52 protein-coding genes, 1 tRNA gene and 1 pseudogene (2 of these 54 only partly in view) are annotated in these 55,959 nt (G+C 70.7%); 29 read left to right on the top strand and 25 right to left on the bottom strand.

The window, feature by feature from the left end:
• Together lysA and argS are read right to left on the bottom strand one after the other, a co-directional pair.
• A protein-coding gene (lysA, locus tag ACZ7CD_RS24325) for a diaminopimelate decarboxylase (protein WP_360395497.1) crosses the window boundary here: on the bottom strand, positions 1-770 show its 5' portion. 649 nt of this gene lie to the left of the window's left edge; 770 of the gene's 1,419 nt are visible here — the first part of the coding sequence; its start codon is at positions 768-770; its stop codon lies beyond the left edge, outside the window.
• Positions 770-2,398, bottom strand: coding sequence for an arginine--tRNA ligase (gene argS, locus ACZ7CD_RS24320; RefSeq protein ID WP_458430475.1), 1,629 nt, complete (start codon positions 2,396-2,398; stop codon positions 770-772). Before argS ends, lysA begins: the two co-directional genes overlap by 1 nt.
• A gap of 169 nt (positions 2,399-2,567) precedes the next feature.
• On the opposite strand from argS, the gene ACZ7CD_RS24315 reads away from it, so the two are divergent.
• The 4 genes from ACZ7CD_RS24315 (at position 2,568) to ACZ7CD_RS24300 (ending at position 10,851) form a co-directional block, all read left to right on the top strand.
• Complete coding sequence (locus ACZ7CD_RS24315; protein WP_470370289.1) at positions 2,568-3,389, top strand: DUF3105 domain-containing protein; 822 nt, start codon at positions 2,568-2,570, stop codon at positions 3,387-3,389.
• A complete protein-coding gene (locus ACZ7CD_RS24310) occupies positions 3,389-4,090 on the top strand; it encodes a DUF305 domain-containing protein (RefSeq protein WP_470370262.1) in 702 nt (233 codons plus the stop codon). Before ACZ7CD_RS24315 ends, ACZ7CD_RS24310 begins: the two co-directional genes overlap by 1 nt.
• Before the next feature lie 156 nt (positions 4,091-4,246).
• Complete coding sequence (locus ACZ7CD_RS24305; protein WP_458430474.1) at positions 4,247-6,121, top strand: acyl-CoA dehydrogenase family protein; 1,875 nt, start codon at positions 4,247-4,249, stop codon at positions 6,119-6,121.
• A gap of 497 nt (positions 6,122-6,618) precedes the next feature.
• On the top strand, positions 6,619-10,851 hold the full coding sequence (locus ACZ7CD_RS24300) for a GH92 family glycosyl hydrolase (protein ID WP_470379727.1): 4,233 nt from the start codon (positions 6,619-6,621) through the stop codon (positions 10,849-10,851).
• A 251-nt stretch (positions 10,852-11,102) separates the two neighbouring features.
• On the opposite strand, the gene ACZ7CD_RS24295 is transcribed toward ACZ7CD_RS24300, so the two are convergent.
• The gene (locus ACZ7CD_RS24295) at positions 11,103-12,011 is read right to left on the bottom strand and encodes a cation diffusion facilitator family transporter (RefSeq protein ID WP_360395487.1); all 909 of its coding nucleotides are present in this window, start codon (positions 12,009-12,011) and stop codon (positions 11,103-11,105) included.
• 150 nt (positions 12,012-12,161) lie between these two features.
• Here ACZ7CD_RS24295 and ACZ7CD_RS24290 point away from each other — a divergent pair.
• Positions 12,162-12,236, top strand: a tRNA-Arg gene (locus tag ACZ7CD_RS24290).
• Between the two features lie 160 nt (positions 12,237-12,396).
• Entirely contained in the window at positions 12,397-12,627 is a 231-nt protein-coding gene (locus tag ACZ7CD_RS24285) for a hypothetical protein (RefSeq protein WP_360395485.1), read from the top strand.
• A gap of 277 nt (positions 12,628-12,904) precedes the next feature.
• Here ACZ7CD_RS24285 and ACZ7CD_RS24280 read toward each other — a convergent pair whose 3' ends face one another.
• Positions 12,905-13,318, bottom strand: coding sequence for a DUF6292 family protein (locus ACZ7CD_RS24280; RefSeq protein WP_360395483.1), 414 nt, complete (start codon positions 13,316-13,318; stop codon positions 12,905-12,907).
• A 328-nt stretch (positions 13,319-13,646) separates the two neighbouring features.
• Here ACZ7CD_RS24280 and ACZ7CD_RS24275 point away from each other — a divergent pair, with 328 nt between their 5' ends.
• Positions 13,647-14,438, top strand: coding sequence for a hypothetical protein (locus ACZ7CD_RS24275; protein ID WP_470379726.1), 792 nt, complete (start codon positions 13,647-13,649; stop codon positions 14,436-14,438).
• Between the two features lie 98 nt (positions 14,439-14,536).
• Here ACZ7CD_RS24275 and ACZ7CD_RS24270 read toward each other — a convergent pair whose 3' ends face one another.
• From ACZ7CD_RS24270 to ACZ7CD_RS24255, 4 genes are all read right to left on the bottom strand, one after another.
• The gene (locus ACZ7CD_RS24270; protein ID WP_458430471.1) at positions 14,537-17,428 is read right to left on the bottom strand and encodes an NACHT domain-containing protein; all 2,892 of its coding nucleotides are present in this window, start codon (positions 17,426-17,428) and stop codon (positions 14,537-14,539) included.
• Between the two features lie 109 nt (positions 17,429-17,537).
• On the bottom strand, positions 17,538-19,202 hold the full coding sequence (locus ACZ7CD_RS24265; RefSeq protein ID WP_470379725.1) for an SWIM zinc finger family protein: 1,665 nt from the start codon (positions 19,200-19,202) through the stop codon (positions 17,538-17,540).
• A 95-nt stretch (positions 19,203-19,297) separates the two neighbouring features.
• On the bottom strand, positions 19,298-19,492 hold the full coding sequence (locus tag ACZ7CD_RS24260) for a hypothetical protein (protein WP_470379724.1): 195 nt from the start codon (positions 19,490-19,492) through the stop codon (positions 19,298-19,300).
• A complete protein-coding gene (locus ACZ7CD_RS24255) occupies positions 19,489-19,971 on the bottom strand; it encodes a MarR family winged helix-turn-helix transcriptional regulator (RefSeq protein WP_360395467.1) in 483 nt (160 codons plus the stop codon). Before ACZ7CD_RS24255 ends, ACZ7CD_RS24260 begins: the two co-directional genes overlap by 4 nt.
• A gap of 64 nt (positions 19,972-20,035) precedes the next feature.
• Here ACZ7CD_RS24255 and ACZ7CD_RS24250 point away from each other — a divergent pair, with 64 nt between their 5' ends.
• On the top strand, positions 20,036-21,502 hold the full coding sequence (locus tag ACZ7CD_RS24250) for an LLM class flavin-dependent oxidoreductase (protein WP_360395465.1): 1,467 nt from the start codon (positions 20,036-20,038) through the stop codon (positions 21,500-21,502).
• Here the strand turns inward: ACZ7CD_RS24250 and ACZ7CD_RS24245 are convergent.
• Together ACZ7CD_RS24245 and ACZ7CD_RS24240 are read right to left on the bottom strand one after the other, a co-directional pair.
• Positions 21,448-22,863, bottom strand: a complete 1,416-nt coding sequence (locus ACZ7CD_RS24245; protein WP_470379723.1) for a sensor histidine kinase — start codon at positions 22,861-22,863, stop codon at positions 21,448-21,450. The genes ACZ7CD_RS24250 and ACZ7CD_RS24245 overlap by 55 nt on opposite strands.
• On the bottom strand, positions 22,860-23,525 hold the full coding sequence (locus tag ACZ7CD_RS24240; protein ID WP_360395461.1) for a response regulator transcription factor: 666 nt from the start codon (positions 23,523-23,525) through the stop codon (positions 22,860-22,862). Before ACZ7CD_RS24240 ends, ACZ7CD_RS24245 begins: the two co-directional genes overlap by 4 nt.
• Before the next feature lie 152 nt (positions 23,526-23,677).
• Between ACZ7CD_RS24240 and ACZ7CD_RS24235 the strand changes: the two genes are divergently transcribed.
• Together ACZ7CD_RS24235 and ACZ7CD_RS24230 are read left to right on the top strand one after the other, a co-directional pair.
• Positions 23,678-24,922 (top strand): glycosyltransferase, encoded by a 1,245-nt coding sequence (locus tag ACZ7CD_RS24235; protein ID WP_470379722.1) that lies wholly within the window; start codon positions 23,678-23,680, stop codon positions 24,920-24,922.
• Positions 24,919-26,964 (top strand): ArnT family glycosyltransferase, encoded by a 2,046-nt coding sequence (locus ACZ7CD_RS24230; protein ID WP_470379721.1) that lies wholly within the window; start codon positions 24,919-24,921, stop codon positions 26,962-26,964. The genes ACZ7CD_RS24235 and ACZ7CD_RS24230 overlap by 4 nt, the downstream gene beginning before the upstream one ends.
• On the opposite strand, the gene ACZ7CD_RS24225 is transcribed toward ACZ7CD_RS24230, so the two are convergent.
• Positions 26,919-27,071, bottom strand: coding sequence for a hypothetical protein (locus ACZ7CD_RS24225; RefSeq protein ID WP_470379720.1), 153 nt, complete (start codon positions 27,069-27,071; stop codon positions 26,919-26,921). The genes ACZ7CD_RS24230 and ACZ7CD_RS24225 overlap by 46 nt on opposite strands.
• Positions 27,072-27,321: 250 nt before the next feature.
• Here ACZ7CD_RS24225 and ACZ7CD_RS24220 point away from each other — a divergent pair, with 250 nt between their 5' ends.
• Both ACZ7CD_RS24220 and ACZ7CD_RS24215 read left to right on the top strand, forming a co-directional pair.
• Positions 27,322-28,575 (top strand): DUF2252 domain-containing protein, encoded by a 1,254-nt coding sequence (locus ACZ7CD_RS24220; RefSeq protein ID WP_470375192.1) that lies wholly within the window; start codon positions 27,322-27,324, stop codon positions 28,573-28,575.
• Between the two features lie 34 nt (positions 28,576-28,609).
• Complete coding sequence (locus ACZ7CD_RS24215; protein ID WP_458430463.1) at positions 28,610-29,242, top strand: DsbA family protein; 633 nt, start codon at positions 28,610-28,612, stop codon at positions 29,240-29,242.
• Positions 29,243-29,292: 50 nt separating this feature from the next.
• Here ACZ7CD_RS24215 and ACZ7CD_RS24210 read toward each other — a convergent pair whose 3' ends face one another.
• Complete coding sequence (locus ACZ7CD_RS24210; protein ID WP_470370245.1) at positions 29,293-30,213, bottom strand: GGDEF domain-containing protein; 921 nt, start codon at positions 30,211-30,213, stop codon at positions 29,293-29,295.
• Positions 30,214-30,443: 230 nt separating this feature from the next.
• Here ACZ7CD_RS24210 and ACZ7CD_RS24205 point away from each other — a divergent pair, with 230 nt between their 5' ends.
• From ACZ7CD_RS24205 to ACZ7CD_RS24190, 4 genes are read left to right on the top strand one after another with little or no spacing between them, the layout of a single operon-like run.
• The gene (locus ACZ7CD_RS24205; RefSeq protein ID WP_458430462.1) at positions 30,444-31,151 is read left to right on the top strand and encodes a hypothetical protein; all 708 of its coding nucleotides are present in this window, start codon (positions 30,444-30,446) and stop codon (positions 31,149-31,151) included.
• 47 nt (positions 31,152-31,198) lie between these two features.
• Positions 31,199-31,756 carry a hypothetical protein gene (locus ACZ7CD_RS24200; RefSeq protein WP_360395444.1) on the top strand — a complete coding sequence of 186 codons (558 nt, stop codon included), beginning with the start codon at positions 31,199-31,201 and terminating at the stop codon, positions 31,754-31,756.
• Entirely contained in the window at positions 31,743-32,960 is a 1,218-nt protein-coding gene (locus tag ACZ7CD_RS24195; protein WP_470379719.1) for an MAB_1171c family putative transporter, read from the top strand. The genes ACZ7CD_RS24200 and ACZ7CD_RS24195 overlap by 14 nt, the downstream gene beginning before the upstream one ends.
• Positions 32,961-34,334: an NAD(P)/FAD-dependent oxidoreductase gene (locus ACZ7CD_RS24190; RefSeq protein ID WP_470379718.1), complete on the top strand. Its 1,374-nt coding sequence runs from the start codon at positions 32,961-32,963 to the stop codon at positions 34,332-34,334.
• Here the strand turns inward: ACZ7CD_RS24190 and ACZ7CD_RS24185 are convergent.
• Complete coding sequence (locus tag ACZ7CD_RS24185) at positions 34,318-34,791, bottom strand: VOC family protein (protein WP_360395440.1); 474 nt, start codon at positions 34,789-34,791, stop codon at positions 34,318-34,320. The genes ACZ7CD_RS24190 and ACZ7CD_RS24185 overlap by 17 nt on opposite strands.
• A gap of 61 nt (positions 34,792-34,852) precedes the next feature.
• Here ACZ7CD_RS24185 and ACZ7CD_RS24180 point away from each other — a divergent pair, with 61 nt between their 5' ends.
• The 8 genes from ACZ7CD_RS24180 (at position 34,853) to ACZ7CD_RS24145 (ending at position 44,426) form a co-directional block, all read left to right on the top strand.
• Positions 34,853-35,827: a helix-turn-helix transcriptional regulator gene (locus ACZ7CD_RS24180; RefSeq protein ID WP_470379717.1), complete on the top strand. Its 975-nt coding sequence runs from the start codon at positions 34,853-34,855 to the stop codon at positions 35,825-35,827.
• 93 nt (positions 35,828-35,920) lie between these two features.
• The gene (locus ACZ7CD_RS24175) at positions 35,921-36,676 is read left to right on the top strand and encodes a toll/interleukin-1 receptor domain-containing protein (protein WP_360395437.1); all 756 of its coding nucleotides are present in this window, start codon (positions 35,921-35,923) and stop codon (positions 36,674-36,676) included.
• A 57-nt stretch (positions 36,677-36,733) separates the two neighbouring features.
• Complete coding sequence (locus ACZ7CD_RS24170; RefSeq protein ID WP_470379716.1) at positions 36,734-37,537, top strand: SAM-dependent methyltransferase; 804 nt, start codon at positions 36,734-36,736, stop codon at positions 37,535-37,537.
• A 16-nt stretch (positions 37,538-37,553) separates the two neighbouring features.
• Complete coding sequence (locus ACZ7CD_RS24165; protein ID WP_360395434.1) at positions 37,554-37,982, top strand: very short patch repair endonuclease; 429 nt, start codon at positions 37,554-37,556, stop codon at positions 37,980-37,982.
• Positions 37,983-38,234: 252 nt separating this feature from the next.
• Entirely contained in the window at positions 38,235-40,994 is a 2,760-nt protein-coding gene (locus ACZ7CD_RS24160) for a helix-turn-helix transcriptional regulator (RefSeq protein ID WP_470379715.1), read from the top strand.
• Positions 40,995-41,137: 143 nt separating this feature from the next.
• Entirely contained in the window at positions 41,138-42,061 is a 924-nt protein-coding gene (locus ACZ7CD_RS24155) for a hypothetical protein (RefSeq protein WP_470379714.1), read from the top strand.
• A 91-nt stretch (positions 42,062-42,152) separates the two neighbouring features.
• Positions 42,153-43,226, top strand: a complete 1,074-nt coding sequence (locus tag ACZ7CD_RS24150) for a nucleotide disphospho-sugar-binding domain-containing protein (protein ID WP_470379713.1) — start codon at positions 42,153-42,155, stop codon at positions 43,224-43,226.
• 54 nt (positions 43,227-43,280) lie between these two features.
• Positions 43,281-44,426: a glycosyltransferase gene (locus tag ACZ7CD_RS24145; protein ID WP_360395426.1), complete on the top strand. Its 1,146-nt coding sequence runs from the start codon at positions 43,281-43,283 to the stop codon at positions 44,424-44,426.
• Between the two features lie 22 nt (positions 44,427-44,448).
• Here the strand turns inward: ACZ7CD_RS24145 and ACZ7CD_RS24140 are convergent, their stop codons facing one another.
• From ACZ7CD_RS24140 to ACZ7CD_RS24125, 4 genes and pseudogenes are all read right to left on the bottom strand, one after another.
• A complete protein-coding gene (locus ACZ7CD_RS24140; protein WP_360395424.1) occupies positions 44,449-44,832 on the bottom strand; it encodes an STAS domain-containing protein in 384 nt (127 codons plus the stop codon).
• Positions 44,833-44,997: 165 nt separating this feature from the next.
• A complete protein-coding gene (locus ACZ7CD_RS24135) occupies positions 44,998-45,276 on the bottom strand; it encodes a sensor histidine kinase (RefSeq protein WP_470379712.1) in 279 nt (92 codons plus the stop codon).
• A gap of 76 nt (positions 45,277-45,352) precedes the next feature.
• Positions 45,353-45,448: pseudogene (locus ACZ7CD_RS24130) on the bottom strand (hypothetical protein); the annotation flags it as partial.
• Positions 45,449-45,550: 102 nt separating this feature from the next.
• Entirely contained in the window at positions 45,551-46,588 is a 1,038-nt protein-coding gene (locus ACZ7CD_RS24125) for an FAD-binding oxidoreductase (RefSeq protein ID WP_470379711.1), read from the bottom strand.
• A 70-nt stretch (positions 46,589-46,658) separates the two neighbouring features.
• Between ACZ7CD_RS24125 and ACZ7CD_RS24120 the strand changes: the two genes are divergently transcribed.
• The gene (locus ACZ7CD_RS24120; protein WP_470379710.1) at positions 46,659-47,531 is read left to right on the top strand and encodes a LysR family transcriptional regulator; all 873 of its coding nucleotides are present in this window, start codon (positions 46,659-46,661) and stop codon (positions 47,529-47,531) included.
• Positions 47,532-47,731: 200 nt separating this feature from the next.
• On the top strand, positions 47,732-48,913 hold the full coding sequence (gene tuf / locus ACZ7CD_RS24115) for an elongation factor Tu (protein WP_458430452.1): 1,182 nt from the start codon (positions 47,732-47,734) through the stop codon (positions 48,911-48,913).
• A gap of 140 nt (positions 48,914-49,053) precedes the next feature.
• Here the strand turns inward: tuf and ACZ7CD_RS24110 are convergent, their stop codons facing one another.
• From ACZ7CD_RS24110 to ACZ7CD_RS24080, 7 genes are read right to left on the bottom strand one after another with little or no spacing between them, the layout of a single operon-like run.
• Positions 49,054-49,653, bottom strand: a complete 600-nt coding sequence (locus tag ACZ7CD_RS24110) for a DUF6766 family protein (RefSeq protein WP_470379709.1) — start codon at positions 49,651-49,653, stop codon at positions 49,054-49,056.
• A 56-nt stretch (positions 49,654-49,709) separates the two neighbouring features.
• A complete protein-coding gene (locus ACZ7CD_RS24105; RefSeq protein ID WP_470379708.1) occupies positions 49,710-50,660 on the bottom strand; it encodes a TIGR03557 family F420-dependent LLM class oxidoreductase in 951 nt (316 codons plus the stop codon).
• A complete protein-coding gene (locus tag ACZ7CD_RS24100; protein ID WP_360395414.1) occupies positions 50,657-52,414 on the bottom strand; it encodes a thiamine pyrophosphate-requiring protein in 1,758 nt (585 codons plus the stop codon). The genes ACZ7CD_RS24105 and ACZ7CD_RS24100 overlap by 4 nt, the downstream gene beginning before the upstream one ends.
• Positions 52,411-53,133, bottom strand: coding sequence for a metallophosphoesterase family protein (locus ACZ7CD_RS24095; RefSeq protein WP_360395412.1), 723 nt, complete (start codon positions 53,131-53,133; stop codon positions 52,411-52,413). Before ACZ7CD_RS24095 ends, ACZ7CD_RS24100 begins: the two co-directional genes overlap by 4 nt.
• On the bottom strand, positions 53,130-53,378 hold the full coding sequence (locus ACZ7CD_RS24090) for a BON domain-containing protein (protein WP_360395410.1): 249 nt from the start codon (positions 53,376-53,378) through the stop codon (positions 53,130-53,132). The genes ACZ7CD_RS24095 and ACZ7CD_RS24090 overlap by 4 nt, the downstream gene beginning before the upstream one ends.
• A complete protein-coding gene (locus tag ACZ7CD_RS24085) occupies positions 53,341-53,931 on the bottom strand; it encodes a nucleotidyltransferase family protein (RefSeq protein ID WP_360395409.1) in 591 nt (196 codons plus the stop codon). The genes ACZ7CD_RS24090 and ACZ7CD_RS24085 overlap by 38 nt, the downstream gene beginning before the upstream one ends.
• A gap of 35 nt (positions 53,932-53,966) precedes the next feature.
• Complete coding sequence (locus ACZ7CD_RS24080; RefSeq protein WP_360395407.1) at positions 53,967-54,473, bottom strand: GNAT family N-acetyltransferase; 507 nt, start codon at positions 54,471-54,473, stop codon at positions 53,967-53,969.
• Positions 54,474-54,564: 91 nt separating this feature from the next.
• Between ACZ7CD_RS24080 and ACZ7CD_RS24075 the strand changes: the two genes are divergently transcribed.
• On the top strand, positions 54,565-54,798 hold the full coding sequence (locus ACZ7CD_RS24075) for a zinc-ribbon domain-containing protein (protein ID WP_360395406.1): 234 nt from the start codon (positions 54,565-54,567) through the stop codon (positions 54,796-54,798).
• Here ACZ7CD_RS24075 and ACZ7CD_RS24070 read toward each other — a convergent pair.
• Positions 54,777-54,956, bottom strand: a complete 180-nt coding sequence (locus tag ACZ7CD_RS24070; RefSeq protein ID WP_470379707.1) for a hypothetical protein — start codon at positions 54,954-54,956, stop codon at positions 54,777-54,779. The two genes, ACZ7CD_RS24075 and ACZ7CD_RS24070, sit on opposite strands and share 22 nt — an antisense overlap.
• Before the next feature lie 109 nt (positions 54,957-55,065).
• Between ACZ7CD_RS24070 and ACZ7CD_RS24065 the strand changes: the two genes are divergently transcribed.
• On the top strand, positions 55,066-55,749 hold the full coding sequence (locus tag ACZ7CD_RS24065; protein WP_470379706.1) for an SRPBCC family protein: 684 nt from the start codon (positions 55,066-55,068) through the stop codon (positions 55,747-55,749).
• On the top strand, positions 55,746-55,959 hold the beginning of the coding sequence (locus ACZ7CD_RS24060; RefSeq protein WP_470379705.1) for an alpha/beta fold hydrolase. Its footprint extends 611 nt past the window's final position; 214 of the gene's 825 nt are visible here — the first part of the coding sequence; its start codon is at positions 55,746-55,748; the stop codon falls past the right edge of the window. The genes ACZ7CD_RS24065 and ACZ7CD_RS24060 overlap by 4 nt, the downstream gene beginning before the upstream one ends.

The raw sequence follows: 55,959 nt of genomic DNA, 5'->3' as shown, positions 1-55,959 counted from the left end.
ACGCGGCGGGCGGCGACCTCGAAGCCGGAGGCGTCGAAGATCTGCGAGCCGATGTGGCTGTGCAGGCCGACGAGCGTGAGCCCGCTCGCCTTCAGCACCCGGCGCACGGCCTCGGCGGCGTCGCCGGAGGACAGCGAGAAGCCGAACTTCTGGTCCTCGTGGGCGGTCGCGATGAACTCGTGGGTGTGCGCCTCGACGCCGACCGTGACGCGGATCAGCACCGGCTGCACCACACCGCGGTCGCGTGCGATCTGGTCCAGGCGCGCGATCTCGTGGTAGGAGTCGACGACGATCCCGCCGACGCCCGCCTCGACCGCGGCGACCAGCTCGGCGACGCTCTTGTTGTTGCCGTGCAACGCGATGCGCTCGGCCGGGAACTCCGCCCGCAGCGCGATGGCGAGCTCGCCGCCGCTGCAGACGTCGATGGAGAGGCCTTCCTCGGCCACCCACCTCGCGATCTGCACGCTCAGGAACGCCTTGGAGGCGTAGTGCACGAGCGTCGGGTCGCCGAACGCCTCCGCGTGCTCGCGGCAGCGCGCGCGGAAGTCCTGCTCGTCCATGACGAACAGCGGGGTGCCGTACTGCTCGGCGAGCCCGCGCACGTCCACGCCCGCCAGCTCCACGACGCCGTCGGCGTTGCGGGCGGCGTTGCGCGGCCACACGTTCGGGTGAAGGTGGTCGAGCTGGTCGGCGGTGGAGGGGCGGTCGCCGGCGGTGCTGCCGGGGACGAGGACGTCGGCGTGCCGGGGACCGGCCGGGTGCGCGCGCATCACATGCGCTCCGGAGCGGTCACGCCGAGCAGGCCGAGGCCCGCGGCGAACACGCGCCTGGTCGCGTTGACGAGCTGAAGCCTGACCTGGTGCAACGGAGTCGTCTCCTCATCGCCGCGCGGGAGCACGCGGCAGTCCTGCTGGAAGCGGTGGTACGTGCCCGCGAGCTCTTCGAGGTAGCGGGCGACGCGGTGCGGTTCGCGCAGCTCGGCGGCGGTGGCCACCACTCGCGGGAACTCGCCGATGGTGCGGATGAGGTCACCCTCGCGCTCGTGGGTGAGCAGCGCGAAGTCCCCACCGGGGGTGATGCCGAGGTCGCCGGCGTTGCGCAGGATCGACGACGTGCGCGCGTGGGCGTACTGCACGTAGTAGACCGGGTTCTCGTTGCTGTGCTTGCGCAGCAGGTCGAGGTCGATGTCGAGGCCGGAGTCGACCGACGAGCGGACCATGGCGTACCGCGCGGCGTCCACGCCGACCGCGTCGACCAGGTCCTCCATCGTGATGACGGTGCCCGCGCGCTTGCTCATGCGCACCGGCTGGCCCTCGCTGACGAGGTTCACGAGCTGGCCGATCAGCACCTCGACGCTGTCCGGGTCGTCACCCAGGGCGGCCGCCGCGGCCTTGAGGCGCGCGACGTAGCCGTGGTGGTCGGCGCCGAGCATGTAGATGCACAGGTCGAAGCCCCGGCCGCGCTTGTCGACGAGGTAGGCGATGTCACCGGCGATGTAGGCCGGGTTGCCGTCGCTCTTGATGACGACGCGGTCCTTGTCGTCGCCGAAGTCGGTGGAGCGCAGCCACCAGGCACCGTCCTCCTCGTACAGCGAGCCGGTGGCCTTGAGCTTCGCGACCGCCTCGTCCACGCGACCGCTCCGGTGCAGCGAGTCCTCGTGGAAGTAGACGTCGAAGTCGGTGCCGAACTCGTGCAGGCTGCGCTTGATCTCGTCGAACATGAGCCCGACGCCGACCTCGCGCACCGTCTCGGGGTCGGTGAGCGCACCCGGCTCGCGGCGCAGCACCTCGGCGGCGATGTCGCTCACGTACGTGCCCGCGTAGCCGTCCTCGGGCGCGGGCTCGCCCTTCGCGGCGGCGATCAGCGACCGGACGAACCGGTCGATCTGCGCGCCGGCGTCGTTGAAGTAGTACTCGCGGGTGACCTCGCCGCCGCGGGCCCGCAGGATCCGGCCGAGCGCGTCGCCCACGGCCGCCCAGCGCGCGCCACCCAGGTGGATGGGGCCGGTCGGGTTCGCGGAGACGAACTCCAGGTTGATCCGCTTGCCCTTGAGCTCGTCGCCGGTGCCGTAGCCGTCGCGCAGCGCGTCCTCGACGATCGCGCCCTGCGCCTCGGTGGCGATGGTGAGGTTCAGGAAACCCGGTCCGGCGACGTCGGCCCGCGCGATGGCGGACTGGGTGCGCAGGGCCTCGGCGAGCCACGTGGCGAGGTCGCGCGGGTTCACGCCGACCTTCTTGGCCAGTTGCAGCGCCACGTTCGTGGCGTAGTCGCCGTGCTCGGGGTTGCGGGGTCGCTCGACCGTGACCTGTGCGGGCGCGGCGGCGGTGTCCAGGCCTCGTTCGGAGAGCAGCCGGGCAACCGTGGTCCGAACCAGATCGGCGAGCGCGTCAGGGGTCACGGACGATGAGTCTAGAGAAGCGTTGTCGCAGGTCTCGACCGGGTTACCGGGTCTCGGAGGGTGAGACGGCAAGTGTTAACGCGCACGTGGTATCGCACTGCCCTGACAGTGACCAGACACGTTGTCCCTACACTGGCGCCGGTTGACCAGGACGACATCTGAGGCGGACATGACCAGCGGCAAGAAGACGAAGGCCACACGCAACAGCGTGGCCGCAGCCCGTTCCTCGGTGGTGGGGAAGAAGCCCAAGCCGTGGGGCACGATCATCGCGGTAGTCGCCGTGCTGGGCCTCGCCGGCGGCGTCTTCGGCTACGCGTACTCGCAGATCCACGAGCAGAACGTCAAAGAGGCCGCCCTGGCCAAGTGGAAGCCCTCCGACACGAACAAGGACCCGTCGACGCAGCTCGCGGGCATCGTCGTGAAGGAGTACAAGGGCTCCCGCCACGTCGAGGCGACCCAGCGCGTCGCCTACGACCAGACCCCCGCGTTCGGCGGCCCGCACGACGGCCAGTGGGCCGACTGCACCGGTGTCGTCTACGACAAGGCCGTCCGCACCGAGAACATGGTCCACGGCCTCGAACACGGCGCCGTGTGGATCGCGTACAACCCGGACCAGGTCAAGGACGACGTCCTGGGCAAGCTCAAGCCCAAGGTCGAGGGCATCCCGTACATGATGATGTCGCCGTACCCCGGTCTCGACAAGCCGATCTCGCTGCAGGCCTGGGGCCACCAGCTGAAGGTCGACACCGCCGACGACGAGCGCATCGACCAGTTCATCTCCTCGCTGCTGCGCAACGCCAACACCTACCCCGAGGTCGGCGCGTCCTGCGAGAACACGGCGTTCCTGTCGAACCCGGCCCCGTTCGTGGCCGAGAAGCCGGGCGCCGACGCCGTCCCGATGGACGGCGGCAAGGACGACTCCGCCACCGAGGGCCAGCCGAACGCCAGCACGCCGCCGTCGGGCTCGGTCTCGACGCCGCCGTCCAGCTGATGCCGGACACCTCCGACGAGGTCGTGGTCGTGGGCTCCGGGCGTCCCTCAGGCGTCGCCCGGACCCTCGTCATCACCGCAGCCGTCCTCGCCGTGCTCCTGCTCGGCGCGGCCGTCGGCCTGCTGGTGAAGCTCCCCGGCTCCTCGTCCACCGGCAGCGCCCCTGCCTCGGGCTCGGTCGACGTCGGCTTCTGCCAGGACATGGCCATGCACCACCTGCAGGGCATCCAGATGGCCAACATCGCCCGCGACCGCTCCACGGACCCCGACGTCCGCCAGCTCGCCTTCGACATCGCCTCCACCCAGCTCGAACAGGTGGGCCGCATGAAGGGCTGGCTGATGATGTGGAACGAGCACGAGCAGAACGTCTCGGGCGTCTACATGACCTGGATGAACGACGCCGGCATCCACGGCCACGGCGCCACCACCGCCGAGCCGGGCAAGCCAGCCATGCCGGGCATGGCCACCACCGAGGAGCTCGCCAAGCTCCGCTCCCTGACCGGCCGCGACCTCGACGTGTACTTCCTGCAGCTGATGCTCCGCCACCACGTCGGCGGCGCCCCGATGGCCGAGTACGCCTCGACCCGCGCGGGCCAGCCGGCGGTGCGCACGCTCGCGGAGAACATGCTGAAGTCGCAGTCCTCGGAGACCGAGCTGATGAAGGACTACCTGGCGAAGCGCGGAGCCGCACCGCTGCCGTAGCCCTGGTCGTCCCTCCAGGCCGTCCCCTCCTTCGCGGGAGGGGGCGGCCTTTCGCGTTGGCCGTCGGGCCGTTGAGGCCCGGCTTTCACCCTCCGGACCGGTGGACATCCGCCTACCCCTGAGTAACGTGGGTCACACCCCTACTCGGAGGTAACCATGACCGTCGACGAGCGCGCGGCCAGACAGGTCGCCGAGCAAGCCCGAGAAACCCGCTGGCAGCGACCGAGCTTCGGCAAAGAGCTCTTCCTCGGCCACTTCCGCGTCGACCTCATCCACCCCCACCCGCAAGGCAGCCGGGAGGACCGGGAGCGCGGCGAGGCGTTCCTCGCGAAGCTCCGGGAGTTCACCGAGGCGCACGTCGACAACGCCGTCATCGAGCGGGACGCGCGGATTCCCGACGACGTGCTCAAGGGGTTGAAGGACCTCGGCGCGTTCGGCATGAAGATCAAGCCGGAGTACGGCGGCGTCGGCCTCACGCAGGTCTACTACAACAAGGCGCTGATGCTCGTCGGCAGCGCCAACCCGGCGATCGGCGCCATGCTGAGCGCGCACCAGTCCATCGGCGTGCCGCAGCCGGTCGCCATGTTCGGCAACGAGGAGCAGAAGCGGGAGTTCCTGCCGCGGTGCGCCAAGGGCGAGATCACCGCGTTCCTGCTCACCGAGCCGGACGTCGGCTCCGACCCCGCCCGGCTCGGCACCACCGCTGTGCCCGAGGGCGACGACTACGTGCTCAACGGCGTGAAGCTGTGGACCACCAACGGTGTCGTCGCCGACCTCCTGGTCGTCATGGCGCAGGTGCCCGGCAAGGGCATCACCGCGTTCGTCGTCGAGGCGGACGCGGAGGGCATCACCGTGGAGAACCGCAACGCGTTCATGGGGTTGCGGGGGCTGGAGAACGGCGTCACGCGGTTCCACGACGTGAAGGTGCCCAAGAAGAACGTCATCGGCAAGGAGGGCGCGGGGCTCAAGATCGCGCTCGCCACCCTCAACACCGGCCGGCTCAGCCTGCCCGCCCTCTGCGCGGGCAGCGCCAAGTGGTGCCTCAAGATCGCGCGCGAGTGGAGCACCGAGCGGGTGCAGTGGGGGTTGCCGGTCGGCAGGCACGAGGCCATCGCGGGCAAGATCGCCTACATCGCGGCCACGGCCTACGCGCTGGAAGCGGTGCTGGACCTCAGTTCCGAGCTCGCGGACGCGGGCAGCCACGACATCCGCATCGAGGCCGCGCTGGCGAAGCTCTACGCGTCGGAGAAGGCGTGGCTGGTGGCGGACGAGCTGGTGCAGGTGCGGGGCGGGCGCGGGTACGAGACGGCGGAGAGCCAGGCGGCGCGCGGGGAACGGGGTGTCGCGGCCGAGCAGGTGCTGCGGGACCTGCGGATCAACCGGATCTTCGAGGGCTCCACCGAGATCATGCACCTGCTGATCGCGCGTGAGGCCGTGGACGCGCACCTCAGCGTGGCCGGCGACATCATCGACCCCGACGCCGACCGGCAGGCCAAGGTGAAGGCCGCGGCCAAGGCCGGCGGGTTCTACGCGAAGTGGTTCCCGACGCTGGTCGTCGGCAAGGGGCAGAGCCCGGCGGGCTACGCGGAGTTCGGGCCGCTGGCCAGGCACCTGCGGTTCGTGGAGCGGGCGGCGCGCAAGCTGGCGCGGCAGACGTTCTACGCGATGTCGCGGTGGCAGGGGAAGATGGAGCGCAAGCAGCGGTTCCTCAGCCGGGTCGTGGACATCGGGGCCGAGCTGTTCGCGATCAGCGCGACGTGCGTGCGGGCGGTGCGGGACCAGAACCCGGACGCCCAGCTGCTGGCCGACGCGTTCTGCAAGCAGGCGCGGGTGCGCGTGGACGAGCTGTTCGAGCGGCTGTGGAAGAACACCGACGACACCGACGTGGCGCTGGCCACCCAGGTCATGAACGGCCGGTTCACCTGGCTGGAGGATGGCGTCGTCGACCCGTCCACCCCCGGCAGCTGGATCGCGGACTCGGCGCACCGGGAGTCGACGGCGGAGAACGTCCACCGCCCGACTCCGCGCTGAGCCGTCCGTCCGTTGCTGCACGGGGCAGGTTGGTGGTGCGGGCGCGGCACCTGCCCCGTGCACGGCCGGTAGGGGGCTACGTCCCCCGCATCCCCCTACCGGCTCCCCTTGCAACGGAAGGACACAACACCCTCCAGGAGGAGGTTCTGGTAACGCTAAGCCACAAACGGCAGTTCACGGATACGACAAATGAGTGAATTGCCAGGTGAGGCACCCTCAACTACTCTCAGAGAGTAACTTCGAAGACCAATTCACGAGCGGTCCTCGGTCCCGTCGCGACCACGGACGCCACCGCGGCCCGTTCGAACTGTCCGCCCCGCACACCGTGAGAGCGATCCCAGCACCGGTCGCTGCGTGGGCCGCCGGTTCGGTCACCGTGTCGCGCGGGAGAGGACAGGTTCGAGGACAAGTTCCGCCCCGCGCCTTGACAACGATGTCAGGTGCAGAAACGCTGCCTCGCGAACGGGGCAGGCAAGGCGGCGGCGGGAAGGGTTGCAATGAGGCAACTGGGGAAGAGACGGACAACCACTCTGTTGAGCGTCGCGATCACTGCGACACTGGTGTGCGGCGTCACCAACGGCTACGCGGCCGCCGCACCAGAGGAGTCGGGAGTGGGCTTTTCGTCGTCCTTTGAGGACGGTCAACCGCAACCAGCGTGGGCGAACGCGGTCGAGACCGACGCGGCGGGCAATCCCAAGGCGTCCGGCGTGATCGGTTCCGACGGATCGGGCATCCCCGGCAACGTCTCCGACGAGGTGCTGGAGGTCAAGGCCAACGGTGAGAACGCGGACTCGGGCGAGGTGAAGGAGAACCTCGTCGACGGCAGCGTCAACACCAAGTGGCTGGTCTTCGCCACCACCGGGTGGGCGTCGTTCCGCTTCGCCGAGGCGCAGACGATCCGCAGGTACGCGCTCTCGTCGGCCAACGACTCCCCCGAGCGCGACCCGAAGAACTGGACCCTGCAGGGGTCGGACAACGGCACCGACTGGACCGTCGTCGACACCCGCACCGGTGAGGCGTTCGCCGAGCGCTTCCAGACCAAGACCTACGACATCGCGGCACCCAAGGCGTTCACGCACTACAAGCTCGACATCACGCTGAACAACGGCTCCACGAACATCGTGCAGCTCGCCGAGGTGCAGCTCTCCGACGGTTCCACCACCCCGCCGCCGCCGAACATGCGCAGCGTGGTCGGCAACGGCCCCACGGGTGGCTACGCGGCCAAGGCGCGGGTCGGCTGGACGGGCGTGAAGTCGTTCCGCTTCCAGGGTCGTCACACCGCCGAGGGCCGGGCGTACAGCTACAACAAGGTCTTCGACGTCGACGTGAAGGTCGAGCCGCGGACCGAGCTGTCGTACATGATCTTCCCGGACTTCGTGACGGACAACCTGAGCTACCCGAGCACGTACTCGTCGGTGGACCTGGCGTTCTCCGACGGCACCTACCTGAGCGACCTCGGGGCGGTGGACCGGCACGGCGCGGTGCTGTCGCCGCAGGGCCAGGGCGCGGGCAAGTTCCTCTACACCAACCAGTGGAACAAGGTCGCCTCGACGATCGGCGCGGTCGCGGCCGGCAAGACGATCAAGCGGGTGCTGGTCGCCTACGACGGTCCGAAGGGCCCGACGGAGTTCGGCGCCTGGGTCGACGACATCCGCATCGGCGACGTCGTCGAGAAGCAGTACGCGAAGCCGTCGGACTACGTGCTGACCACGCGCGGCACGAACTCGAACGGCTCGTTCTCGCGCGGCAACAACTTCCCGGCCACCGCGGTGCCGCACGGCTTCAACTTCTGGACCCCGATGACCAACGCGGGCTCCACGTCGTGGCTGTACGAGTACCAGCAGCGCAACAACGCGCAGAACCTGCCGACGCTGCAGGCGTTCACGGCCTCGCACGAGCCGAGCCCGTGGATGGGTGACCGGCAGACGTTCCAGGTCATGCCGTCGGACAAGGCGCCGACGCAGGACCGCGCGCTGCGGGCGCTGCCGTTCAAGCACGACAACGAGGTCGCGAAGGCGCACTACTACGGCGTGACCTTCGAGAACGGCCTGAAGGCCGAGATCGCGCCGACCGACCACGCGGCGGTCTTCCGGTTCACGTTCCCGGACCAGGGCGAGAAGAACCTCGTGTTCGACAACGTGAACAACCTCGGCGGCCTGACCCTCGACCCGGCCAACGGCGTCGTCACGGGCTTCTCGGACGTCAAGAGCGGCCTCTCCACGGGCGCCTCGCGCCTGTTCGTCTACGGCGAGGTCGACAAGGCCGTGACGGCGAGCGGGAAGCTCACCGGCGCCGGCAGGGACGCGGTCGGCGGCTACTTCTCGTTCGCCGACAAGACCGTGCAGCTGCGCATCGCCACGTCGCTGATCTCCGTCGACCAGGCGAAGTCGAACCTGCGGCAGGAGGTCGGCGGCTCCGACACGTTCGAGTCGGTCCGCGACCGCGCGCAGAACGCGTGGGACGAGGTGCTCGGCATCCTCAGCGTCGAGGGCGCGTCCGAGGACCAGCTGATCACCACGTACTCCAACATGTACCGGCTCTACCTCTACCCGAACTCGGGCTTCGAGAAGGTCGGCGACAAGGTCCAGTACGCATCCCCGGTGGCGCCCGCGACCGGTCCCTCGACGCCGACGCGGACCGGCGCGAAGGTCGTGGACGGCAAGATCTACGTCAACAACGGCTTCTGGGACACCTACCGCACGACCTGGCCCGCCTACAGCCTCTTCACGCCGTCCAAGGCGGGTGAGATGGCCGAGGGCTTCGTCCAGCAGTACAAGGACGGCGGCTGGATCTCGCGCTGGTCCTCCCCCGGCTACGCCGACCTGATGACCGGCACGAGCTCCGACGTGGCGTTCGCGGACGCCTATCTCAAGGGCGTGGGCAACTTCGACGCCAAGGCCGCCTACGAGGCCGCGGTGAAGAACGCGTCGGTGGTGCCGCCGAGCAGCGGCGTCGGCCGCAAGGGCATGGACCGGTCGATCTTCCTCGGCTGGACCGGCAACGACCAGCTGCACGAGGCGTGGTCGTGGGCGATCGAGGGCTACCTCAACGACTACGGCATCGCGCAGATGGCGAAGGCGCTGCACGAGAAGACCGGTGAGAAGCGGTACCTGGAGGAGCACGAGTACTTCCTCAACCGCTCCCTCAACTACGTGCTGACGTTCGACAAGAGGATCGACTTCTTCCAGGGCCGCAACGTCGACGGGTCGTGGCGCGTCGAGGACCCGGCGAAGTACAACCCGCAGGACTGGCGCTACGACTACACCGAGACGAACGGCTGGAACATGGCGTTCACGGTGCCGCACGACGGGCAGGGTCTCGCGAACCTGTACGGCGGGCGGGACGCGCTGGCGAAGAAGCTCGACCAGTTCTTCACCCTGCCGGAGACCGCGAAGTTCCCCGGCGGCTACGGCGGCGTCATCCACGAGATGATCGAGGCGCGGGACGTGCGGATGGGCCAGTACGGCCACTCCAACCAGCCCTCGCACCACATCGCCTACATGTACGACTACGCCGGTCAGCCCGCGCGGACGGCGGAGAAGGTGCGCGAGATCATGGCGCGCCTGTACGTCGGCAGCCAGGAGGGCCAGGGCTACGCCGGAGACGAGGACAACGGCGAGATGTCCGCGTGGTACCTGTTCTCCGCGCTGGGCTTCTACCCGCTGCAGATGGGCAAGCCGGCGTACGCGATCGGCTCGCCGCAGTTCACCAAGGCGACGGTGAACCTGGAGAACGGCAAGAAGCTGGTGGTCAACGCGCCCAAGAACAGCGCGAAGAACATCTACGTGCAGGGCGTCAAGGTCAACGGCAAGCCGTGGAACAAGACCTCCCTGCCGCACGACGTCCTCGCGGCCGGCGCGACGATCGACTTCGACATGGGCCCCGCCCCGTCGAAGTGGGGCACGGGCGCCGACGACGCACCCGAGTCGATCACCAAGGGCACCGAGGTCGCCACGCCGCTGCGCGACGTCTCCACCGGCCTGTCGGTGGCCGCGTTGTCGGACAACAACTCCGCGACCTCCGCGACGGTCCGCACGGTCGACCTCAAGCCCGCCGACGCCAAGGAGAAGGCGGAGTTCTACACGCTGACCAACGCGAAGACCGGCGCCTCGCCCTCGTCGTGGGAGCTGAAGGCCTCCTACGACGGCAAGACCTGGGCGACCGTCGACAAGCGCAGCGGTGAGAACTTCCAGTGGCAGCAGTACACCCGGTCGTTCAAGATCGCCTCACCGGGCCGGTACGCGTTCTACCGCCTGGAGTTCAGCGGCGACGTGGCGATGGCGGAGTTCGAGCTGCTGTCGAAGCCGCTGCGGGCCGCCACCACCACGGTGACCGGTGCGGTCAGCGGCCCGCTGCAGGTCAGCGGCGTGACCCAGGTGGACGGAGCCACGATCAGCGGCCCGGTGACCGTCGCCCGCGGCGCCACGCTGTACGTGTTCGGCGGCGAGATCAAGGGCCCGCTGTCGGCCGCGGACGCCGCGTCCGTGGTCCTGGTGGGCACCAGGGTCAGCGGCCCGGTCTCGGTGAACGGCTCCTCGGCCGAGGTGGCCGTCGAGAACACGGCGGTCGGCGGCCCGGTGTCGCTGACGGGCAACAGGGCGGGCTCCGTGGTGGCGTTCTCGACCGTCGGCGGACCGTTGTCCTGCACGGGCAACACCCCGGCGCCGGTCAACAACGGCTTCCCGAACGACGTCAAGGGGCCGAAGGCAGGACAGTGCGCTGGGCTGTAACGCCCAACTGATCGGGAAAGGCCGCGTTCCGTCACGGAGCGCGGCCTTTCCCGTTCACCTGAACGGATCTTTCCGGTGCGGTAGGTTGTCCGGTGGGATCTTGGCAAACCGTTGGTGTTACTGGGGAGGTCGCTGTGGTGCCGTTCGCCCAAGGCAGGACGTGGGTTTCGGTACCCGAACAGCGCAGGCCCGTTCCGTCACGAACCGGCATCGCATCGACGAAGGACTTCGTGCGCTCCCTGCCGGTCAGCTCACCAGGAAAGCTCGCGGCACCGCTGCGCTGACGAGCCGCCCTCGACCTGCAGCGTGGCGTGCTCGATGTGGTACTCGGTCTTGAGGAGCACCTGCGCGGCCTTGAGGACGTCCTCGTGATCCGCGTCCTCGGCCGTCGTGAGGTGCGCCGAGGCCACCTCCATGCCGCTGGTGAGCGTCCACACGTGCAGGTCGTGCGCCTCGACCACCCCGGGCAACTGGGCCAGCGCCGCCTGCACCTCGGTGACGTCCAACCGCTCCGGCGCGTGCTGGAACAGGATGTGCAGCGCGTTCTTGGCCAGCGAGTACGTCCGCGGCAGCACCCACACGCCGATCAGCACACCCATGATCGGGTCGGCGTACCTCCACCCGGTCGTGATGGTGACCAGCGCGCTGACCAGCACACCGACCGACCCGATGAGGTCCGCCAGCACCTCCAGGTAGGCACCCCGGACGTTGATGCTCTCCTTCGCGCCCTCCCTGAGCACGCTGAAGGACACGAGGTTGGCCGCAAGACCGAGGCTCGCCGCGATGAGCACCGGCCACCCCGCCACCGCCGGCGGGTCCTGGAACCGCCCCACGGCCTCGTAGATCACGTACCCGGCCACGCCGAACAGCAGCACCGCGTTGGCCAGCGCCGCGAGCACCTCGGCCCGGTAGAACCCGAACGTGCGGTTCTTCCCCGCCTTGGCCCTGCGCGCCACCATGATCGCCGCGAGCGCCATCCCGACCCCGAGCACGTCGGTGAGCATGTGGGCGGCATCGGAGATGAGCGCCAGCGAGGACGTCGCGAACCCCACGACGAACTCCACCACCATGAAGACCGCGCCGATCCCGAACGCGACCCACAGCCTGCCGGCGTGCCGCCCACTCGCGGACGCCGATCCGTGCCCATGCCCGTGACCCATGTTCGGAACATATAGCGACATGCGCATGAGTGCAATCCGGCGTATTCCTGACCTGGGACGGACGTGACGGACACCACCCGACGGGAGTTCATGGGGGGTGGGTGTGCGGGGGTGGTGCGGGCGTGCGCTAGGATCTTCCGTGTTGGTAGCGCCCCCGTAGCTCAGGGGATAGAGCACCGCCCTCCGGAGGCGGGTGCGCAGGTTCGAATCCTGCCGGGGGCACCACGAAGACGGGAACAAGATCAGCCGTAGCTGGCGATCTTGTTCCCATTTTTGTTCGCGCTGGTCACGGCCCTGCTGAGCATCGTCGAGCGATGGCGCAGCGAGCGAGGACCGGCCGAACGAACCCGGACACGGGCACGCATCACGCGTAGTGTCGTGAGCCATGCCGGAAGAACAAGGCGGCCCCGCGCTGGAACCCACGTTGTCCGAATGGCTCAAGGCACGCAAGGAGACGGCCGGCCACCTGGCGACGGGTGCCCCTCGGACCGTGGACGACAACTGGGTGCAGCGGCTCGCCGATTTGCTGGCGACCGAACGTTCGTGGCAGGACCAGTACACGGACCTGGTCGGGCTCGGCAGCCCGGACGGCCGCTTCCCGTCCTCGAACCGCTGAGCACACCGACGACGTCGTCCTGGTGGAGTGTCACCGCGATCGTCGCCCAGCACGCTCCAGTGCAGTGCGGACAGATCGGCGGGCGGCACGACGCGGGTGTGGCGATGGCGCGGGTTCAGCGCACCGGCCTCCACGAAGTCCACAGTGGATTCACCCACCACGTCGTCGTGAAGCGGGTCGGCGACGGCGATCCGGCGTGATCGACTGAAAACAGTGGTTTGTTCCCAAAACCGTGACCCACCATTCTGCGCGAACTCCGGGTCGCAGTCGTGCAGCGTCAGGGCGCGTAGCGCGCCATGCACTCGGCGAGGTCCGACCAGCCCAGCGGCCGAGCTGCCGGCACCGGCAACCGACCACCACCGGGCCGCGTCATGGACTCGGCCACCAGCCCGGCCACCGCCTCGGGAGCCTGCACGACGTCGCCGGCAAGCCGGGCGAGCACGATCAACGGCTCCGTGGGACCGGTCTCGATCGACACCGCCCATCCCTGCGTCGCACTCCAGACGAGCATGACATCGCGGTTCGGATGTGCCACCGCACGGCAGCCCAGCGCGATGTAGGCCGTGGCGGTGTCGGTGACCTCGAAGCTGACACCGTCGCGCGGCACGGAGAGCACCTCGGCGACCTTGAACACGTAACGCTCAAGGGCTCCGGACAGCAAATGCGTACCCTCTGACGTGGTGACCACCATGCTGACCCGTCTTCTTCCTCAGATCGCTGCGGAGCCGCGACCGAGCGCATGCAGACCGCGGAGGTGACGAAGCGAGTGGACAGGCCGATCAACGACCCTGCACCCACACTGTAACCGAGGCAAAGCCGAGCAGGCACTGCCCGGACCGGTGCACCATGCTGACGCCCGAACCGTGGACGGCAGTGGCTGCCGCCGTGATGATGCTGGCCTCAAGCACATCTCCGCGGCTCAGCACCGCCTCCCGTTGCCCGGGAACTGGCAGGATGTGGTGCGGGGAGTCGTGCTCGTCGGACGCGCGTTCCCCTTGCCGGCCCGAGGATTGGACGCAATGACACGCTCGTCGGTGTTCACGTTCCAGTACATCGCCATCGACACGGAGGCCGGTGTCACGCCGGAGGAGTTCGAGGCCTTCGTGCGTGCTGAGGGCGTTCACCTGCCCCTGTACCCGGGGTGGCGGTGGACGCTGCTGCGCGGGTTGCGCGGGGAGCGGACCGGGCAGTACCTGATGTTGTACGAGATCGAGAGCGCCGAGCAGCACGACCGCTACGTCACGGCCAGGGGTGAGCAGACCGAGCAGGCGCGGCAGTTCTGGGCGCGGCACCCCGAGGCGGAGGCCGTGCTGGCGCGGTGGCGGCGGCTGGGCACGTACGGCGAGCTGCCGACGTTGTTCACCGACTACCGGCTGCTGGCCGACAACCCGCGGAGCACCGTCACGCCCGGCCCCCGCTACCGCGACCGCCCCGGCGAGGAGCCCGTCGCCAGGGTCATCGGGATTCACAACCTGGCGTTGCGCGCCGGCGTGACCGAGGAGGTGTTCGACCGCTTCATCGCCGAGAACCACCACCGGATCGACGACTACCCGGACTGGCGGTTCCACGTGCTCAAGGGCGAGCGGGGCAACCGCCTCGACCAGTACGTGATGATGATGGAGATCGCGAGCCTGGACGCGCTGGACGTCTTCTACCCCGAGCCCGACATCGCCACCGGTGAGGCCGCGGAGTTCGCGGCCGCCCACCGCGACACCAAGCAGATGTACGAGGAGTGGAAGCAGCTGGCCTCGTTCTCGGGCTCGCCGCAGATCTACACGGACTACCTCGCCGTCGCGGAGAACCCGGCGTAGCGCCGCACGACCGGGACGGGCCCGGGTGCGGAGCCGGTCGCGCATCCCTGCCGGGCACCTCGCAGCGCGCGGGAAGAGCAGGGGGTGGAACCGCTCGTTCACAGCCTCTGGCCAGGATGCCGCGGGTGGTCGTCCAGCAGGGCGTGGACCAGCTCGATCGTGGGCTGCACCTCCTCGGCGCCCTCGTGGCGGGCCTTGGCGAGCTGGAGCACCCGAAGCGCGGTGTCCGGCCAGTTCCTGGTGTCCCGCACCCTGTCGTAGACCTCCCTGTGCCGGAAGGCGGCTGCGGCGATCCGAGCCGGCTGCGGTTCCGCCTTGTTGCGGAACGCGATGGCGGCCAGCGCTGCCGTGGTCTTGGCCGGCCACTGTCCGCTCTTCGTGCACAAGAGGTCCCATATCCACGCGGTGTCTCGGAACGACGGGTCACCGATGAGTTCCGGGGAGAGCAGCCGCCTCACGTCGTCCCAGGTGGTGACCGGGGTCGCGGCGAGCAGGGGTGGGATGAACTCGAAGAAGTCGTTCTTCCCGAAGCCGATCCACCACTCCACCCCCTGACCCCGCAGGATGGCGCGGCCGAGCACGGCCTCGACCGCCGTGTTCCTGTCCCCCATGAGGAGGTGGACGTAGGAGCTCAGCACGAACTCGGAGTCGAAGACACCGGAGCCCGACGTGCTGATCGTGGAGTGGGCTCGGGCGAACTCGACGAGGAGGTCGGGGAGTTCGTCGAAGGTCAGCCCCGCTCGCCACAACGCGACCGTGTCGTTCCAGCCGTGCTCCTGCTCCGGCCAGATGTCCGCCACCGAGAACGGGCCGAACGTCCTGACGTAGATCGCCAGGAGGTTGGCCGAGTAGATGGCGGCGGTGCGCACCATGTTGCGCCGCTCGGTCACATAGGTGGTGTAGCGGCGCGAGGGCGGGCGGTACGCGTGGTCGCGGATCAGCAGGCGCAGGGTGTCCCGGACGGACTCGGGGCACTCCTTGAGCATGTCGTCGAGGAAGAACAGGATCGGTGCCTGGGAGGACAGCGGCTGGTGCGAGAGGAGGGCGTGCAGGAGGTCGTCGTCGGGCACGTGGTTGCGGACCGCGAAGGTGGCGGTGGCCAGGTCGAGGAGGGTGGCGTGGATGTGCCGGGCTGCCAGGTGCTCGGCGAAGGTGAGGTGCAGGAACTCGTAGGCGTGGACGGTCGTCGCCTCGCGCGCTGTGCTGGTGTGGATGAAGAAGAACTCGCCGAAGACGTGCCTGCCGGTGCCGGTCTGCTCGTCCAGCGCGGCCAGGTCCGCGGTCAGCTCGGCCTCGCTGAGGCTCTGGCGGCCCCGGTTGACCATGCCGAGCGCCGCGATGGACAGCCGGCGCAGCACCGCCTCGACGTCGTCGGCCCTGGCAGCGGCGGTGGGCGGCGGGCCGTGCTTGCCGACCTCGCGATCCGCGTAGATCGTGAGCAGGCGCTCGTACAGCTCCGTTGTGGACAGCTCGGCGTCGTGGTCGACGCTGGGGTTGGCGTAGTACAGCGCGAGCAGCAACAGCAGCAGGGGCTGCCGGGAGATCTCCGGCTGCGCGGTCACGACCTCGAAGGGCAACGGCCGGCCTCCGGCGTTGACCCTGTTCCACCTGCTCAGCCACACCCGGACCTGGGCATCGGTGAAGTCGGCGATGGTGACCACGGGGGAGCCCTCCGGGATCTCCACCCGATCGGCGACGACCGTGCGCGAGGTGACCACCACCGCCACCGGACGCCCCAGGACGGCCTCGACGCGCTGGAACTCGGCGACCTGGTGCAGGTAGTCGAGCCGATCGGTGGGGCTGGCCCTGAGCAACTCGTCGAGACCGTCGAGGATGACGACGCGGATGGTGTCCGCGGCATCCTCGGTCAGGGTGGGCCAGCCGACCCGGCGGTGGGTGGCGGCCCGCAGCGACTGGTCGATCTGGTCGGCGATGGCCGCGTTCGCGCGCACGTCCCGCAGCCGCACCAGGACGACGGTGTAGCCGGAGCCGGACAGGCGAGCGGCGAGCACCCGCGACAGCAACGACTTGCCGGCGCCCGGCTGTCCGAGGACGACCAGCGGACGGGTGGTGGCGTCGGCCGTGGTGAAGTGGCGGGCCAGCATGAACTCGAGGTCACGCGAGGGCGGTTCGTCCGCGGCACCGCGGGGGACGTAGTGGGGGCTCACGAAGATCTGGTCGACCGTCGGCATGGTGAGCGGGAAGCCGTAGTCGGTGCTGGTGTCCAGGACGGGGCGGCCGAGCTCGGCCCGGTTCAGCTCGGCGATCATCTCGGTGCTGGGCCGTCCCACAGCACCCGGCCCGACCTTGAGCAGGCGTTCCAGCCTGCTCAGCGAGGTGTGCGTGGCCGCGTGGGCGATTTGACCCGCCCAGACGGCGAACTCCGGGACGTCGGTCTGCAGCTGGAGGTAGTACGACCGGTAGTTGCCGACCGTGGCGGTGCTCAGATCCGCACGCCGGATCCCGGCCGTGTGCGAGAGACCGGCCAGGAACTCGTACAGCTGGTCACTCACGGTCTGTGCCCACCGCTCGACCTCCTCCTCGACCTGTCCCGCCGTCACCGACGACGACGGGGTGGGGAGGGGGGCCGTGAACAGGGTGGCGAGGAGCCCCCGGTTGTTCGAGGAGTCGGCGACGGCGAGCTTCTCCTCCTCGGTCACACGGGCTCGGGCGAAGAAGGTCCCGTAGGTGGAACGGGCCGCGTCGAAGAAGGCGGTGAGGACGATCGTGGTGTGCGCGGCGATCACCAGCTCGTGCCGCCGGTAACCGGACGCCTCGGAGATCCGGTTGGTCAGCCGCCCGATGCCCTCCCGCACGATCCGCACGGTCTCGTTCTTCTGGTCGACCATCGCGAACAGCCCGTCCAGCGACAGGACCCCGGACCCGAGCACGACGCCGCCGGTCACGATGTCGAGCACCTTCAGCCACGGTGGATCGTCCTTGCCGAGGATCTTCAGCGCACCCCTGTACGACACCGCATCCCGCGCCATGCAACAACTCTAGTGCGCGATGGCCGCCGGTCGGCTGGCGAACGACCAGACCGGTGTCGATCAACTCCTGCTGCCCCTCGCGGCGGGTGACCACCTCGATCTCGTCGGATCAGGGCAGGCGCGCCCAGTCGAGTTCCTGGCGCAGGGCCCACTTCGTGCGGTGTGCGTGCCGCAGCGCGGCCATGTGGTCGCGGAAGTCACCGTCGCGGTCGCAACGGTCGAACAGGGCCTGAGCCTCGGCCAACAGGCGAGCCGCTGCACGGTAGGAGTCGCGGTTGCGGAGCTCGATCGCCTGGTCTGCGGCCCGCAGCAGGACGGGGGCCGCGTCGGCCGGGTGGTCGGCGGCACGGGCCCGCGCGAGGCGGAGCCACAGGCCGTCCGAGCAGCCGCCGTCGACGGCGGCCTGCCAGGCGGCGTCGATCTCGCCGTCCGCCAGCAGGATCTCCACCAGCGTCGAACGGCCCGGCGACCAGGGGGTGGTGGCGGGCGGTGTCTCGGCGAGGAAGGCGAGTGCGCGTCCCCGCCAGGGTGCGAAGCCCTCGGCGGTGGCGTGCCGGAGGGCGAGGTAGGACTCCTGGGCCGGGCGCTCGGTGAACTCGGCCCACAGCACCTCGCCCGCCTGGTCGCGCCTGCCCGCGCGCACGTGGATCTCGGCGGCCAGGGCGCGCAGGCGACGATCGGGCTCGAAGTCGGCCAGGCCGCGTTCCAGCCAGGTCAGCGCTTCGTCGTCGCGGCCGTCCGCGCACAGCCGCTCTGCGACGCGGAGCACGTCGTAGGCGCTGGTCACGTCCCTCGCCAGCACCTCGACCAGCCGGTCCGCGCCTCCTGACGACTCCGCCAGGTCCTCCATGAGGTGGGTGATGACGAAGCGGCGGGCGTTGTGGTCGCCCGGTCTCTTCGGCGGCAGCTCCTGCCACGCCTTCTCGACCAGTTCCCGGTACCGGGCCGTCCCCGCTGCGCCCAGCACCTCCTCGTACTCGGGGAGCGCGCCGAAGAACACCTCGTACTCGCTGTCGACCGCACGCGTGAACAGCCGCTCGGCCAGCTCCACCGGGTCCGGTGAACCCGCCTCGCACGCCGCCAGGTGGATCTCCTCCGCGCGGGCGATCGCCTCCGACAACCCGCCGTCGGAGTCGTCCACGTGCTCTCCCGAGGACTCCAGCAGCTCCAGCGCGTACTCGGCGAGGGTGATCGCGGCATCGGCGAAACCGGCGCCGATCAAGCGCTCGACCTCGTCCAGGGCCTCACCGACGTGCAGGAAGTAGCCGTACGCCTCGGCGTACTCGACGTAGTCCGGGATGTCGATGGCACGTTCCAGGCGATTTCTGATGTCCTGGTCGTCGAACGCGTCCGCGTGCCCGGCCGCGGCGGCGAGCCGGGCACGCAGCAGCCGGTCCGACTTCGCGGCCGTCATCAACTGCTCGACCAGCCACTCCTGGTCACAACCGCGCAGGAACGCCCGCAGGCGCTTCTCGGTCAACGGTGCCGAGCGCGGCTCCCCCACTTCGCCGCCTTGTTCCAGCCAGGCCAGCGAGGCGGCGACGCAGTGCTTGCAGAACATCCCGTCAGCTCCGTACGGGCACAAGCAGCTTCCGCGCAGGCCCGTGCGCGTCAGGTCCAGCCGCACGCGGTAGGAGCGAGTGCCGTCCACCGTGGCGTTCACGGTCGAGCCGCTCACCGCGACCCGCCGGACCTGACCCGCCGCGAAGTACCGCTGACCTCGCTCGAACGACTTCGCGCCGGCCAGCTCCCGCACCGTGCTCTGACTCACCATCACGGCCGATCATGGTGCCAAGCCTCGCGAGCAGCGGACCTCCCGCCACAGCCGCAGTGCCCTCGCTGACAGGTGCGGTCCTCGTCGTGGACGGATCAGAGCAGACCCGCGCTCATGAAGGCCAGCACACCGATGAACCCGACGATCACGAACACCCACGCGCCGGTCGTCCACAGCCAGAACCCGCTGTGCCCGTCCCGCCTCCGCACCGCCACCGCGGCCAGCCCGCAGGCCACCGCCACCAGCAGTGCGATGCCGACGTACACCACCTTCGCGAGGTCGGGGCTCACGGCGTGCTCGCCGCGATGTCCTGCACGACCTGGCACGCGCTCGGCACGGGGTCGAGCGAGTTCACGTGCCCGGCCAACCGGCACAGCAGCCGCTTGAACGTCTCCCTCTCCTCTTCCGGCAACGCCGACAGCACGTGCGCCTCGGCGTGCCGCAGCCGCCGGTCGAGGTCCTCCAGGCGTGCGCGGCCGGCGTCCGTCGCCACCACCAGGCGCGTGCGGCGGTCGGTCGGGGCGGGCCTGCGGGTGACCAGCGCGGCGCGTTCGAGGTCGTCGAGGAGGTACGTCATGACCGTGCGGTCGATGCCCAGTTGCTGGCACAGCGCGGACTGGCTCTCCGGCCGGTCGCGGGTCGCGGCGGTGAGGACCTGGTAGCCGCGGTGGCCGCCGGGCAGGTCGCCGACCGCGGCGCCGGTGGCCTTGACGTAGGCGCGGAAGACCACGCCGAGGGTCCAGCCGAAGTCTTCGTCGAGAGCGGTCACCCGACCAATGCTAGCCCGAACAGAACGTCTGCTCAGTAGAAGATCTGTGTGGCATACTTTCGGCATGACAGAGTATGGCCACCCGCTTGAGTTCGGTGTCTTCCTGCCGCCCACCGCCGAGCGGTTCTCGGACACGTTGCGCCTCGCCCAGGCCGCTGACGTGCTCGGACTCGACCTGGTCAGCCTTCAGGACCACCCGTACAACGCGACGCACCTCGACACGTGGACGTCGTTGTCGGTCATCGCCGCGGCGACCAGCAACGTGCGCGTGTTCCCCAACGTCGCGAATCTCCCGCTCAGGCCACCGGCCGTCCTTGCGCGTGCGGCCGCGAGTCTCGACCTCATCACCGGTGGGCGCGTGGAGCTCGGGCTTGGCGCGGGGGCGTTCTGGGACGCCATCGCCGCCATGGACGGGCCGCACCGCACGCCGCCGCAGTCGGTCGAGGCGCTCGAAGAGGCCATCGGGGTGATCAGGGCGCTGTGGACGCCGGGACGCGGGGTTCACCTGCACGGCAAGCACTACTCGCTGAACGGTGCGCGGCCGGGTCCGTTCCCCGCGCACGACATCGGCATCTGGGTGGGCGCCTACAAGAAGCGGATGCTGCAGCTGACCGGGCGCCTGGCCGACGGGTGGCTGCCGTCGAGCCCGTACGCACCGCCCGAGCGGCTCGGCGCGATGAACCGGGTCATCGACGACGCCGCCGTCGCCGCCGGCCGCTCCCCCGCCGCGATCCGCCGGCTCTACAACATCACGGGCGACCTCACCGCCGAGCAGCTCGCCGGCCTGGCGCTGGAGCACGGCATCAGCGGCTTCGTCCTCATGGTCGAGGCCGACGGCGACGAGGAGCTGCGCCGGTTCGCCGAGGAGGTCGCGCCCGCGGTGCGGGAGCTGGTCGCGGGCGAACGCAGGCCGGCCCCGCAGGTGGCCGACAGCCTCGGCGTCACCCCGACGCCGGACGACGGCACGCGGCTCTCGCGGGAGCGGCTGTGGGACGAGGGCGCACGTCCGACCAGCCCCGCGCCGCAGGGCGACTCCGTCTACACCGCGGCCGGCAAGGCCATGGGCCGGCAGTTGATCGACGTGCACGACCACCTGCGCGAGGAGCTGGCGAAGGTCCGCTCGCTGGTGCAGCAGGTCGCGAGCGGCACGCTCGACGTCGGCCGGGCGCGGTCGGAGATCAACACGATGACCATGCGCCAGAACAACTGGACGATGGGCGCGTACTGCGAGAGCTACTGCCGTCTGGTCACCGTGCACCACACGCTCGAAGACCGGACGCTCTACCCGCAGCTGCGCAGAGGCGATGAACGTCTTGGGCCCGTGCTCGACCGCCTGAGCGAAGAACACCGTGTCATCCACGACGTGCTTGAACGCGTGGACGCCGCATTGGTCGCCACGGTCGCCGATCCGCACAAGATCGTGGAGCTGCAAGCAGCGGTCGACGTGCTGACGGACACGCTGCTGTCCCACCTGTCCTACGAAGAACGCGAGCTCGTCGAACCCATGGCGCGCATACCGTTGCGCCACTGACGGCGAACCTGGTGCCGCTGTGGCGGCAGCTCGACGCGGACCGAGGCGCCACGGCCGTTGGGCACGAACCGGACCGATCCGCCGTGCACGGCGACGATGTCCGCCACGATCGCGAGTCCCAGGCCGGAACCGGGCAGGCGCCGGGCGTCGGGCGCGCGCCAGAACCGTTCGAACGCGGCGGACCGGTGCTCCACGGGCAGGCCGGGGCCCTCGTCGGTGACCGTGAGCCAGCCCGGCCGCGACCGCACGGTGATCATGGACCCGGCCGGTGCGAACTTCACCGCGTTGTCCAGCAGGTTCAGCACGCTGCGCTCCAACGCGGCCGCGTCACCGAGCACCGACCACTCCGCGCGTTCGACGTCGAAGACGTGCTCGTGGGCCCGGCTGCGGGCGCGCCGGACCGCCCGGTCGACGACGCCGGAGACCTCGACCGGTTCGCGCGCCAGCTCGCGTTCGTCGCGGGCGAGCAGCACCAGCTCGTTGACCAGGTCGCCGAACTCGCGGCTCTGCGCCTGCACCCGGTCCAGCACCTCAGCGCGGCCGGGCAGCTCGCGGCCGGTGCGCTCGGCGCGGACCAGCAGGTCGATGTTGGTGCGCAGGCTCGTCAACGGCGTGCGCAGCTCGTGCGCGGCGTCGTTGACCAGGTCGCGCTGCCGGCGGCGGGACTCGGCGAGCGCGGTGGTCATCGCGGTGAACGCCCGGCCCAGGCGGCCCACCTCGTCCTGGCCGGAGACGGTGACCGGCGTGGTCAGGTCCTCGGTGCGGGCTATGTGCTCGGCCGTCTCCGTGAGGCGTTCCATCGGTGCGAGCGCGCGCCTCGTGAGCCACAAACCGCCGGCGGCGACCAGCAACGCGCCGAGCACGGCGACGCTCGCGAGCACACCGGCCAGCGTGGTGAGGGTGCTGTCGATCTCGGCGAGGCTCCGGCTGAGCACCAGGACGGTGCCGTTGTCCAGCGGTTGCAGCAGCACCCGCGCCGCCGTGCCGGACCGGGTCACGCCGTCGCGGAACGTCGTGGACAGCGCCTGGAGGTCGGCGGCGGTCGTGACGACCGGGTCGACGCCGGGCGGTGCGCAGCTCGTGCCGTCCGGGCGGAGCTCCTGGATGCCCTGGAGCACCTGCTGCAACCCCTCGCCCGGTACGCCCTCGTCGCAGCGCAGCTTGAAGAACCGGACCTCGCCCGGCCGCTGCGGGAGCCGCACCGGTGGCGGCAGGCTCGCCACCAGCGACTTGTCGAGCTCGGAGCGCAGGTTGTGCTCGGTGACCACCCACGTGACGACGCTGATGCCCGCTATCGCGACCGCGACCACGCACGCGGTGATGACCGCGAGCTTGCTCCGCAGCAGCACCGGGCCCCTCACAGCGACTCGCGCAGGATGAAACCCAGGCCGCGCACGGTGTGCAGCAGCCGCGACCGGCCACCGGCCTCCGTCTTGCGGCGCAGGTAGCCGATGTACACGTCGAGGTTGTTGGTGCCCTGGTCGTGGCCCCACACCGCGTGCTTGAGGTGCTGCTTGGTGAGCAGCCGCCCCGGATCGGCGAGGAACACCGCGAGCAGGTCGAACTCGGTCGGCGTCAGGTCGAGCCGGGTGCCGCCGCGGCAGACCGCGCGTTCGACCGGGTCCATCCGCAGGTCGGCGAACTGCAGCAGCGACGGCTCCGCGCGGTGGCGGTTCTGCTTGAGCAACGCGCGCACGCGGGCCAGCAGCTCCTCCAGCGCGAACGGCTTGACGAGGTAGTCGTCGGCACCGGCGTCCAACCCGGTCACCTTGTCCCCCAACGCGTCACGTGCGGTCAGCATCAGCACCGGCAGCCGCTCGCCGGCCGCGCGCAACCGGCGGCACGCCTCCGAGCCGTCGACGTTCGGCATCATCAGGTCGAGGATCGCCAGGTCGATCCCGCTCAGCCGGCGCAGCGCCTCCGCCCCGTCCGCGGCCGTGGTGACGTCGTAGCCCTCGAACTCCAGGCTGCGCCGCAGGCTGTCCCGCACGTCCGGGTCGTCGTCCACCACCAGCAGTCGCATGGCGGTGACGGTAGGGCCGCGACCTGTGAGCCCGCTGTGTGAGCACGCGGGCTCTCACGAACCTCTCAGCAGAAGCCAAGGACGTTCTCACGACCGCACCAGAACCCTGGAACGGGAACGACGCAACGTGTCCACAGTGGAACGGAGAGCAGATGGCGGTCAGCGGGGCGCCAGCCGCGGTGCGGCGCCGTGACGACAGGACCACGACGACCGTGGACATCATGATCCCCGTCCACAACGAGGAACGCGCGCTGCCGGGGTGCGTCGAGGTGCTGCACGGGTTCCTGCGCGAGCAGTTCCCGTTCGACTGGTCGATCGTGGTCGTCGACAACGCGAGCACCGACGCGACCCTGGCCACGGCGCACGACCTGGCCGCGCGGTTCGACCGGGTGCGCGTGCACCACCTCGACCGCAAGGGCCGGGGACGCGCGCTGAAGGAGGCGTGGGGAGCGAGTGAGGCGGCCGTCGTCGTCTACATGGACGTCGACCTGTCCACCGGTCTCGACGGGCTGCTGCCGCTGGTCGCGCCGCTGGTCAACGGCCACTCCGACCTCGCGATCGGCTCACGGCTGGCACCGGGTTCGCGCACCGTGCGCGGGCCGCGGCGCGAGATCGTGTCGCGCGGCTACAACGCGTTGATCCGGCTCACGCACGGCGCCCGGTTCAGCGACGCCCAGTGCGGGTTCAAGGCGGCACGGCTGGAGGTGGTCCGGCCGTTGCTCGAACGGGCCGGCGACGACGCGTGGTTCTTCGACACCGAGCTGCTGCTCCTGGCCGAGCACAACGGTTTGCGGGTGCACGAGGTGCCGGTGGACTGGGTCGAGGACGTGGACAGCCGGGTCGACGTGCTCGGCACCGCGCTCGACGACGTGAAGGGGCTCATCCGGGTGGCGAGGGCCAAGGCGAACGGCACCGCGCGCGTGCCGGACCTGCCGCGGCGCCCGGAGCCGCGGGCGATCCACCCCGACGCGGTGCTCAGCCGCAGCGAGGGCGGGCTGTCCTGGCAGGTGCTGTCGTTCGCGGTGATCGGCGTGGTCTCCACGCTCGCGAACCTGGCGCTGTACGGCGTCTTCCGCACGTGGTGGCCGGTGCTGACGGCGAACCTGCTGGCGCTCGTGATCACCACCCTGGTCAACACGGAGGCCAACCGGCGCTTCACGTTCACCGCCCGCAACACCGCCCGCGGCCGGACGCACCTGCAGGGCCTCGTGGTGTTCGGCCTGTACTACGCGTTCACGTCGGCCGCGCTGCTCGTGCTGCACGCGGCCACCCCCGACCCGTCCCGGCTGCTGGAGCTGGCGGTGCTGCTCGGCTCGTCGGCGCTCGGCACGGCGGGACGCTTCTTCCTGCTGCGGAGCTGGGTGTTCCGCCGGGACGACCGAAAGGAACCAGCATGACCGCCACTGCCGAGGTGGCCGCACCCGCCGCCACGCCCGCGGACACCCGTCCGGCGCGCTGGCCTGCCTGGGCGCTCGCGGCGATCTGCGCGGCCGCCGGTGCGCTGTACGCGTGGCGGATCGGCGCGGGCCAGGTGGGCAACTCCTACTACGCGGCCGCAGCCAAGTCGATGTCGACGTCGTTCACGAACTTCCTGTTCGGCTCGTTCGACCCGGCCGGCGTGGTGACCGTCGACAAGCCGCCGATGGCGCTGTGGCCGCAGGCGGTCTCCGTGTGGCTCTTCGGGTTCCACGGCTGGGCGGTGCTGCTGCCGCAGGTCGTCGAGGGCGTCGCGGCGGTGTTCCTGCTGCACCGGACGGTCCGGCGGTGGGCGGGCGAGCACGTGGCGCTGCTCGCGGCGTTGATCTTCGCGCTGACGCCGATCACCGTGGCGATCAACCGCGACAACAACCCGGACACGCTGCTGGTGCTGACGCTCGTCGCGGCGGCCTACGCGCTCACGCGGTCGGTGCAGGCCCCCGAGAGCCGGGTGCGGACGACGTGGTTGCTGTGGTGCGCTTTCTTCATCGGCTGCGGGTTCCTCACGAAGATGCTGCAGGCGTGGATCGTGGTGCCGGGCTTCGCGCTGGCGTACCTGGTGGCGACGGGCTCACCGCTGAAGCGGCGGGTCGCCGACCTCCTGGGCGCCGGGGTGGTGCTGGTCGTGTCGTCGTTCTGGTGGGTGGCGCTGCACGCGTTCTGGCCGGGGGCCAAGCCGTACATCGGCGGGTCCACCGACGGCGGCGCGTGGGACCTGATCATCGACTACAACGGCCTGGGCCGGGTGTTCGGCGGCTCCGGCAACCGCGGTGGCGGTGGCGAGCGGATGATCGGGACGCCGCCGGCGGGGATGGAGGTCGCCGGTCCCGGTGGCGGCGCGATGTTCGGCGGTCAGGCGGGCGTCACCCGCATGTTCGACAACGCGGTCGGCGGGCAGATCTCGTGGCTGCTGCCGTTGAGCCTGCTCGTGCTGGTCGCGGTCGTCGTCGGCGGGGTGCTGCGGCTGCGGCGCGAGGTGCCGGGTGACGCGGCCGAGCGCGCGGGCTGGTTCCTGTGGGGCAGTTGGCTGCTCGTGACGATGGCGGTGTTCAGCTTCGCGCAGGGCATCTTCCACCCGTACTACACGACGATGCTGGCACCGGCCGTCGCCGCGATCAGCGCTGCGGGGCTGGTGATGTTCTGGCGGGCCAGGAGCGTCGTGCGGTTCCTGCTGCCGGTCTCGGTCGTGCTCACGGCGGCCTGGGCGTTCGTGGTGGTCTCGCGGGACACGTCGTGGCACGGGTGGGCGCGCTGGGCGGTCGTCGGGGTGGCCGCGGTGGCGGTCGTCGTGCTGCTGGCAGGGCTGCGCCGGACCGGGCTGGTCGCGGCGGTGGTGGCGGTGCTGCTGGTGCCGGCCGTGTGGTCCACCGCGACGGCGGCGACCGCGACGGACAACGGGGTGATGCCCGCGGCCGGACCGGCTGACGGTGGTGGGCAGTTCTTCCGCGACGGGCCGGTGCCAGGTGGGCAGGCTCCCGGCCAGATGCCCGGTGGGCAGACGCCTGGCCAGATGCCGCCGAACGGGACCCGGCAGGCGCCTGACGGTCGTGCTGACCACGGCCAGCAGATGCGCGGCCCCGGCCCCGGCAGTCGTGAGCTCACCGAGGAACAGCGCAAGATCCTGGCCTATGCCAAGGAGAACAGCGGTGGCGCCGCGATCACCCTGGCCGTCGCGGGCTCGGCGCAGGCGGCGGCGCCGTTCATCATGGGCTCCGACGAGGTGGTGATCGGCATGGGCGGGTTCTCCGGTTCGGACGACGCGCCGTCGGTCGACCAGCTCCAGGCCTGGGTGAGCGGGGGCAGGCTGAAGTTCGTGCTCGGCAACGGGGGCGGCATGGGCATGCGCGGTCCCGGCGGCACGGACAACGGCCGCCAGGAGTGGATCACGCAGCACTGCTCCGCCGTCGATCCGTCGCTCTACGGCGGCAGCTCCGCGCAGACGTTGCTGGAGTGCAAGGCGTAGCCCGTCCCCTCGTCCGGATCGTCCCGCTCGGCCTCGCCGGGGCCCGCCTCCGCGGGGCCGAGCGCGTGCCGGATCTGCTCCTGGCTGGCACCGAACATGAAGCACATGCCCGCGACGCTAGGGGGCGGCGCGGGCCGTCGGCTTCTCGATTCCTGCCCGGTTCGTCCCGGCTCGGGGCAACTCCGGTGGAACGGCCGGCGAAATTTGCACGCGCACCGTGCGCGGAGGGCACCGGCGTGGTGGGCTGTGCGTCCTGCCGGACGGGAGACACGGCCGGCCGGGAGACAAGGGGGTGCCGCCGTGACCGATCGTGGCGACCGCATCGTGAGCGTGCTCGAAGAGGCGTTCACCGACCTGATGACGGCCGACCCGGCCGCGTTCCGGCACAAGTTCCGCAAGATGGCGGCGGAACCGTTCGCGTTCTACCGCGGCAGCGCCTGCCTGTTCTACGCGGACATGGCGGAGCTGCCGGACGAGTGGGCCGACGACCGCACCGGCCGCATCTGGATCCAGGGCGACCTGCACGCGCAGAACTTCGGCACCTACATGGACTCCGAGGGCACGCTCGTCTTCGACGTCAACGACTTCGACGAGGCCTACCTCGGCTCGTTCACGTGGGACCTGCGCCGCTTCGCCGCCTCCATGGCGTTGCTCGGCTGGCGCAAGGCGTTGCCCGACAGCGCGATCACCGAGCTGATCGGCACCTACGTGGCCGCCTACGTGACGCAGGTCCGCACGTTCGCCGAGAAACCCGGCGACGAGCTGTTCAGCCTCGGCCTCGACAGCACGGAGGGCGCCCTGCACCGCGTCCTGCAGCGCGCCCGCCTCGCCACCCGCATCGACCTGCTGCGCGAGAAGACCACGATCCGCGACTACGAGCGGACGTTCCGCCGTGACCGCGAAGGCACCCACGAACTGTCCGACGAGGTCCGCGCCGCCGTCGAACAGGCCTACGCCGCCTACCTCGACACGATCCCGCAGGGCAAACGCGCCAGCAGCCGCACCTACACCGTGAAGGACGTGGTGGGCCGCAGCGGTTTCGGCATCGGCTCCGCCGGCCTGCACGCCTACAACATCCTCGTCGAGGGCCGCACCCAGGCGCTGGAGAACGACGTGGTGCTGTCGATGAAGCAGGCCAACGTCGCCGCCCCGAGCCGCATCGTCCCCGACGACCGCATCCGCGCGTACTTCACCGACCACGGCCACCGCACCGCCGTCTCCCAACGCGCACTGCAGGCCCACGCCGACCCGTGGCTCGGCCACACCGAGATCGACGGCGTCGGCTACGTCGTCGCCGAGCTCTCCCCGTACGAGGCCGACCTCGACTGGTCCGACCTCACCGAGCCCGCCGACATGCTGCCCGTGCTCGACTACCTCGGCCGCGCCACCGCCAAGATGCACTGCGTCGCCGACGAGGACTCCGAGCAGACCCTGGTGGACTTCCAGTGCGAGGAGGCCATCGCCGAGGTCATCGGGTCGCGCGAGCGCGAACTCACCGAGTCGATCGTGACGTTCGCGCTGGACTACGCGCAGCAGACCCGGGAGGACCACCGGCTGTTCGTGGACGCGTTCCGGGACGGCCGGATCAAGGGAGTCGGCTCGACCGCCTGACCCGTCCCGTGCGGAGCCGACAGGTCCGGCGGGAATGTCCTGGCCGGACCGGCGCTTGTACCCGGTCGTGAAGCTCGTCTACGTCTTCGACGCCTACTGCGGCTGGTCGCACGCCTTCTCCGGCACGCTGCGCGCCCTCACCGAACGCCATCCCGACCTGCCGGTGGAGGTCGTCTCCGGTGGGCTGTTCACCGGGTCGCGGCGCGTGCCGATCCGCGAGTTCGGGTTCATCAAGGACGCGAACGTGGAGGTGACCGCACGTACGGGCGCGCGGTTCGGCGACGCGTTCAACCGGCTGCTCGACGAGGGCGAGTTCGTGATGGACTCCGAGGGTGCCGCCCGCGGGGTGGCCGCGGTGCGCGAAGCCGCGCCGGAGCGGGCCGCTGAGCTGGCCATCGCGGTGCAGCAGGCGTTCTTCCACGACGGCAGGAGCCTGTCCGACCCGGAGACGTTCCGCGGGATCGCCACCGACTTCGGGCTCGACGGCGACGCGGTGGTCGCGGCGTTCCACAGCGCGCAGCCGGAGGCGGACTTCGTGCGCGCGGCGCGGTTCGGCGTCAGCGGCTACCCGACGCTGATCGCGCTCGACGGGACGAACGGGTACGCGCTCGCCCGCGGGCACGCGACGGCCGAGGAGGTCGAGGAACGGCTCGCGGCCATCCGCTGAGCAGGGTGCCAGATGTTGTGCCTTCGACGCCCCGAGGTTCGCGCGGCGGTTCAGCTCACGTGCACGTGGTGGCGTCCGGCCCAGGCCCCCACGACCGGCAGCACGTCGGTCATCCACTCGCGTGCCGCGGCCGTCAGCTCGTACCTCGCCGCCCGGCGGATCACGAAACCGTTGTCCTGCAGGCGTTCCAACGTCCGGTGCACGGTCGGCCCCGCCGTGGCGACGAGCTCCTCGAACGCCTTCGGACCCTCTGACAGCTCCACGAGCACGTGCGGCAGCAGGTCGCTGCCCATCAGCTCCTGCAACGCGAGCAGGTGGTGCAGCGCCGCGGTGTCCGTGCGGCGTTCCGCGAACGAGCCGGGGTCGTGCACCTGGACGCGCGCCCGGCCGCCGCGCTTGGCGAGCTGCAGTGCGGCGTCGGCCTCGCGGACCAGGTCGACCACCGTGGCACCGGGGTCGGGGACGTGCGCGCCGACGCCGATCGAGGCGGTCTGGCCGGTCAGCGTGAGGCCGTAGCCGTCGTTCGTGGTGATGTCGGTCCGCAACGCCCTGATGCCGCGCAGGATCCGCTCGGCGACCACGGCGGCCTCGCCCGGTGTGGTGCGCGGCAGCAGGACCAGGAACTCGTCGCCGCCGTACCGGCAGACCAGGTCCGCGGAGCGGGTGTGCGTCGTCAGCACGCCCGCCACATCGGTCAGCACCACGTCTCCGGCCGGGTGGCCGTAGTCGTCGTTGATCTTCTTGAACCGGTCGAGGTCGATCATGAGCAGCGCGACCTGCTCCCAGCGGCGCTGCGCCCTGCGGTACAGCGCGGGCGCCTGGTCGTCCCAGCCCCAGCGGCCGAGCAGGCCGGTGAGGCGGTCCGTGGCCCAGGCACCGAGCGGCTGAGCGCAGGAACCGCACCGCGAGGGAGCGCTCTCGTCGTGCAGGACAAGGGAACGAGCAGCACCGTCGTTCACAGTCAGCCCCATCCGCGCCGTCGTCATCAGTCCCCCCAGACGTCAGCCCTGACTGGCCTCAGCTGCCACGTTCAACTGAAGTGACGTCGTTCGGATCAAACGCGACACAGCAGTGGAAGCGGCGGACTGTGAGCATAGGGCTACGCACTGGTGGATTCAACCCTTGTGATGCCATATGCTCGCGAGGTTCCACAGCAGTGGAATGATTGCCGGCCGTAGGGTCGCTCCAGCGGAGGTGTGGCGTGAGGCCGTTCGCCGAGGTCCTCAACGAGCTGTGCAACAACCCGCCCAACCACCCCGGCAAGATGACCAACGTGGCGCTCGCGGCGGCGGTCAGGGAACGCGGCGGGGACATCGGGCACGGCTACATCTCGCAGCTGCGGCTCGGCGTCAAGGACAACCCGACCTGCCAGGCCGTCGTCGACCTCGCCGGCGCGCTCGGCGTGCACCCCGCCGTGTTCCTGGGCGGACGGCGCGAGCTCTACCGCGGTGAACGCCCCGGCTGGCGCGCCACCGCGCTGAGCACGCTGTTCGAGGCGGTGCACCCGCCCGACCGCGGCCCGTGGTCGCCGGAGGAGGTCGCGGCGTCGATCAGCAGCGCCGGCCACTACGGCAGCATCTCCGCGAGCTACATCCGCGAGCTGCTCAGCCAGGCCAGCGCGAACCCGCGGCTCAAGCACATCCTCGGGCTCGCCGACCACTTCGGCGCCGATCCCGCGTACTTCTTCGACGACGACGTCGCGGCGAAGGTCGACTCGGAGCTGACCGACTTCCTGGCGCTGCGCGAGCTCGGCGTGGTCGAGTTCGTCACCCGCCTGGCCGAGCGGACGGGTGAACTCTCCCCGCAGGCCAGAGCCGCTGCGGTAGAAGGGTTCCGGCAGGCGCTGGAGGTCGGCGAGGGCTGGACGTTCCCGATGAAGGGCCGCCGCACCCCGCCCGAGAACGCGTGAAGATCGCGATCTGGACCGCTGCTGCCGAGGACGAGAGGAGGCGCCGGGTGAACCGCAGGAAGCTGCGCGAGCTCGTCGACGAGGTCACCCGCGACCTCGACCTGCCGCCTGACGCGACGCACCGGGACGCGAGCCGCCGGGTCTGCGAGCTCATGGGCGAACGGCTCGGGAGCCCGGTCGAGGTGCGCTTCGCGCAGATCACCGGGACGACGTGCCTGAGCGGCGCGACGGCGTTGCTGGAGAACGGCACGTACCTCGTGCTCTGCGCCGACTCGCCGTCGTGGTACCACCGCCTGCACGTGCTGCTGCACGAGTTCGCGCACGCGTTGCTGCGGCACGAGCCGGTGGCGCTGACCAAGGCCGAGGGCATGCGCAAGCTCGCCCCGAACCTGCTGCCGCGGATGGCGCAGATCATCGCCGGGCGCACCACGCTCACCGAGGACGAGGAGCGCCAGGCCGAGAACCTCGCCGACCACCTGCTGGAGCGCCTGACCGAGCACCACGTGTGGGCGGACACGGCGGGCACCGACACCGCTCCGCACGTGCGGCGGATCGCCGAGTCGCTCGAGGGGCGATCCCGCTGGGTGCGTCGTGGCGATCTTTGACCTGGCCTACCTCTCCAGCGGTCTGACCGGTCTGCTCCTGCTCGCCTACAAGATCCGGGCGCTGCGCTCGAACTGGGGCAGCCCCAGGGTCGTCGCGCTGATCTCGACGGTGTCGTTCTCCGCGTTCGCCGTGTTCTTCGCCGCGCCCGCGAACATCACCTGGATCAACTGGGTGTCGGGCGTGCCGAACTTCGCGGCGCTGCTGGTGTACTCGCTCGTGGTCGGGTTCTCCGGCTCGTCGTTCGCGTTGGTGCTGTACTGGCGTTGCCCACCGGTCCAGGCGTGGCAACGGGTCCGGCTGATCCTCATCGGCTACGGCACGATCATCGCGGCGATGGTGGTGCTGTTCTTCAAGTCCGAGGTCGGCGACGAGCGCCAGGTCGACTTCGACACGTTCTACGCCACGCAGCCGACGGTGGCGGTGTTCCTGTTCGTCTACTTCGTGGCCACGGCGGTCGGCTGCGGCGGGCAGGCCTACCACTGCTGGCAGGGTGCGCGTGACGAGGCGATCTCGGCGCGGCCGTGGCTCGCGCGGGGGCTGCGCTGGTACGCGCTCACCGGTCTGGGGCCGGTGGCGTTCGCTGTGGTCAAGCTGTTCGTGCTGCTGATGAACTGGGCCGGTGAGCGCAGCTTCGACGTCCTGAGCACGGCCGCACCGCTGGTGGCGGCGCTCAGCATCGTCCCGCTGGTGATCGCGATGGCGTTGCCGGTGTTCGGGCCGCGCCGCCCGTCGCCGCGGCTGTGGCTGCGCCGGTGGCGGACGTACTTCCTGCTGCGGCCGCTGCACCGGTCGCTGGCGCACGTGAACCCGCACATCGTGCTGGTCGCGCCGGGCAAGTTCCTGAACCCGCACCACCGGGTGCGCAGGCAGATCATCGAGCTGAACGACTGGCGCTGGGCGCTGACGCCGTACTACGACCTGTCCGTGGGCGAGTCGGCCACCACCCTGGCCCGCGCGGCCGAGCTGCCCGCCGACGAGCTGGCCGCCGTGGTCGAGGCCGCCCAGCTGCGCGCCGCCGGCACCGCCGAGGCCCGCCGCAGGCCACCTCAGCGCCGTCCCGCCGCCGAGATCGTCGACGGGACGGACCTCTCGACCGAACACGACCGGTGGGTGCGCATCTCGCGCGCGTTCCAGCACTCGCCCATCGTCGACGCCGCGGTGGCCGACGCCGCCCGCGTGCACGCAGCAGGGGGAAACGACTAGATGGCACCGACACACGCCGTGGTCCTCGGCGGAGGACTCGCCGGGATGCTCGCCGCGACCGTCCTCGTCAAGCACTACGACGAGGTCACCGTGGTCGAGCGGGACCAGCTGCCGGACGGCCCCGAGCCGCGCACCGGCGTGCCGCAGGCCCGGCACGCACACCTGCTGATGTCCGGTGGTGCCCGCGCGATCGAGGAGCTGCTGCCCGGCACGCTGGACGAGCTCCTCGCCGCCGGCGCGCACCGCATCGGCGTGCCCAACGCGCTGGTGTCGCTGAGCGCGCAGGGCTGGGTGCCGCGGTTCCCGGAGATGCAGTACATCGTCTCGTGCAGCCGCAGCCTGCTCGACTGGGTCGTGCGCAGCCAGGCGTTGCGGGACAACAAGATCTCGGTGCTGACCGGCACGGAACCGGTGTCGTTGCTGGGTGACGGCGACGCCGTGACCGGGGTGCTGGTGGAGGACCGCGTCTCCCGCGAGCGCGTCTCGCTGGAGGCGAACCTCGTCCTCGACGCCACCGGCCGCGCCTCGAAGCTCGCGCGGTGGCTCGCGGACTTCGGGCTGCCCGAGGTGCCGCAGGAGACGGTCGACTCCGGTCTCGCCTACGCCACGCGCGTGTTCCGCGCCCCCGCCTCGGCCGCGACGGACTTCCCGATCGTCAACGTGCAGGCCAACCCGCGCGACCCGCACCCCGGTTGCACGGCGACGCTGCTGCCGATCGAGGGCGGGCGCTGGCTCGTGACGCTCTCCGGCACCCGCGGCGGCGAGCCCACCACCGACGAGTCGCGGTTCGTCGACTTCGCCCGCTCGGTCCGCAACCCGGTCGTCGGCGACCTCATCGCCGACGCCGAGCCGCTGACCCCGGTCTACGGCGCCCACGGCACCGCGAACCGCCGCCTGTTCTTCGAACGCCTGAAGCCCTGGCCCACGGGCGTGCTCGCGCTCGGCGACTCGGTCGCCACCTACAACCCGGTGTACGGCCACGGCATGTCGATCGCCGCGCAGAGCGCGCTGGCCCTCGACGCGGGCCTGCGCTCCGGTGCCACCGCGCAGCAGGTGCAGCGCGCCATCGCGAAGGTCGTCGACGGCGCCTGGGCCATGGCCACCAACCAGGACATCCTCTACCCCGACGCGATCGGCAAGCCGCTGCCGCTGGCGGGCCGCGTCCTGCAGCGCTACGTCGACCGCCTGGTCCGCACCGCGACCTCCGAACCGGCGGTGACCCGCGCGTTCATCGACGCGTTCACCCTCTCCGGCCCGATGACGAACCTGATGAGCCCGAGGGTGTTCCTGGCGACCTTGCGCGGCCCGCGCACCGCTGCCCCCGCCCTGACGCTGACCGCGGAGGAACGCGCCCGCGTCACCGGCCCGGCGTGAAGTCCAGGCTCTGCACGTACTCCATCGCCCGGCTGAACTCCGGGTCGCGCATCCTGGCGTCCAGCTCGTCCGGGGCCGGTTCGGCGACCCGCTGGTGCACCCACCACAGGTTGCCGAACGGGTCGGCGAACCTGCTCACCCGGTCACCCCAGAACAGCTCGGTCGGCTCGGTGAGCACCCGCGCGCCGTTCTCCACCGCCCGCAGGAGAACGGCCGCGTCGTCGGCGACGTACAACCGCAGGAACCCCGGTGTGGCCGGCCAGTCCGGATGGTCGAACATCATCACCACCGAGTCCCCGATCCGCACCTCGGCGTGGCCGATCGCCCCGGCCTGCCCGACGCGCCCCAGCTCCACCGCCCCGAACACCTCGACGACGAACTCGATCAGCTCCACCGTGCGGCCGCGCGTGATCAGCCACGGCGTGACGGTGTGGTAGCCCTCCGGCACAACGTTCATGGCCCGACCGTATGGCCGATGTAGGACGACATCGGTCCTACTTCTGGCCTAGGTTTCCGGCATGAGCGACGCCGCCCGGCTCCTGCGCCTGTTGTCCCTGCTGCAAACCCCGCGCGAGTGGCCGGGCAGCGAGCTCGCCACCCGCCTCGGCGTCACCGGCCGCACGATCCGCCGCGACGTCGACCGCCTGCGCGACCTCGGCTACCCGGTGGAGGCGACCCTCGGCACCCTCGGCGGCTACCGCCTGGTCGCCGGCCAGGCCATGCCCCCGCTGCTCCTCGACGACGAGGAGGCCGTCGCCATCACCCTGGGCCTGCACACCGCGGCCCGCCAGCCCGTGTCCGGCATCGCCGACGCCTCCCTGCGCGCCCTCGCGAAACTGCGCCAGGTCCTGCCCCCGCGCCTGGCCCGCCGCGTGGCGACCCTGACCGCCACGACCTCGTCCTCGCCGGTCCCCGCGGCCGCACTGGTCGACCCCGCCCAGCTGACCGTGGTCGCCGCCGCCGCACACGCCTGCGAACGCCTGCGCTTCTCCTACGTCTCCACCGAGGGCGTGACCTCGAAACGCCACGTGGAACCCACCCGCCTCGTCGCACTCGGCCGCCGCTGGTACCTGCTCGCCCACGACCTCGACCGCGCCGACTGGCGCGTCTTCCGCCTGGACCGGATCACGTCGGCCCTCGCGACCGGCGCCCGTTCCACCCCGCGCACCGCACCCGGCGGCGACGCCGTGGCGTACGTGGCACAGCGGATGTACGACTCGGTGCCGGTGCACCGGGCTTCCGCGACGCTGCGGTTGCCGGTGGAGGTGGCGCGGGCCCGCCTCGGTGACGCCGCCGGGGAGCTGCGGGCACTCGACGCGGCGTCGTGCCGGTGGGAGAGCGGGGAGGACACCGTCGAGTACCTGGCGTTCCGGTTGACGTTGCTGGACTGCGACTTCACGGTGCACGGACCGGGGCCGCTGGTCGACCACCTGCGCAGGGTGGCGGCCCGCATCACCCACTCGATAGGCGCCGGTTCAAGGACAGAAACATGACAAACGATCTGAACCCCACCTGGATCGTTAACCTGCGACCCACGGCAACTGTCCGCAGACCCCCCAAGGCACAGCGGAAGAACGGTGACTCCCGTGCCCTTAGACATCCACCCGAAGGTGTTCCTGGCGTACGCCCACAAGGACCGCCAGCACGCCGACGCCCTGCAAGCCGGCCTGGAAGCCCGCAACGTCACCACCTCCCTCACCGAGCTGACCGACGCACCGGTGCCCGACGCGATCGCGTCGTCGGACTACTACGTCCTGCTGTGGTCGTCCCACACACCGTCGCGCGAGTGGGCCACGGACACCTGGATCGCCGACTTCGCCGCGGAGCTGACCCGCCGCCGCGCGTTCCTGTTCATCGTGCGCGTGGACGAGGAACCGCTGCCGTTGCTGACGCCGCGCAAGCACGTGGACCTGGTGGACGCGGTCGAGCGGCTGGTCACGGCGTGGCGGTCGGACCGCAAGTCGGCGTTGCCGGTGTTCCCGCAGCCGCGGCCACCGGTCGCGGACGGGCCCACGGTCGCGGTGTCGGTGCGCAGCCACGACCTCGGCATCACGCACGTGGTGATGGCGCCGCTGCACCTGACCGGCGAGGCCCTGCACGGGGCCGTGCACACCGCCTTGCGGTTGCCGGAGGAGCAGGTCAGCTTCGACGGCACGGTCGCGATCCGGTTCTCCTACCAGCTGTTGCACCAGGACAGCCCGATCGCGCGGGATGAGTCCACTGTGGACCTGACAGCGGTCGACCTCGGCATCAGGGTCGAGTGGCTGGGCCCCGAGGACGCGCTCGACGTCGACCAGCAACGGCTGCTGCTCATCGCCGCGTTCCGCCATTTGCTCCCGTAGCGGTTCACCCGTTCCGGGGTCACACACGCGTGCATGCAACCCGGTAGGTTGACCGGCATGTCCGAGCCGTTCTCGTGGGTGCCCGCAGGAATCAACACCGACGTGCCCAGCGCGGCGCGCGTCTACGACTTCCTGCTGGGAGGTGGCCACAACTTCGCCTCCGACCGCGTGGTCGGCGAGAAGGTCCTCGGCGTGCTGCGCGACGGCCGGGCCATCGCCGCGTCGAACCGGTCGTTCATGCGCCGGGCCGTGCTGATGATGATGCAGCAGGGCATCACGCAGTTCCTGGACCTGGGCTCGGGCATCCCGACGGTCGGCAACGTGCACGAGATCGTGCAGCAGGAGAACCCGGACGCGCGCGTGGTCTACGTCGACTACGACGAGGTCGCCGTCTCGCACAGCCAGCTGATCCTGGAGGGCAACCCGAACGCCGGCGTCGTGCAGGCCGACATGTGCTCCCCGCGGGACGTGCTGTCCGACCCGGTCGTGGAGGACCTCATCGACCTGTCCCGGCCCGTCGGCCTGCTGATGGTGGCCGTGCTGCACTTCGTGCCCGACGAGAAGGGTCCCGCCGACGTCGTCGCGCGTTATCGCGACGCCATGCCGCAGGGCAGCCTCATCGCGTTATCGCACCTCACGGCCGACTTCAAGCCGCAGGAGATGGGGTCCGTCGTCGAGGCCATGCAGCACAGCCGCGACCCCATGTACTTCCGCTCGCGCGACGAGTTCCTCCCCATGTTCGAGGGCATGGAGGTCCTGGAACCGGGCGTCGTCGCGGCACCGCACTGGCACCCCGAGCTCGGCCCCGCCGGAGAAGGCGGCCCCGAGGACGTCTACGTGGGACTCGCCCGCAAGCTCTGAGCACCACCACGGGAGAATGGCCTCCGTGGAGCCGCTCGAGACCGCGCCGGGTGTGCGGGCACGGATGAGCAAGCAGAAGTCCCGCGACACGCAGATCGAGATCGAGCTGCGCAGGGCGCTGTTCGCCGCGGGCCTGCGCTACCGCGTGCACCGCCGGCCCCTGAAGAGCGTGCGCAGGGAGGCCGACATCGTCTTCACCGGCGCGAAGGTCGCGGTCTTCGTCGACGGGTGCTTCTGGCACGGCTGCCCCGAGCACGCCACGTGGCCCAGGAACAACGCCGAGTTCTGGCGGACGAAGATCGAGACCAACCGCCGCCGTGACCTCGACACGGACGCGAAGCTCACCGATGCCGGCTGGCTGGCGGTGCGCGTGTGGGAACACGAGGACGCCGCAGCCGCGGCCGCCCGCGTGCACGAGGTGGTGCTGAGCAGGCGACCGCGCTGATCGAGCCGGGCGCTTTTCCCTCCTCCAAGACCGGGGTGTCGTGGCGTGATCTGCCGAAGCGGTATGGGGGGCGGGCGGGTCGTGCGGCGGGCAGACCGAATCAGATGATCATGCTGTCGGCCGGTCCCGCGGCGGCCCTCGGCGGACGACTGCGTGTACTGATGTGCGTTCACCCCGATGGAGCATCAAGTCGCCCGTCCGCGACGCCGATGACCAGCATGTAGCCCGCCGGAGGGCCGCTACGATCACTGTGTGCGCGAACCGCTTGAACGAGATGACGAGATCGCGCACATCCGCGAAGCCCTGGACGCAGCCACCCGTGGTGAGGGTCGTGTCGTCGTCATCGAGGGGCGTGCGGGCATCGGCAAGACGCGGCTCGTGCACGAGTGCCGTGAGCTGGCCAAGGAGCGCGGGTTCGGGCGGTTGCAGGCGGTCGGCGACGCCCTGGAGAGCGCCATGGCGTGGGGGGTCGTGCGGCAGCTGGTCGAGCGGTCGATCTCGCGCTACTCGGGTGAGGTGAGGGAGAAGATCCTCGCCGGGCCGTCGGGGGCCGCGCTCAGGGCCCTCGACGACGCGGCGCTCGACCCGAGCGAGGCCGAGCTCGCGCGCACGTTGCACTCGCTGTGGTGGGTGGCGGTGGACCTCTCCTCCACCCGGCCGCTGCTGATCACCGTGGACGACGCGCACTGGGCCGACCTGTCGTCGCTGCGGTTCCTCGGCTACCTGGCGCGCCGGATCTCCGACCTGCCGATCGCGCTGGTCGTGGCCACCCGGCCGCCCGCGGACAACGCGGGCCCGCTCGCGCAGCTCAGCATGTCGGCCGACCGGTTGCTGCCGCGGCCGCTCACCCCGGACGCGATCGGCAGGCTGGTCGGTGGGCACGCCGAGGTGGTGAAGGCCGTGCACGCGGCCAGCGGCGGCAACCCGTTCCTGGCCGGGGTGCTGGTCGACGAGCTGGCGGCGCTCGGGTTGCCGATCGACGACCCGGACACGGCGGCAGAGGTCGGTGGGCTGGGGCCCAGCACGGTCTTCCGCGCCACGCTCGGTCGTCTGCCGGCGGACGCCGTCTCTCTCGCGGGTGCGGTCGCGGTTCTCGGCACGCACGCAGATCCGTGGCAGGCCGCGGCACTCGCGCGGACCGAGGACCTGACGGCCGCGGTCGAGGCGTTGGTGGCGGCAAACGTGATCGTCCCCGGCGACCACCTGGAGTTCGTGCACCCCGTGGTGCGTGAGGCGGTGTTGAGCAGTCTCGGCCCGATTGCGCGCGGGTCGTTGCACGCGCGCGCTGCGACGGCGTTGGCCGAAGCCCACGCACCGGCAGACCGGATCGCCGCGCACCTCGTCCACGCTCCGAAGGGCACGCTGCCGAACGCCGCCGACGTGCTCAGGAAGGCTGCGTCGGCGCTGATGGCCGCCGGTGACGCACGTACGGCCGCCGCACACCTCGCACGGGCCGTGGACGAACGGCCCGACGACGCCGCGTTGCGCGCGGAGCTCGGCCGGGCGTTGCTGCGCACCGGTGACGCGGTCAACGCCCACCGCCACCTGAAGGCCGCCGCGGCGGGGCTCCCGGACGCCGAGCTGGTGGCCGCCGCTGCTTCCGCGACGGCGGTGGTCGAGGGGCCCGCGGCGGCGATAGCGGAGCTCACCGAGGCCATCGCCCAGCGGCCGGTCGGCGAGTCGCGGCTGCACCTGGAGGCACGGCTCGCGGTGTTCCGCTCGTTCCTGCCGGACCAGCGCCAGACCGCGTCCGCGCACCTGAGCAGCTACCAGCACCTCGCCGGAGGCACCCCCGACGAACGCACGCTGCTGGGTCTTCTCGCGCAGATGGGCCGCTACGAGGTGTGGCCGCACGACGAGGTGGCCGCGACCGCGACGCGTGCGTTGGCCAACGGCGCATATCTGGACGACGCGACCGGAAGCACCGACGAGATGGTCGCGTGGCTCGTGGCGCTCCTCGCGCTGATGGCCGCGGACGGGGTCGACACGGCGCAACGGGAGATCGAACGCGCACGGCTCAAGGTGCGCACCCACGGTTCACCGATCGAGTTCGCGATGGTGGCGAACGCGACCTCGTTCCTGAGCTGGCGCAAAGGCACCATGCGCGCGGTCGAGGCGGAGGCCGAGGCCGCGCTGGCCGCCGTCGCCCAGGAGGACCCCACGTCCACGGTGATCAGCCTGCGCGCGACCTCCACCCACTTCGCCGTGTACGCCGCACTGGAACGTGGCGACACGACAGCAGCAGCGTCGCTCATCGACGCCTTCGACCGGGCACACGCCCACGCACGCCCGACCATGCCGACGATCTGGTTGCACGAGGTGCGCGCGCTCATCGCGTTGGCGGAGAACGACCCGCGCAAGGCGATGTTCGAGGCCTACCGCCAACGCGACGCGATGCACGAGGTGCACGTCGACCCGCCCACGATCCCGTGGCGCGCACCGGCGACGAGGGCCGCGCTGCTGCTGGGTGAGCACGAGCTGGCGGTGGAGCTCGCCACCGAACAGCTGGAGGTCGCCCGCGCGTGGGGGGCCGCCACCGAGGTGGGGGCCGCGCTGCGGCTGCTCGCCCACGCCGACGCCACCGCGCGCCTGGACCTGCTGACCGAGTCCGTCGAGGTCCTGGAGGGCTCCCCCGCCCGTCTGGAGCTGGCCCGGTCGCTGGTCGACCTCGGCGAGGCGCTGCGGGTGGCCCGCAAGCGCTCCGACGGGCGCGAACCGCTGTACAAGGCGATCGAGCTGGCCGGTGAGTGCGGCTCCGCGGTGCTCCGGACGCGCGCCACCGAGGCCTTGGAGGCGCTCGGCGACCGGCCGCGCCGGCAGGTCGTGGTGGGTGCGGAGGCGTTGACCGCCTCGGAACGCCGGGTCGCCGACCTGGCCGCGGCGGGGCGGGCGAACCGGGAGATCGCGCAGGAGCTGTTCGTGACGCCGAAGACGGTGGAGAACCACCTCGGCCGCATCTACACGAAGCTCGGGATCGCGGGTCGCAGGGACCTCTCCCGCGTTCTCGCCTGAAGCAGATGCACGTGGGGGTGTCCCTGATACACCCAACTTCCGCGCTGGAGGGTTGAGGGTTCTCCCCTCATGCCCTTGGGGGTCCGTCTCGGCGAATCTTGTGCCACCGCAGGGGAACACAGGAACTCGAAGGGGACACCGACATGATCCGCAACGCTCTGATCGCCACTGCCGCGACCGCCACCATCGCCTCCGTCTTCGCCCCGATGGCGTCGGCCGACCCGGTCATCGGCACGCCGCCGCCGTGTGTGAGCGCCTCCGACCTGGCCGGACCGGACTTCACCGTCCGCAAGTGCGGTGTGAGCGACGTGGACCAGTTCCGCGCCGGGCTGGAGAACAACGGCGGCGCCTACTGCGGGCCCACCTCGCTCTACAACGTCCTGCACTACTGGGCTCATGAGAAGGACGCCCCGGTCGGCTGGATCACCACCAAGGTCGCCAACCTGAACCCGAAGGACCAGGCCGACTACGGCGTGATCACCAACTCGATCGGCCGGATCGGCGTCGACGCGAAGTACAACGGCAGCACCAACCTCACCAACCTGCGCACGGCGTGGACCATCGCCACCAAGCCGGCCCGTGACGCCGGCTGGACCACCACGACGGGCGCGGTCGACACCAAGAACTCCCCCGACTTCGCCGGTGAGCTCGCCAAGAAGCTCAACGAGGGCCCGCTGCAGCTCGTCTACGGCCGCTACAAGGAGGGCCCGACGACCGGGTCCCTGCAGCGCAGCGGTGGTCACATCGTGACCGTCGTGTCCGCCACGGGTTCCTTCGGCGGCAACACGGTCCAGCTGAAGCTGGCCGACCCGGGCCGTGCGGGGGACCACGGCGAGGGCGACTACCTGAAGACCCAGTCCGCCTACGAGGCGCTCGACGTGACGCTGACCAAGAAGTCGATCAAGCAGTACGTCCCGGTCGCGGACGACGAGAACACCGACGTGGACGAGTCGCTGCAGCCCGGCACGTACCGCACGGTGACCCGCTGGGAGCTGACCGGTCCGCGCTACGTCGGCACCACCCGTCCGATGGTCGAGGCCTTCAACTGGTTCGACATGGCCAAGTGACACCGGACCGCGAGGGCCGTGCTCCCCAGGGGCACGGCCCTCGCGGCGTTGTTCTCAGACTGCTCTCACCCAACGCGTCTAACCTGGCCATATGCGTGTTCTCGTGGTGTCGGCCCCTCTGCTCGGGCACGTCTTCCCGCTGGTGCCGCTGGCGCTGGCGCTGCGCGAGGCCGGTCACGAGGTGGTCGTCGCCACCGGTGGTGAGGCGCTGAAGGCCGCGGAGTCGGGCCTGCCGGTCGAGGACGTCGTCCCGGCCGGGGTCCACTTCGGCCGGATCGCGGCCCGGATCGTGGTCACGCACCCGCTGGTGGCGCGCAGGGAGCTGCGGGGCAGCGGTGAGCTGGGGTTCGTCTCCCGCCTCTTCGGCGCCGTCGGCAACGCGATGACGGCACCGTTGCGGGAGCTCGCCGCACGCTGGCGCCCGGACGTGGTGCTGCACGAACCGCTGGCCGCCGCGGGTTCGGCGCTGGGCGTGCCGTCGGTCGTGCAGGACGTCTCGCTGTTCGACGGGCTGCGGCTCACCGCCGCCGTCAGCGCTCGTATGGACGCCGAGACCCGTTCTCCCGCAACGGTTCTGCGCACCGCTCCCGCGAGTCTCGCGGAGTTCCCCGGTGGCCGGCCGATGCGGTTCGTGCCGCACAGCGGCGCGGGGGACGTGCCGGGCTGGCTCGCCGAACCGTCCGGCACGCCGCGCATCCTCGTCAGCCGCAGCACCGCGCCGGGTCCCGGTGCCGGCGCGATGATGGCCGCGGTGGTGCGGGCCGCCGCCCACGTCGACGCCGAGTTCGTGCTGGTCCGCCCGGACCGCACCGGCGGGCTGCCGGACAACGTGCGCACCACCGGCTGGGTGCCCGTCCCGGCGGTGCTGCCGTTCTGCGACGGCATCGTCCACCACGGCGGCGCGGGCACGCTGCTGGCGGCGCTGGCCGCGGGCGTCCCGCAGCTGGTCGAGCCCGGCCCCGGCGACCGGACGGTGCACGCCACCGCGGTCGCCGAGCGCGGCGCCGGGCTGAAGGCGGCGGCCGGTGACGTCACCCCGGAACTGCTGACCACGCTGATCACCGCCCCGGCTCTGCAGGCGGCCGCGCTGGAGGTGAGCACCGAACTCGCGAAGATGCCTTCACCCGCTGATATTGCCGCCGAATGGGAAAACATCATCACCTAGATCGAGCAAGCTGAACCGCACCCGGTTCAACGGGGCAGCACCTACTGTGATCGCGTGCGCATTCTCTTCTCGAGCCTGGGCTCGCACGGACACACCTATCCGTTGCTCCCGCTCGCGGTCGCCGCCCGCGAGCAGGGACATGACGTCCTCTACGCCGTGGACTCCGGTTTCCACGCCCCGCTGGCGCCGCTGGGGTTCACGGTCGTCGATGCGGGCCTGAGCATCTTCGACGCGTTCCACCAGGCCAACAGCCTGCACGGCACCGACCGGTTCACCCGCGACATGCTGCGGCAGACCGCCTCGGACGCCTTCGGTTCGGTGCTCCCCCGCGCCTACGCCCAGGACCTGGCGCCGGTCATGGAAAGGGACAAGCCGGACCTCGTCGTCTTCGAGATCATCAACCCCGGTGCGGGCATCGCGGCCATGCAGGCGGGAATTCCGACCGTGTGCCACGGATTCGGCAAGGTCGACGACCAGATGATCCCGGCGACCATGGTGGACCCGTTGCTGGCGTACCTCGCGGAACTCGGCATAACGCTGCCGAATGGGCAGAACTTCGGTCTCGGTTCGCCTTATCTCGACATCTTCCCGCCGTCGTTGCAGGACCTCGACCACCTGAGGGGCGTCGAGCGCATCCCGGTGCGGCCGGTGCCGTTCGCCGAGCCGCAGCCGCTGCCGGACTGGGTGCTCGAACACCGCAGGCCGCTGGTGTACCTGACGTTCGGCACGGCGTTCGCGGGTCTTGAGCTGATCCAGCGCGCGATCGCCGGGCTGTCCCGGTTGGACGCCGAGGTCCTCGTCGCCACCGGACCGCTGGTGGAGGCGTCGCTGGTCGACGGCGTGCCGGACAACGTGCACGTCCTGTCGTGGGTGCCCCAGGCGGATCTGCTCGCGCACGCGGATCTCGTCGTGCACCACGGCGGCAGCGGCACCACGGTGAGCGCCATGACGGCCGGGGTGCCGCAGCTCGTGCTGCCGCAGGGCGCCGACCAGTTCCGCAACGGCGAGCTGGTGGCGGCGGAGAACCTCGGTTCCCACCTGGTCGACGACCAGTTCACCGCCGACGCCGTGCACGAGACGGCGGCGAAGCTGCTGAACGACGCGACCGTGCACGACGCCGTGGAGCGCATCCGGCTGGAGATCGCGGCGATGCCGTCGCCCGCGGACGTGGTGCCCAGGCTGGTCGACCTGGCCGGTTAGGCGCGCGGGTGCCCGGCGGGGGTCACTCGCTGGGCACCGGCTTCAGCGCGGTGAGGGCCTCCGGCACCGAGTCGTGCAGCAGGAGGACGTCCGCGACCCCGGTGACCTGCAACGGCCTGCGCACAGCCCGGTGCGGTGCCACGACGCGGAGGTCCTTGCCGTGCTCGTCGGCGAGCTCGTGGGCGGTGATCAGGGTCGAGATGCCGGTCGACCCGAAGAAGCTGACCTCGGTCAGGTCGGCGACCAGGGCCGACCCGCTCGTCTCGAAGCCCAGGCGCAGCGCGTCCAGCACGACGTCCGCGGTGTCGACGTCGATCTCACCCTCCACCGCGACGACCACCACCCCGGCGACCTCGTCCGCCCGCACGGTCAGCAGCGGCGACTCATTGAACTGATCTTCGTTCACCAGCACTCCCCGGTGGCCGAAGCGCGTATGACCCTGACTCCGAGCACGCTGCTGAACCCGGCTGCGTCATCGACGTTACGGCTGTTGCTTTCGGACCACAACCTATTGCAAACCCCTCCGTCGAACGGCGGCGACCGCCCTGCCTCCCCGGTCGGCGCTCGGAGATCACGGTCGCACATCCGGCAGCCAGAACTCCACGAGGGTCCCTCCGTCGGGCGGTCGCACGACGGTGCACCGGCCACCGGCCGCCTCGGCGTGTTCGCGCGTCTCGACCAGCCCGAAGTGCCCGGTGACCTGGTCACCGGCGGGCAGTCCGATGCCGTCGCCGGTCACCCGCACGAGGAAGCCCCGGTCCACAGTGGACATGTCCACGAGCACCGCCGCGGCCCGCGCGTGCTTGCGGACGTCGGTGAGTGCCTCCTGGCAGATGCGGAGGGCGGTCATGGCCGCGTTCGATGCCGGGCGGGCGGACCTGGAGGACCAGGTCGCGCAGCCGGTCGACGGCCTCGCGCACGACGGCCTCGCGCACGTCGTCGTCGAGCTGTTCGGCGGTGTGGCGGTGCTTGTCGGGGAGCGTGCGGGCGAGCAGCTGGAGCCGCAGGCCGACGGCGATCACGACCTGGAGGGGGTCGTCGTGGACGTCCCAGGCGATCCGCCTGCGTTCCTGCTCCTGCGGTCGGGTGCCGTGCGCCGGACGTCGGTGAGGGCGTCATGGTCGTCAGCGCACGGCGAAGCGGAAGTTGCGCGACCGGCCGACGACGAAGGGCCGGACCAGGTCGAACACCTCGGCGTGCGCCCGTTCGGCGCCCAGCCGCGGTGAGATCAGCTTGAGCAGGTGAGAGGCGGGCCCGCCGATGCCGGCGCCGAGCGGGAGGAGGCCGAGGAAGATCGGGACGTCGGCGGTGGCGGCTTTCACGCGGACGCTGTGCAACGTCTCCGCGGGCAGTTCGCCGAGCAGCACGTTGTCGCCCTGGTAGGTGTGTGGCGGCAGTTGTGCGCCGAGCGCCTTGTGAAACGGCTTCACACCGAAGTCCTCGGTGAGGCGTGGCGCGACCTTCAGGCCCTCGACGTCGAACGGCCGCGTGCTCGCGAAGGTGATGCGCACGGTGTTCCTGCCCCGGAGCGGTGGCGGGAGCATCGGCAGGTCGGGGAACGCGATGGTGGCGAGCTGCGGTGTGACGTGGTCGGGCAGGTCCCAGCCGTGGAACGCGTCGAACACCGCTTCCGCGTGTGTCGCGTCGAAGTACATCTCACCGCTGTGAACCCGGTTCACAGGCAGAAGCCCGAACTCCATCGTCGTCACGACATCGCCGACCTCGGTCGTGCCCAGGACGCGGTCCGCTGCCAGGCCGAACTCGCGGGCGAGCAGCCCGTACCCGCCGCCGAGGGTGTAGCCGACGACGCCGACGCCGGCCGCGTCACCGCTGAGCGGGGCGAGGCCGTGCGGGGCGGCGGCGTCGAGCACCTGCTGCCAGACCGCGCCGGCCTCGACGGTGGCGGTGCGGCGGTCCGGGTCGACGTGGACGGCGTTCATCCGCCTGGTGGAGATGAGGACGCCGGTGGTGGGGGTCGTGAGGCCGTGGCCGGTGGCCTGCACCTCGTACGGCAGGCCGTTGGTCTCGGCGTACTCGACCGCCTTCTCGACGTCGTGGGCGGTCTCCACGACGAAGACGACCTGTGGTTCGTGGCGCAGGCCGGTCTGGAAGCCGCTGCGCTCGTCGTCGTAGCCGGGGTCTCCTGGGTGCAGGATGTGCATGATCTCATCGTTGTTGAGCTGCGGTTATATGTCCAAGAGCTGGTTGTGCTCGTGGATAGAATCGTTCGTTATGGAGCTTCGGCAGCTTGAGTACTTCGTCGCGGTCGTCGAGGAGGGGTCGTTCACGCGGGCCGCGGAACGGGTGCACGTCGCGCAGCCCGGGGTGAGCGCGCAGATCCGGCGGCTGGAGCGCGAGCTCGGGCACGACCTGCTGGACCGGTCGGGGCGGTCGGTGACGGTGACCGACGTGGGCGCGGCGGTGCTGCCGCTGGCGCGGGCGGCGTTGCGGTCGGTGGAGTCGGCGCGGCGGACCGTGGAGGAGCTGGCCGGGCTGGTGCGCGGGACCGTGCGGGTGGGGATGGTGGTGTCGTGCGGGATCGAGGACCTGCCGGAGCTGCTGTCGGCGTTCCACTCGGCGCATCCGGGCGTGGAGATCACGTTGGCGGAGGCCAACTCCGACGAGCTGGTCGAGTCTCTTGTGGAGGGACGGCTCGACCTCGCGCTCGTCGGGTACGCGGGAGGGACGCCGGCCGGGTTGTCGGTGCGGGTGCTGGCCGACGAGCCGCTCGTGGCGGCGGTGTCGGAGTCAGATCCCTGGTACGGCAAGGAATCGGTGCCGCTGGACGAGCTGCTGGAGCGCAGGTTGATCAGCCTGCCGGTCGGGACGGGCCTGCGCGGGGCGTTGGACGCGGCCTGCGGCACGCGGCGGCCGCGGATCGCGTTCGAGGCCTCGGCGCCGCCGATGGTGATCACGCTGGCGCAGCGCGGTCTCGGGCCGGCGATCCTGGCGGGCTCGATGGTGTCCGGTCTGCACCCGGTGCGGATCACGGACCCGGTGCCGCACAGCCGGTTGGCGCTGGCGTGGCGGACCGGCGGCCCGCACAGCCCGGCCGCGCGGGCGTTGATCAGGCTCGCGGAAAACCGGGTGACAGCGGATCTGTGAGTCTGCCACGATCTGCGGCATGTTCGTGACGGCTGAGAACGCGATGCACGCAGGTGTTCCTGCGGGCGCGCTCGCCGTCGCCTCGGCACAGCCGGCCGGCGCCCGACTCTGACCCTTCTCCAGTCCGTTCCTCCAGGACCGCTGGGGGAGGGTCGTGGTGGTCGATCGGTTCTGGGCAACCCGGCTGTGTTCTCGAGGGAATGATGAAGCAGGAGTTCGTGCGCGCCAAGCCGCACCTCAACATCGGCACGATGGGTCACGTCGACCACGGCAAGACCACCCTGACCGCCGCCATCACCAAGGTCCTGTCCGAAGTGGACCCGTCGGCCACGTCCTTCACCGCGTTCGACCGCATCGACCGCGCCCCGGAGGAGCTGGCCCGCGGCATCACCATCAACATCGCGCACGTCGAGTACGAGACGCCGACGCGGCACTACGCCCACGTCGACATGCCCGGCCACGCCGACTACGTGAAGAACATGATCACGGGTGCGGCGCAGCTCGACGGCGCGATCCTGGTGGTCTCCGCCGAGGACGGCTCCATGCCGCAAACCCGCGAGCACGTGGTGCTGGCGCGGCGCGTGGGCGTGCCGCACGTGGTGGTGGCGCTGAACAAGGCCGACGCGGTCACCGACCCCGAGCTGCTCGACCTGGTGGAGCTGGAGATCCGCGACCTGTTGTCCCGCTACGGTTTCGACGGCGACGCCACCCCGGTGGTGCGCGTCTCGGGCCTGCGGGCGCTGCAGGGCGACCCGGTGTGGACGCGGTCGGTGCTGGCGCTGCTGGAGGCCGTGGACACCCACGTCCCCGTGCCGGAGCGGGACGTGACGAGCCCGTTCCTGATGCCGGTCGAGAACGTCCTGACCATCAGCGGCCGCGGCACCGTCGTGACCGGCGCGGTGGAACGCGGCGTGCTCGGCCTGGGCGACCAGGTGGAGGTGATCGGCCTCGGCGCCGCGGTGACGTCCGTCGCCACCGGCATCGAGACCTTCGGCAAGCCGATGCACCAGGCACAGGCGGGCGACAACGCGGCGGTCCTGCTGCGCGGCGTCCGCCGCGGCGACGTCCGCCGCGGCCAGGTCCTGGCCCGGCCCGGCACCGTCGCCCCGCACACCCGCTTCCGCGCGTCGGTGTACCTGCTGTCGCACGAGGAGGGCGGCCGGCACACCGGCATCGCCACGAACTACCGCCCGCAGTTCCACTTCCGCACCGGCGACGTGGTGGGCGTGGTGCACCTCGACGCGCCGGCCCTGCCCGGTGACACCGTCGAGGTCACCGTGGAGCTCGGCAAGGCGGTGGCGATGGACACCGGCCTCGGGTTCGCGATCCGCGAGGGCGGCAAGACCGTGGGCGCGGGCACGGTCGGCGAGATCCTCGCCTAAGGCGGCGGCGACGGCCCGAGAAGGTGGTCGCGCTGCCTGGCAGGAGGGCGTGACGAGGGCTTCCGGCTCTCGTCACGCCCTTCCGTTTTGGCAGGTGACTGGGGGTTCTCGGTACCCGGCGGACTCGACCCGCCGAGCCGTCACCCCGACCGGTCGCTCACCGAGTGCGGCGCCCCGACGGGCTTCGACTCCGGTGATCCGCGCTGCCGCAGGTAGACGCTCAAGAAAGCCATGGAGGCGATCGCCAGGAACTCCGACTGCCAGTTCTGCAACGACCGGCTCCAGAAGTCCGAGCTCAGGAAGTACTCGAACAGTCCCATCCGGGTGGCCAGCGGGTCGGAGTTGTTGGCGAACCACCCGGCGACCCACTGCATGGTCCACGAGAAGAGGAACAGCGTCAGCATCGCGAGACCGAGCGACTTCGAGTAGAGGGAGGTGCGCCAGCCGCCGGCACGGGCCCAGCGCGGGGACGACTCGGTGGTGTGGGCGCCGAGTTGCTGGTCCTCGTCGGACCCCGGACCCGTCTTGTCGGCGGGTTTGGACTCCGGGGAGCCGCGTTGCACGAGCCAGACGGTGGCCCACACGTAGAGGAAGAACTGGAGGTACTCGGACTGCCAGTTCTCGACGACGTCGACGAGGAAGTCCGCGGAGACCAGGTAGGAGCCGAGGGTCAGGAGGGGCTGGCCGAGCGCGGCCTGGCGGTCGTTGTAGTCGGTGTGGCCCGCGAGGAGCCGGCCCACACTTCGTGGACCGGCTCCGACTTCGACGGGCGACACCAACCGCGAAAGCAGCCCGCTCACACCTCGAGGAGCGGCACGACCTCCTTGGCCCAGAACTCGAAGAACGCCTCCTGGCCGGGCCCGATCTGCTGGACGTACAGCTCGTCGAACCCGGCGTCGACGAACTCCTTGACCTTCTCGGCGTAGCGCTCGGGGTCGGGGCCGCACGGGATCGACTCGCGGATCATGTCGGGGGTCACGAGCTGGGAGGCCTGTTCGAAGTGGCGCGGGGTCGGGAGGACCTGGGCGAGCTCACCGGGCAGGCCGTCGTTGGGCCACAGGCGGTGCGCGGTGGTGACGGCGTCCTCTTCGGACGGTGCGTAGCAGACCTTGAGGGCACTCTGGGAGGGGCCGCGGCCACCTTCGGCGCGGTACTTCTCCAGGAGGTCGCCGGAGGGGCCGACGCACATGTAGCCGTCGCCGGCGCGGGCGGCGAGGCGGACGGCTTTCGGGCCGAAGGCGGAGACGTAGATCGGGACCGGGCGGTCGGGGAGGGTGTAGATGCGGGCGTTCTCGACGGTGTAGTGCTTGCCGTGGTGGGTGAGCTCCTCGCCCTGGTGGAGGGTGCGGATGATGCCGATGGCCTCCTCCAGCATCTCCAGGCGCACGTCGGCGGACGGCCAGTGGTCGCCGAGGACGTGTTCGTTCAGGGCCTCGCCGCTGCCGACGCCGAGCACGAAGCGGCCTTCGCACTGGACCGCGGCGGTGGCGGCGGCCTGGGCGATGACGGCCGGGTGGATGCGGACGGTCGGGCAGGTCACCGCGGTGGTGATCGGGATGGACACGGCTTCGGAGAGGGCGCCGATGGTGCCCCAGACGAACGGGGACTGGCCCTGTTCGTCGTTCCACGGGTGGTAGTGGTCGGAGATCCACAGGGCCTCGAAGCCGTGCTGGTCGGCCAGGCGGGCGTTGCGGACCAGCTCGCGCGGGCCGTGTTCTTCTGAGGAGAGGAAGTAACCGAGCTTCACGGCAGCAACTCCTGGATCTTGGTGCGCAGGCCGCGCGTGATGAGGCCCCAGGCGTCGGGGTCGCCGCGCAGCACTGCTTCGGTCATGTCCTTGATCTGCTCGAACGTGGCGTGTGGCGGGATCGGTGGCACGTCCGGGTCGCAGCGCACGTCGAGGACGGTGGTGCCCTCGTAGGCGAGTGCGGTGTCCCAGGCGGGGCCGAGCTGGTCGGGGTCGTCGACCTCGATGCCCTGCAGGCCGATGGACCGGGCGAACTGCGCGTACGAGAGGTCCGGGAGGTCCTGGGACGGCTCGAACTTCGGGGCGCCGCCCATGGCGCGCAGTTCCCAGGTGACCTGGTTGAGGTCGTTGTTGTGGAACACGCACACGACGCAGCGGATGTTGTGGTGCCGCAGCGTGAGGAGTTCGGCCATGCCGTTCATCTGCATCGCGCCGTCGCCGACGAGTGCGATGAGCGGCCGGTTCGGCTGGGCGAACGCGGCGCCAAGGGCGTACGGCACGGCGCAGCCCATGGTGGCCAGCGTGCCGGACAGCGAGGACCGCACGTCGCCGCGGATCTTCAGCAGGCGCGCGTACCAGTTGGTCGCGGAACCGGAGTCGGCGGTGACGATCGCGTTGTGCGGCAGGCGCTGGGACAGCTCGTGCACGATCCGCATGGGGTTGACCGGGTCGGCCGGGACGAGCGCCTGCCGTTCCAGCACCTCCCACCAGCGTTCGACGTTCTTCTCGATCGTCTCCCGCCACGAGCGGTCGGTCTTCCGTTCGAGCAACGGGATGAGGGCGCGCAGCGTCGCGCGGGCGTCGCCGACGAGGTTGACCTCGGTTGGGTAGCGCATGCCGATGGTACTGCCGTCGGCATCGATCTGCACTCCCCGCGCGGCACCGGGCTTCGGCAGGAACTGCGAGTAGGGGAAGTTCGACCCGACGATCAGCAGCCGGTCGCAGTCGCGCATCAGCTCGTAGCTCGGTCGTGTTCCGAGCAGGCCGATGGACCCGGTCACGTACGGCAGCTCGTCGGACAGGACGTCCTTGCCCAGCAACGCCTTCGCGACGCCGGCGCCGAGCAGTTCCGCGACCTCGCCGACCTCGGCGGCGGCACCGCGCGCGCCCTGGCCGATCAGGATGGCGACCTTCGAGCCGCTGTTCAGGACCTCGGCGGCGCGGCGCACCTCGTCGTCGGCCGGCACGACGACGGACGACGGCCGGGACGGCGGGCTGGACGGGATGTGCTTGAACTCGTGCTTGGGAGGTTCGTACTCCTGTTCCTGCACGTCGTTCGGGATGATCACCACGGCAGGCGCGCGTTCGGTGGCGGCGGTGCGGAACGCCCGGTCGAGGGCGTTCGGCAGCTGCTCGGGCACCGTGACGTCGATCAGGAACGAGGCGACGTCGCGGAAAAGCGCGTGCAGGTCGACCTCCTGCTGGAAGCTGCCGCCCTGCGCGGTGCGCGCGGTCTGGCCGACGATCGCGACGACCGGCACGTGGTCGAGCTTCGCGTCGTACAGGCCGTTGAGCAGGTGGATCGCGCCCGGTCCCGAGGTCGCGAGGCACACGCCGACGTCGCCGCTGAACTTGGCGTAGCCGACGGCGGCGAACGCGGCCATCTCCTCGTGCCGGGTCTGGATGAACTTCGGGTCGTTGTCCGCTTTGCCGAACGCGGCCACGATGCCGTTGATGCCGTCACCGGGGTAGGCGAACACCTGCGCGACCTTCCAGTCGCGCAGGCGTTGCACGATGAAGTCTCCGACGGTCATGCCGACGCCCCTTCGAGCACGTACACCGCGTAGGCGGAGCGGATGATCGGCTGGGCGACGTTGCGGACCCGCACGCCGCCGGGGGTCATGCCCTGTTCGGTGCCGAAGTGCGCGTGCCCGTGGATCGCGAGGTGCGTGCCGGTCTTGTCGATCGCCTCGCCGAGCAGGTACGAGCCGAGGAACGGGTAGATCTCCGGTGGCTCGCCGCGCAACGTGTCGGGCACCGGCGCGTAGTGCGTGAGCGCCACCTTGATGTCGGTTTCCAGTTCGGACAGTGCGCTTTCCAGCGTCCCGGCGATGTCGCAGGTGTGCTGGATGAACGCCTTCATCTCGCGTTCACCGAACGCGCTGCCGCACTTGCCGGCGAACCCGCCGCCGAAGCCCTTCACCCCGGCGACGCCGAGGGTGCAGCCGTTGATGCGCGTTTCGAAGGTCGTGCCCTCCAGGACGTGGATGCCCTTGTCCTGCAACGTCTTGGTGACTTCGAGCGGTTTGTCGTCCTGGTGGTCGTGGTTGCCGAGCACGGCGATGACGGGCACCGGGAGGTCCGCGAACTCGTCGGCGACGACCTCGGCCTCGGCGACCGTGCCGTGCCGGGTCAGGTCACCGGCCAGCAGCAGCACGTCGGCGTGCTCGCCGACCTTCTCCAGCGCGGGCCGCAGGTGGCCGCGCATGTCCTCGCCCAGGTGGACGTCGCCGACGGCGGCGATCCGGATCATCGCAGGTCCTCCTCACCCTCCGGTTCACCGGCCGGTGTCACGCGCACGTCGTTGAGGATCGTCAGCTCGGGCGCTGCCTCGTGCAGCACCTCCTCCAACGCGGCCTTGCGGTCCGCGCACGCGACGTCGCCGGAGAGCATCACGTTGTCGCCGCGCACGGTGACGCGCACGCCGAGCTCGGCCGTTCTCGGGTCCTCCGCGACCGCCCTACGCAGATTCGCCGCGAGGTACTGCTCGGAGCCCATGGTCCCTCCCGATGATGTCCAGGCGTTCGATGAGCACCAGGAACGCCTCCGCGTACGGCGAGTTCTTGGTCTCGTCGCGCACCTGCTGCCAGTCGATCTGCTCCCTGAGCGCGCGGGCGAACGGCAGCAGCTCGCTGAAGTCGCAGCGGTGCCCGTCGAGCACCAGCAGCTTGCTGATCAGCACGTACGTCGCCGGCATCACCGGCAGCATCACCGAACCGACCGGCATCTCCTCCGCCATCGCGAGGAGGTCGTCGGTCACGGGCCGCTCGTTGGGCCGGAACAGCAGGTCCACCAGCGAGTCGCCGTCGTAGACCTTCAGCAGCCAGTCCTCCGGCGGTTCCGCGGCCCTCAGCCCGCGCGCGACCAGCACCCGCACGGCTTCCGTCGCGTCCTGCTCGCGCACGAGCAGGTCGACGTCGTGCTCGCTCGTCGGGCCGCCGCGCGCGTAGCCGGCACACCCTCCGGTCAGGGCGAACGGAATCCCTTCGCTGCGTAACGCGTTCGCGACTTTGGTCAGCGTCCGCAGCAACTCGTCCTGCACGTCGCTCATGTCAGCGGTTACCCGCGTTGCCCGCGCGGTGAACCTCACACCCGATCAGTGGCGAGCCGGGCGTGCCGTTCCGCGTCGAACCGCTGCCCGTCGTGCAGGAGCCGGCCCCGTTCGACGCCTTCCACCGCGTAGCCGGCGCGGGTGGCCACGCGACAGGAGGCGGGGTTGTCCACCCGGTGGGCGAGCTCCAGGCGGAACAGCCCGAGCTCCGTGAACGCCCAGTCGCTGACCGCGCGGCAGGCGCGGGTCGCGAGTCCTCTGCCGCGTGCGTGCTCGCGCACCCAGTACGACACCCAGCCGGTCTGGTGGCGTCGTTCCACACTCGACACGGCGATGTTCCCGGCCGGTTCGCCGTCCAGGAGCACGGCGAAGGTGTAGGCCACGTCGTCCACGCGCCGCACGGCGAGCAGGTCGATCCACGAGACGGCGTCCTCCAGGGAGGTGATCTCGGTGGTGAACTGGCGGTCCATCAGGGGTTCGCGGGCGGCGGCGAGGAGCACGGGGGCGTCGTCGGGCCGCCAGGGTCGCAACAGGTCGTCCACCTGTCCACCTTCTGAAGATGGCGGACCGGCTGCAACTCAGCGGGCCCGCGGGACGTCATAGGGACAACCCCAACCCCCAGGGAGCACGCGGATGGTCATCTTCGGCTGGCGAACGACGGTCCAGCAGCTCGTCATGCTGACGCTGGTGTGCGGCCACTGCGGTCACCAGGCGGCGCACAGCCTCACGCGCCGGGTCACGAAGCCCACGGTCTTCTTCATCCCGCTGTTCACGATCAGCCGCAGGTACGGGATGCAGTGCACGTTCTGCGGTGTCGCCTACGACATCAGCTCCACCCACGCGCATCAGCTGGGCGCGGGCGTCTGACAGGCGGCGCAGCCGGGCGCGTCCGCGTCGGTGGTGACGCGCCCGCACTCGGGGCAGACCAGGTCGAGGAAGCACGCACTCGAACCGGCGCCGCCGAGGTCCACGGCCAGCCGCTCGTCGCGACCGAGCGGACCGGGACGGTCATCACCGTCAGCCATCCTCCGAGCCTACGCCCGCGCTCTCCTCAACCGACAAATCTTTTCTTCTTGACGACAAGTTTCTTCGGCGGCAGGATGACACCATGCCGCAGGAGAGGGAGAGCAGCTGATGGGCCACGCGTTCGAAGCGACCGACAGCGCCGAGGTACCGGCCTCGGTCGACGAGGTCTGGGAGGCGATCGCCACCGGGCCGGGCATCGACTCGTGGTACATGGGCCGCAACGAGGTGCGGAACGACCAGGTCACGATGGCCTTCGGCGCCTACCGGCCGACTTCGGAGATCACCGCGTGGGACCCGCCGAAGCACTTCGCGCACGACAGCGGCAAGGCCGGGGACGGCCGGTTCATCGCCTACGAGTTCCTGGTCGAGGGCCGTGACCACGGCAGCACGGTGCTGCGGATGGTCACGAGCGGTTTCCTGCCCGGTGACGACTGGGCCGACGAGTTCGAGGCGATGCGGCTGGGCGGCGCGCTGTTCTGGCGCACGCTGGTCGAGTACCTGGGCCACTTCGCCGGCCGCACCGCGCAGCCGTTGACCGTCTTCGGGCCCGAGGTCACCGACTGGGACGAGGCGTGGCGCAGGCTCGACGACGCGATCGAGGCGAAGCTCCCCGGTGCCGTGGAGTACCACCGCAACTCGCACACCCTCGGGCTGCGCACCGAGAACGGCATGTACCGCTTCCTGCGCGGCTTCCACGGCCCGATGATCGCCGCGCACCACGTCTTCGCGGGCGACGAGTCCGAACAGGACTGGCAGCTCTGGCTCGAGAACACCCTGGGAGAGCAGAAATGACCCGCTTCACCACCTCGGCCGACGGCACGCAGGTCGCCTGCTCGACCACCGGCTCCGGTCCCGCGCTGCTGCTCGTCGACGGCGCACTGTGCCATCGGAGGTTCGGGCCCAGCACGGAGCTCGCGTCCGTGCTGGACAAGGACTTCACCGTCCACACCTACGACCGCCGCGGCCGGGGCGAGACCGGGGACGGCGCCACGCCGTGGTCGC

This window comes from Lentzea sp. NPDC036949 (assembly GCF_055608075.1).
This window is presented reverse-complemented; position numbering and strand designations above follow the sequence as displayed.

Coding starts and splice junctions, on each gene's coding strand:
- ACZ7CD_RS24315 (WP_470370289.1), top strand. CDS start 2,568: ATGACCAGCGGCAAGAAGACGAAGGCCACACGCAACAGCGTGGCCGCA.
- ACZ7CD_RS24310 (WP_470370262.1), top strand. CDS start 3,389: ATGCCGGACACCTCCGACGAGGTCGTGGTCGTGGGCTCCGGGCGTCCC.
- ACZ7CD_RS24305 (WP_458430474.1), top strand. CDS start 4,247: ATGACCGTCGACGAGCGCGCGGCCAGACAGGTCGCCGAGCAAGCCCGA.
- ACZ7CD_RS24300 (WP_470379727.1), top strand. CDS start 6,619: ATGAGGCAACTGGGGAAGAGACGGACAACCACTCTGTTGAGCGTCGCG.
- ACZ7CD_RS24295 (WP_360395487.1), bottom strand. CDS start 12,011: ATGGGTCACGGGCATGGGCACGGATCGGCGTCCGCGAGTGGGCGGCAC.
- ACZ7CD_RS24285 (WP_360395485.1), top strand. CDS start 12,397: ATGCCGGAAGAACAAGGCGGCCCCGCGCTGGAACCCACGTTGTCCGAA.
- ACZ7CD_RS24280 (WP_360395483.1), bottom strand. CDS start 13,318: ATGGTGGTCACCACGTCAGAGGGTACGCATTTGCTGTCCGGAGCCCTT.
- ACZ7CD_RS24275 (WP_470379726.1), top strand. CDS start 13,647: ATGACACGCTCGTCGGTGTTCACGTTCCAGTACATCGCCATCGACACG.
- ACZ7CD_RS24270 (WP_458430471.1), bottom strand. CDS start 17,428: ATGGCGCGGGATGCGGTGTCGTACAGGGGTGCGCTGAAGATCCTCGGC.
- ACZ7CD_RS24265 (WP_470379725.1), bottom strand. CDS start 19,202: ATGGTGAGTCAGAGCACGGTGCGGGAGCTGGCCGGCGCGAAGTCGTTC.
- ACZ7CD_RS24250 (WP_360395465.1), top strand. CDS start 20,036: ATGACAGAGTATGGCCACCCGCTTGAGTTCGGTGTCTTCCTGCCGCCC.
- ACZ7CD_RS24240 (WP_360395461.1), bottom strand. CDS start 23,525: ATGCGACTGCTGGTGGTGGACGACGACCCGGACGTGCGGGACAGCCTG.
- ACZ7CD_RS24235 (WP_470379722.1), top strand. CDS start 23,678: ATGGCGGTCAGCGGGGCGCCAGCCGCGGTGCGGCGCCGTGACGACAGG.
- ACZ7CD_RS24230 (WP_470379721.1), top strand. CDS start 24,919: ATGACCGCCACTGCCGAGGTGGCCGCACCCGCCGCCACGCCCGCGGAC.
- ACZ7CD_RS24225 (WP_470379720.1), bottom strand. CDS start 27,071: ATGTGCTTCATGTTCGGTGCCAGCCAGGAGCAGATCCGGCACGCGCTC.
- ACZ7CD_RS24220 (WP_470375192.1), top strand. CDS start 27,322: ATGACGGCCGACCCGGCCGCGTTCCGGCACAAGTTCCGCAAGATGGCG.
- ACZ7CD_RS24215 (WP_458430463.1), top strand. CDS start 28,610: ATGTCCTGGCCGGACCGGCGCTTGTACCCGGTCGTGAAGCTCGTCTAC.
- ACZ7CD_RS24210 (WP_470370245.1), bottom strand. CDS start 30,213: ATGGGGCTGACTGTGAACGACGGTGCTGCTCGTTCCCTTGTCCTGCAC.
- ACZ7CD_RS24190 (WP_470379718.1), top strand. CDS start 32,961: ATGGCACCGACACACGCCGTGGTCCTCGGCGGAGGACTCGCCGGGATG.
- ACZ7CD_RS24185 (WP_360395440.1), bottom strand. CDS start 34,791: ATGAACGTTGTGCCGGAGGGCTACCACACCGTCACGCCGTGGCTGATC.
- ACZ7CD_RS24180 (WP_470379717.1), top strand. CDS start 34,853: ATGAGCGACGCCGCCCGGCTCCTGCGCCTGTTGTCCCTGCTGCAAACC.
- ACZ7CD_RS24170 (WP_470379716.1), top strand. CDS start 36,734: ATGTCCGAGCCGTTCTCGTGGGTGCCCGCAGGAATCAACACCGACGTG.
- ACZ7CD_RS24165 (WP_360395434.1), top strand. CDS start 37,554: ATGGCCTCCGTGGAGCCGCTCGAGACCGCGCCGGGTGTGCGGGCACGG.
- ACZ7CD_RS24155 (WP_470379714.1), top strand. CDS start 41,138: ATGATCCGCAACGCTCTGATCGCCACTGCCGCGACCGCCACCATCGCC.
- ACZ7CD_RS24150 (WP_470379713.1), top strand. CDS start 42,153: ATGCGTGTTCTCGTGGTGTCGGCCCCTCTGCTCGGGCACGTCTTCCCG.
- ACZ7CD_RS24135 (WP_470379712.1), bottom strand. CDS start 45,276: ATGACCGCCCTCCGCATCTGCCAGGAGGCACTCACCGACGTCCGCAAG.
- ACZ7CD_RS24125 (WP_470379711.1), bottom strand. CDS start 46,588: ATGCACATCCTGCACCCAGGAGACCCCGGCTACGACGACGAGCGCAGC.
- ACZ7CD_RS24120 (WP_470379710.1), top strand. CDS start 46,659: ATGGAGCTTCGGCAGCTTGAGTACTTCGTCGCGGTCGTCGAGGAGGGG.
- tuf (WP_458430452.1), top strand. CDS start 47,732: ATGATGAAGCAGGAGTTCGTGCGCGCCAAGCCGCACCTCAACATCGGC.
- ACZ7CD_RS24100 (WP_360395414.1), bottom strand. CDS start 52,414: ATGACCGTCGGAGACTTCATCGTGCAACGCCTGCGCGACTGGAAGGTC.
- ACZ7CD_RS24095 (WP_360395412.1), bottom strand. CDS start 53,133: ATGATCCGGATCGCCGCCGTCGGCGACGTCCACCTGGGCGAGGACATG.
- ACZ7CD_RS24090 (WP_360395410.1), bottom strand. CDS start 53,378: ATGGGCTCCGAGCAGTACCTCGCGGCGAATCTGCGTAGGGCGGTCGCG.
- ACZ7CD_RS24085 (WP_360395409.1), bottom strand. CDS start 53,931: ATGAGCGACGTGCAGGACGAGTTGCTGCGGACGCTGACCAAAGTCGCG.
- ACZ7CD_RS24075 (WP_360395406.1), top strand. CDS start 54,565: ATGGTCATCTTCGGCTGGCGAACGACGGTCCAGCAGCTCGTCATGCTG.
- ACZ7CD_RS24070 (WP_470379707.1), bottom strand. CDS start 54,956: ATGGCTGACGGTGATGACCGTCCCGGTCCGCTCGGTCGCGACGAGCGG.
- ACZ7CD_RS24065 (WP_470379706.1), top strand. CDS start 55,066: ATGGGCCACGCGTTCGAAGCGACCGACAGCGCCGAGGTACCGGCCTCG.